This window comes from Enterobacter sp. PGRG2, from assembly GCF_030291195.1.
Taxonomy (GTDB): Bacteria; Pseudomonadota; Gammaproteobacteria; order Enterobacterales; family Enterobacteriaceae; genus Enterobacter_D.
Map to the genome: position 1 here is coordinate 287,450 of NZ_CP127837.1, position 45,890 is coordinate 333,339.

Sequence of the window (45,890 nt, forward strand, 5' to 3'; positions counted from 1 at the left end):
CCTTCCACCTTTTTTATCAGCGTGGTGATATTGCGGTCTGCCTCGCGCGCGTAATCGAAAGTATCGACGCACAGCAAGATCAGCTTCAGTCCCCGGCCGCTTTCCATCAGCGGCGACATCTCCGCAAAGTCTGTCGCGCGCGCCGCCTCAATCAGCCCGTCAGGCATGGCGTCGCCGCTGTCGGTAAAGCGCAGGCAGACCTCTTCGTCCGTGGCGGAAAATTCGGCGCTAAAGGATCGGCTGTCGTCCTCGTGCAGGGCATAACGAATGATATTGGTGGCCGCCTCGCAGGCGGCTAAATCAAGGGCGAACTGCCACTCCTCCTGCACCGGCAGATCCGCCATATGGTTTGCCAGCCACCCGGCCAGCGGCGTAAGCGAGCGGAGCGACGCCGCAAAACGCTGTTTATCCGCCATGGTTCAGCTGCTCGACGGCCGCGGCGCGATCGGCGCAGATGCGGAAAATACGATCCATACGCGTGAGGGTAAACATATTGCGGATCCCGGCGTTCATGCTGCACAGCGCCATTTCTCCCCTGCCGTTCATCATTTTCATCAGCGACACCAGGGTGCCGAGGCCGCTACTGTCGATAAAATCAATTTTGCTGAAATCCATGATCAGCGCCTTACGATCTTCCCCCACTTCCCGCATGATCGCCTCTTTGAAGGCCGCGGCAACGGAGGCGTCGAGGCGGCGGATTGAAGGAGTGAGGATATTCATGTTCAGATGTCGTTCAGTATCAATGTGCATTACGCTTCTCCTTTTCGCTCGATCAGCAGCAGTGAAACATCGTCGGCCATCGCGTTATCGCCATCGCCTTCACCGTTGCGCCAGCGGATCAAATGTTGACCAAACTGCGCCAGCAGTTCGTCCAGCGGCAGTGTTGTGTGACTTTGCAGCCAGTGTTGTAAAGATTGCGGGCCGAACTGCGTGCCGGTCGGATCCTCACATTCGGTAATACCATCGCTGAACAGGCACAGCCGCTCGCCCGCAGCCAGCGAGAAGTGCACATCCTCCCAACTGAGATTGGGCATTAAGCCCACAGGCGCGCCGCCGCTGCCCACGGCGCGCGCGTCGCCGTTCGGGGTGACGATAAAGGGCGTCGGGTGTCCGGCCTGGCACAGCCGCCCCTGACCGCTGTCGAGATCAATCACGCCATAAATCATCGTGAAGTAGCTCATGATCTCTGCCTCTTCGCTGCAAAAACGGCTGTTGAGGATCTGCACCACATCGGCGGGGGATGCCACCTCGCCATTATCGGCAAATAAAAAACGCTCCACTGCCCGGCCGTGCAGAAACTGACGCGCAACGGCAAGGGACATCATGGCCGCGCCGACGCCGTGGCCCGAAACATCGACGCAGTAAAACGCCAGATGGTTATCCAGCGGAAAGACGTTGAAAATGTCCCCCGATACCCAGGCCGAGGGCAAAAACAGCCAGTCGGAAAAAAAATCCTGATAGCGCAACTGGTGGGACGGCAGTACCGAGTGCTGAATACGCGCCGCCGCTTCCAGATCCAGCTCAATCTGCCGCAGCGCTTCGCTAAGCCGCGTGTTGTGCGCCGCCAGCGTCGCCTCCAGCGTCAGAATACGAGCCCCGGCGTGCAGCCGCGCCCGCAGCTCTGCCTGCTCGACGGGCTTACTGAGAAAATCATCCGCGCCCGCATCAAAGCCGAGGGTCACATCGCCGGTATTTTCCCGCGCGGTGAGCAGGATGACATAAATATAGTGACCAAACTGGCGGCTACGGATCTCCCGGCACAGCGTCAGGCCATCCATCTCCGGCATTTCCCAGTCGCTGATCACCATACTCACCGGCTGGGTTTCCAGAATATGCAGCGCGGCGATGCCGTTTTCCGCCTCGCTCACCGCATAGCCCCACTGGGCCAACATCCGTACCAGCAGACGACGGTAAACCGGTGAATCTTCAACAACCAGAACCTGTTGTGGCGACATGGTATCCCCTATAGCGGTAAGAACCAGGTAAGGCTGACCGTGCCTTCACGAAATTTCCCATTGCCGGTCTGATGACCCGGATAACGCGTGCCGGAATAGTTGGCGTACTGCACGGAAAAAGATCCCGGCGTATAGCCCGCATAGCCAAAACTGTAGCTGTAATCGCCGTTCCACGGCTGCTGCTGACTGCTGTCGGGATACCAGAACGCCGTGGCGCGCACGAAGAAATGCTGTTTGAAGGTATAACCGCAGCCGCCCAGCATGACGTTTTTGTTTTTGCGGATATCGTTGCTGCTTAAATCGTAATAGCGCGGCACCCAGCTGTAGCCCGCCTGACAGATAATGGAGTCGCCTTTATTGATCAACAGCGCGTTTTCCACGGGCTTTGGCAGCGAGAATTTATAGGCCAGCGTCACGGCGCCCTGCTCAAAATAGGTATTACGGCGGCTGCCGGAGGTCCAGAAGTGATTGTCGCCATAGTTGCTGTAGACCAGGCTAACGGTATTGGCGTGCCAGTCGTCATAGCCAAAACTGTAGCGGAAATCCGCCGTGTAACGGCTGGTATCCGTCACCGGCAGACGGGAAGTGACGTTAGCGAACCAGAAGCTGTAGGGCGAATATTGCAGGCTGAGGTTCAGCGTCTGGTTGTATTTCTTTTTCTGCTCCGCCGTGGATGAACTGTTAGGAATGGCGATCCTCTGCTCCTTCAGCCCTGAAGTGAAGCTCAGCGCCCCGGAAAATTTATCCTCATTACCGGAGAAAAGCCGTCCCCAGCGGCTGGTGAAAACCCCCACCTGCACCGGTTCGCCGGCTTCATCCCGTAAAGTCTCTTTTTTGTCTGCTTCCGCTGCGGCCGTTGCGGTGGCGGCCGATAGCAGCGCGCAGGCCAGCAAGAATTTCTCACGCATACTGCCTTTCCTTAGTTAGGGATCCAGCGAGCGGCGACGTTGTATTTCGCCATCAGCCATAACACGCCCAGCGCGGCCGCGTGAATGAGGGTGTTTTCGATCCATGCCTGCCGCCATAAATCGAAGGTCACAAACTGGCTCACCAGCAGCACCACATAGACATGCAAAATGAAGGTATAAAGCGAGCGTTGTCCCAGCGGGATGAGAAACCACCCCGCCACGCGATAAATCGGCAGCCAGCACCAGCTGAGCAGCAAATAGACCGTCACCATCAGACAAATATCATTCAGCACCCGCACCGGCCCGAGGCCGTTTTTCGCCGCCCAGGTATGATAAAAGGCGTTGAAATCGGCAGGGGAAATCACATGCATCAGCAGGGCGTGCGGCATAAAGGGGTTAGTATGGTTCTGGGCGACAAAAGCGAGGATAAGGGCGATCACCACCATGGCAACCACCACCACTTTGCCGGAGGGCGTGCGGGCAAAAGAGAGCAACTCTTCTTTGTACCAGCCGCTGCACATGCCCAGCACAAAGATAAATTGCCAGGCCAGCAGCGGAAAGGCGAACTCAAATTCGGACGGCGTAACGCGCAGCGGCCAGCGCTGCCAGCAGCCGTACACCAGCAGTGAGAGGCTTAACAGCCAGTACACTTTCCCTTTACTCAGCATCCCCAGAAATAGTGGGCTTAACAGCAACAAAAAAATATACAGGCCGAGAATTTGCGTCTGATGCGGGCCTATCTGCAAATAGAGAATGATATTAAACCAGGTTTCTTTGATTTGCGGTGTGACCGGATAAAGGGACCAGGTGGTACCGGAAAAGCGATCGGTAAAATGGGTGACTTCAAAAACATTGATAAACGGCAAATACCCCAGCAATAAGAAGGAAACTATAATAATGATATTTACGCGATATATTTTCCATGCCCGCAGATAAAGTCCCCACGATACAGTAAGCAATACCACTTTCTGCAGACGGGCGCGATTTAACATGCCAAGCATAAATCCTGAAAGAATAACAAAGCCTTCAGCACCAGTAGTTAAGCCGAATCGTTCCCAGGTGAAAATATTAAAAACAGAGAGTAATTCGGTATGCGCCACCACCATCATTACCAGCGCAATGCCACGCATCAGGTCAATACGCAGATCGCGGTTGCCCGGGATCGCATAGCGCCATGACACTGATTTTTCAGTTTCTTTTTTTGGTAGCGCTGGCGCAATCTGGCTCATAGGTTTCCCTTACACTCATCCCAAAAAAATGTTTCAAATTATTTATTTAGCTTAAATAAATGGTTCTGGCAATTATTCATCGGCACTCATTTTTTATTTAGTGACAATGATAGTAAGTTAAGCCCGGCTAAATTATGGCAATTTATTCTGCTGGACACTTTTTTACGGGCTTCTACACTTAATTTACTTTTCGTTTTGTTTTGACTTTACTTTTCCGGGCAGGCCGGTGCCTGTAATGCATCAATAATTCATCATCACGGAAGCAGGATATCCACCGCTATGGATTTTTACTTTTCCCGTTTTGAAAATCGCAGGCCGCCTGAACCGCTTAAAACACCGCGCTGGGTGATGATGACCTGGCAGGTATTAGCGGTAGCGGCGCTTATTCTGGGCGGCAATTATATTTACTGGCGCTGGACTGCCTCTCTGAATACCGATGCGCTGTGGTACGCCGTGCCGCTGGTGCTGGCGGAAACCTTCGCCTGGATCGGCACAGTATTATTTACCATCAATATCTGGAAAGAAGAGGATCCGCCGCAGAACCCGCCGCCCGCGGAGATCAACGACTGCCTGCTGGCTGAAGACGCGGTGGAGCAGCGGCCGGTGAAAGTGGATCTGTTCATCGCCACCTATTCTGAGGACGTCGAGCTGGTCAGGCTGTCCATCCGCGATGCGATGAAAATGCAGTACCCCTTTCCGCTCGATTATCAGGTGCATGTGCTGGACGACGGACGGCGGCCGGAGATGAAAGCCGTCTGCGATGAAGAAGGTGTTAATTACATCACCCGTCAGACCAATATCGGTTATAAGGCCGGCAATCTGCGTAACGGCCTTGAGCAAACCGACGGCGATTTTATTGTTATCTGCGATGCGGACACGCGGGTCTTCCCGACACTGCTCAGCCATACGCTGGGCTATTTCCGCGATCCGGATGTCGCCTGGGTGCAGACGCCGCAGTGGTTTTACGACCTGCCGGAAGGGGAAAGCCTGGCGCGCTGGCTGGGGCGTAAAGCGGGCAAGCCTGGCTACGGCCTCGGCTGGCTGGCGCAAAAAATCGTCGGCCCGATCACCATTGGCCGCGATCCCTTTTTCAACGATCCGCGCATGTTTTATGACGTGATCCTGCGGCGGCGTAACTGGGCTAACGCCGCTTTCTGCTGCGGCGCGGCGTCCATTCATCGCCGCGAAGCGGTGATGCAGGCGGCGTTACGCAGCTATGTATGGACGGTGGAAGAAGAGATTTCCCGCCACACCCGCGACATCCGCGATCCTGCCACGCGGGAAGCCTTACAGGACGCTATGCGCCCACATGTCGCCTTTGATACCGAACTCACTCCCTATAAATTTCACGTCTCGGAAGATATTTATACCTCCATCCTGCTGCACGGCGACGCGGCGCGTAACTGGCGCTCCGTGATGCACCCGCGCATCGAATCCAAAATGCTCTCGCCGCAGGACATGCTGACGTGGATGATCCAGCGCTTTAAATACGCCGCTGGCTCGCTGGACATTCTGTTTCATGACAACATTTTCAGCCGACGCCGTTTTAAGCTGTCGCTGCCGCAGACGCTCATGTACGCCACTACCTTCTGGTCCTATATGGCCTGCGTGTGGAATACGGTCTTTCTGGTATCGCCCATTATCTATCTGTTCACCGGCATTCCGCCGGTTTCCGCCTGGTCAACTCCCTTTTACCTGCACTTTCTGCCTTTTTTCATCTTCTCGGAACTGGCGTTTATGTTCGGCACCTGGGGGATTTCCGCCTGGGATGGCCGCGCCTCTTACCTCTCCTTCTTTTCGATGAACCTGCGGGCGCTTAATACCGTGCTGCGCGGCGAGCAGATCAAATTCCACGTAACGCCGAAAGAGCGGCAGACCGGGCGTTTTCTCTATCTGGTGAAACCGCAGATCGCCATCGTGGTGTTAACCCTGGCGGGGCTGATCTGGGGCGGGATCCAGGTGGCGCGCGGACAGGTGGATGATCCTTCCGGCTACGTGATCAATATTTTCTGGGGCGCGGTGAATATCGCCGCCATGTTGCCCCTGATCCTCGCCGCCATATGGACACCTGCTGAAGAGGAAGCCAGCCAATGAGAACGCGTGACGCCCTGCTTTCCGCCCGCAGCTATCTCACTATCCTGCTGGGTTTTCTGCTCGGGTTTGCCATTGTGGTATGGGTGGAGCACCAGATGCCCTCGCGCGTTGAAAGCAGCGGCGGGCTGAGCCTCAGCAAGGATTTTCCGCCGCTGCCCGCCTCCCGCGAGCTGACCTTTGATGAGGCGATCTGGGCGCGGGTGGCCTGGCAGTATTACGTCAACAACACCCAGCCTAATGGCCTGGCGAACGCCCACGATCGCGAACCCTGGTTCAGCCTGTGGAGTACCGGCAGCTACCTGTTTGCCCTGAGCGCGGCAAAACAGCTTAACATTCTGACTGCCGCCGAGTTTGACGAGCGCGTTACTGCCGCCCTCTTTACCCTCGGTCAGTTGCCGCTGAATCCGCAGGGCGTGCCCGCCGCTTATTACCACGCCGACACGCTGAAAATGCTGGGAAAACCGGATACCTCCGCCATCGGCATGGGACGATTGCTGAACGCCCTGCAAACGCTGCTGTGGCGCTATCCCCAGCACGCTCCCGCCATTCGCGATCTCTTTAACCAGTGGAACACCGGGGCGATGGTGGTCACCAGCACCGCCACCCAGGCCGCCGCGCCGCTGCATCACTGGGCGCTGAACACAGACGAGCCGCGCAACAGCTACGGCTACCGGCTGTATGCCAGCCACACGCTGCGGCTGATCGACAGCGCCGCCGGGCTGGCGGTAACGAATCCGCCGGAAGGACAGCAGATGATCGACATCGATGGCGTGATGGTGCCGGACGAAGGGTTGCGCACCCCCTGGGGCAAACAGCCGTCGCTCATTAGCCTGCCCTATCTGTTAACCGGCCTCGAACTGGGCTTTGACGCGCAAAGCGCGGAAATCACCTGGCGCATTATGCAAATTCAGCAGCGCCGCAACAGCCTGCGGGTGCGTAAACCGCCCATCAGTACCGATTATGCCGAGCCTGCGCCGGACTACGTCAACGATCTGCCGGATCGCCAGCCGTTGCAAAACAGCGCCCTGCTCGATGCCACCCCGGAGCAGACTGCCATCACCTCCACCCGCTCCGCCTTTGCCTGGTATGCCCTGTTCCGCAACAGCTGGAGCGAGGCGTTACGCCAGCAGGTGCAGCCGTTACAGGTACCCGGCAAAGGCTGGCAGCGCGGCCTGAATCTGAATAACAGCGTGAATAAGGTGATTGACGCCGATACCAATGCGGTGGTCCTTGAAAGCCTGGCGTACATTGCCCACGGCCAGATGCTGTGCCTGGCCTGTTTTAACGACGCATCCCGATCCACTTCTTCAGCAGGAGCTACGCCATGAAGCTGAAATGCTTGTTCTTTTTCCCACTTTTGGCCGGATTGGTGGCGTTCTGGCTGGCGATCTCGGGCGCACGGGCGGCCACTGAATTACCTGCTTCCGGCTACGATCCCCGCAGCGGCGAGCTGAGCGCGCGGGAAATGGCCATCGCGAAAAACGCCTGGCAATATTTCGTCTCCAACTACCAGCCCACCACCGGGCTGGTGAACGCGGTAAACAAATACCCGTCCACCACCATGTGGGACAGCGCGTCTTATATGGCGGCGATGACCGCAGCCCGCGAGCTGGGGATTATTGATAAGGCGGAATTCGATCGGCGCATGATCAAATTGCTTGCCACGCTGAATAAACTGGTGCTGTTCCGTGATGAGCTCCCTAACAAGGCCTACAACACCATCAGCGGGCAGAAGGTGAACTACCAGAACAAACCCGGCGAGATCGGCTTTTCAGCGCTGGACATTGGCAGGATGCTGATCTGGTTGAGGGTCATCAAAGAGCGTTATCCGGAATATGGCAACAGCGTGGATAATATCGTGCTGGGCTGGGACTTCAGCCATGCCGTGGATCCCTGCGGCATGTTATACGGCGCTTATCTGGAAAACGGCCAGCCCAAATATGTTCAGGAAGGACGTCTGGGCTATGAGGAATATGGCGCGGCGGGCTTCCGTTTATGGGGATTCAGCACCTGCCAGTCAAGCCGACCGGAACCCTATGAGCTGGCAGAAATTTACTGCGTGCTGGTGCCGTACGATTCACGCGATCCCCGTCGTACCAGTCAACATAACTATGTGGTAACCGAATCCTACCTGCTTTACGGCCTGGAGTTTGGTTTCGATAACCCGACGGATCGCGATAACAGCCCGCGCGATTATTCCCTCGCGTGGATGAAAGACTTCGCCGACCGTGTCTATCAGGCGCAGGAGAACCGCTACGCCATTACCGGCATTTTAACCGCCCGTTCGGAGCACCAGCTCGATAAATCACCGTACTTTGTCTACGACACCGTGTTCAGCGATGGCTTTAACTGGAACACCATAACCGATAAAGGACAATATGTTCCTAATACCGCTGCGGTGTCGCTAAAAGCGGCCCTCGGCATGTGGGCGCTATGGGATTCGCCTTACACGGATCGGTTACTCACCACCATTGAAAACGCCAACGAAGAGGGCAAAGGCTATTACGAAGGGCTGTATGAAAACGGCGACGGCCCGATTAAAGAGTTCACCGCCAACAATAACGGCATCATGCTGGAGGCGCTGCTGTTCAAAAAAGAGGGCAAGCTGCTGCAATTTAACAGCGATAACCCGAAAGATCGCCAGTTCGCGCCCTCCCTGTGGGAGAAGAAACTTGTCGATCAGTTTGAGGAGAACAACACCAAACGGAATCGTCCGTTCCTGGAGAGTACCCCGGCGGTGAAAACCTGGTGCGAACAGACCGGCACCAGCCAGCGCACTAAACCTGCGTGCCAGGCCTGCCAGTGCTCCTCCTGTAAGGCGGATGAGCCCGTGAAACTTCCTCCGGTGACGGCGCAATGTTTAAAACCCTGAGCCGCTGGCTGGCGGGAATTTTGATTGTCCTGCTTATCGCCTTTGCGCTTTTTAGCCGCGACGGGGCGGGATGGCGCTGGCTGACGAAAGGCGGCTGGCATAGCAGCGCGCGTATTGACCGTCTGACGCCGCAGGAGCAGGAGTGGGCAGGCATCGCCTGGCGCTATTTCGTCAATAACACCCAGCCGCAGACCGGGCTGGTCAACGGCAGCGATAAACAACCCCGCGTCACCCTGTGGCAGATGGGCGACACGCTGATCGCCCTGCTGGCTGCCCGCGAGCTGGATCTGATTAAGGAGGATGAGTTTGATGCCCGTCTGACGCGGCTGCTTGGTACCCTTAATCGCCTGATGCTCAGCGAGCAGCGTACGCCGGGACGGCTCTATTCCACCCAGAGCGCCACCCTTATCGACTTCAGCGGAAAACCGGTAAAAAGCGGCTGGTCCGCCAGAGATATGGCGCGCCTGATGCTGGCGCTGCGCCTCACCGCCGAGCGCGCACCGCAGTATCGCGAGTATCTGGATAAAATAATCCTGCGCTGGAATTTTTGTCCGGTGATGGATAAAGAGGGCGAACTCTGGTCCTCGTCGCTGCAAAACGGCCAGCCGGTGGTGCGCGAAGAATTGCGGCTGGGGGAAAGTGAATATGCCGCCAGCGCGTTCCGCCTGTGGGGATTCCCGGTCGGCAAGGCCTTTACCCCGCCGTCACGCAACGTGATCATCTACCAGCGCAGCCTCGCCGTTGACGCCCGGGATCCCCGTACCACCTGGCAGCCGTCGCTCATTACCACCCTCCCCTATATGCTGCCGGGGCTGGAATTCGGCTGGGAACCGCCGGGCCTGCCGTCTGAGTTCCAGAGTACCCTGCGCACGCGGGCCGAGCGGGTATGGCTCACCCAGAAATCACGCTGGGAAACAGACAAAGTGCTGACCGCCCGCGCCGATTTTTCACTCGGCCAGGCCCCCTGGCATGTCGAAGATACCGTGTGGGGCAATGGCTACGCCTGGAATACCCTGGGGGACGATGGCCGGGACTATCCGCGGCTGTCGCAGGTATCGACCAAAGCGGTCTTTACCCTCTGGACGCTATGGGACACCGATTATACCGACGCGCTGATGGCGGTGACCCGTCATCTTAACGATCCGCAAAAGGGCTGGTTTGAAGGCCGCGTCGAGGCCACCGGCGACATCAATAAATCCCTTACGCTCTCCACTAATGCCATGGTGCTGGAAGCGCTGCTCTATAAACACAATGCCGGGCCGCTGTTTAAAAATGGCCTGATGGAGCAGGACAGCTACTTCTCACGCCGTCTGGCGGATGAATTTAACCCGCCCGGACTGTGCCTGCCGGGTGAACGTGCTGCGAGGGCCGCGCCATGAAGTTTTACCGCGATCTCTTTGAGGCGAGCCTCAACCGGGTGATCCCTGAAAACGATAAAAAGAGTTTTTTTCAGACCTTTTACGACGCTTTCAAACACATGACGCCCGAGACGGAGCTGCACTTCTCCCGCCAGCCCGATGAGGAAGGGCCGCAGATGATGTACAAAACGTTTTTCGCCATGCTCGCCGTGGACGGCGTGCTGTTTGTACCGGATTTTCTCGAACGCCTGGCCCGCGAGCAGAGCCATGACGGCCTGCGTCTGCCGCCGCGCTTTTTTGCCCTCTGGCGCGAGGCGATGCTGAACACCGTTCACCTTCGGGATCCCGAGTGTGACGACGAGATCCTCACCGCCTGGGCGATGGCGATTGCGCCGGGGCTGGAGTATCTGCGCCGTCAGGCAGAGCTGCACTACCGGGCACAGGAGGTATGATGAACGCATCGTCCTGCTTCGATCTGAATGCGCTGCCGGTGGCGGTGATGATCTATGATTCTGCCGAACGACTGCAGGCCTGGAATGATAAAGTCACGCAGCTTTATCCGGTGATCGGCCCCTGGCTTACCGCCGGTGCCACGCTGGAAGAGCTTGCCGAAAAATTTATCGATGCGGTGTACAACATCGATCCCGCCAAACGCCAGAGCCTTCGTGAAACCATTATCCGTAACTGCCGTCAGAAATATCATTATGAAGTGCGCCAGTCCGGGCAACGGCAGTTATATGTGCAGCATCAGCGCCTGCCGGATGGCGGCATCGTCAGCCTGCACAGCGACATTACCCAGCTCGATCAGGCCCGCCGTTCCCGCCACCAGCTGCATGAAGATTTTTTACTGACCGCCGAGTCGATCCAGATCGGCATCTGGGACTGGCAGGTATCGCAGGATACCCTGCAGGTCAACGATACCCTGCTGGCGATGGTCGGGCAGTCCCGGGGGCAGTGGCACCATCCGGTGCGTTTTCTGCTGAATCTGGTGCATGAGGAGGATCGCGCCACCCTGCGCCAGGCGCTGGCCTCCTCGAAAAAAGATCATATGCCGGTCTTCGAGTGCGAGATCCGTGTGCGTCATCCCGACCAGGAATGGCGCTGGATGCTGCTTTCCGGGCAGGTGGTGACCATGACCATTGATCGTGAAGCGGAGCGGGTTATCGGCACGCTTCAGGATATTACCCGGCGCAAGGAAGCCGAGTTGCTCGCCATTGAAGCGGCAAAAGTCGCGCGCGAGGCGAACGAGGCGAAAAGCGCCTTTCTCGCTAATATGAGCCATGAGATCCGCACGCCGATGAACGGCATTTTAGGCATGACCCAGCTCTGCCTGGACACGCCGCTGACGGCGGATCAGCGGGAGTATCTTTCGCTGGTGATGAGCTCGGCCCAGTCGCTGTTGCATATCATCAACGACATTCTCGACTTCTCTAAAATCGAAGCGGGCAAGGTGATGCTGGACGAAGCGCCGGTGGAAATTCGCCCGTTCGTCCAGTCGCTGATCCGCCCGCATATGCCCGCCGCCAGCGAAAAAAGCATCGAACTGCTGGTGGATATTGCCCCTACGGTGCCGGAAGTGCTGATAGCGGACGGTACCCGGCTGCGGCAGATCCTCACCAATTTACTGGGTAACGCGCTGAAATTTACCCCGCAGGGGGAAGTGCTGCTGGCCATCGAGCCTGCCGACAGCGCAGGTCACTGGCGCTTCCGGGTGCGCGACAGCGGCATCGGCATTCCGCCGGACAAGCAGAAAGCCATTTTTGAAGCCTTCAGCCAGGCCGATAGCTCAACCACCCGTCGCTATGGCGGCACCGGGCTGGGGCTGACCATCTCCGCCAGGCTGGTGAAGATCATGGGCGGTGAGCTGTCGGTCACCAGTGAACCCGGCGCGGGCAGCGAGTTTGCCTTCACCATTCCGCTCACCAGTCAGCAGGCCTCAACCGCCAGCCGCTCAACCCTGGCGCGCTTTAACGGCGAACGGGTACTGGTAGTGGATGATAACAGCACCAACCTGCGCCTGCTTGATACCATGCTTAGCCTGATGGGACTGCAACCCACCTGCGTCAATAACGCCGCCGACGCCCTGCGACTGGCGGCGTCGGGAACGCCATGGCCGCTGATCCTGCTGGATGCGCAGATGCCGGACATGGACGGCGTCTCCCTGGCGCTGGAGCTGTCGGTGCTGCCGCAGACCAGCCACAGCCATATCATTATGCTCAGCTCAATGAGCCGCCATTTCGACGCAAAAATGCTCAAACGCATCGGCATTGCCCACTATCTGCATAAGCCGGTTGCCCAGCATGAACTGCATCAGGTGATCGCCAGCGTGCTTGCGCCGGTGCCGCCTGCGGAGGAGACACCGCCGCCGCCCGCCCCACAGGCCGCGCCTGAAACCGCGCGCCAGGGGCTGCACGTATTGCTCGCGGAAGATAATCTCGTTAACCAGAAAGTTGCCCGGCGGCTGCTGGAGCGGCTCGGGCATGAGTGCGAGGTGGTGAATAACGGTCGTGAAGCGCTGGAACGCTGGCGCGCGGCCCGCTGGGATGTGCTGCTCATTGATTTACAGATGCCGGAGATGGACGGCGAAACCGCCATCCGCCTGCTGCGGGAAGAGCAGCAGACGCATCAGCCTGCCATCGCCATGACCGCTCACGCCATGCAGGGGGACAAAGAGCGCTGCCTGGCGATGGGCTTTGACGGCTATATCGCCAAACCCGTCACCCAGGACGCGTTGCAGGATGAGATCCTGCGTGTCTGCCGCCCGCCGGAACAGGGGCTGCCGGACGAGGCCCGCCTGCTGAAGCAGTGCGCCGACGATGCGGAGCTGGTGGACGAGTTATTAGCTCTGTTCCGCGAGGGACTGGATGAGGCGCTGGCGACGATTGTACAGGCCATGAACAGCCATGACCGCGACGGCCTGCGCCGGGCTGCCCATAAACTGCGCGGCGAAGCCATGGCGCTGGATTTCGGGCATCTCACGCAACTGCTGCAACAGCTGGAAAGCGATGCGCAGACGCTGGATGACGACGAACTGAAAACCCTGCGGGATGGCCTGTACGCCGAGGCCAGTCGCATTATGGCGTGGCTGCAACGCCGAGCGCAGGAGGTAAAAAATGGTGCGTAATATCATGCTGTTGCTGGTCGCCCTCGTCCCGCTGGCCCGGGCGACCACGGTGCCTGTGACCTGGTCCCTCGCCGGACAGTGGCAGGTGCATGACGCGAATGACAGCGCTTTTGATGGCACCACCGCCTCCACCGCGGGCTGGCGGGCGCTAAAGGTTCCGGCTAACTGGTACAGCGCCGGGTACGATCATCAGGGGGCGCTGATGTACCGCCATGCCTTCACCCTGCCCGCGCAGCCCGCAGATACCATGGCCACGCTGGTGTTTGACGGCGTCGATTACTTTGCGGATGTGACGCTCAATGGTCAGGCGCTGACCCGTCATGAAGGCTATTTCCAGCGCTTCGCGGTGGATGTCACTAAATCACTGCGTCGTCATAATAAGCTGGCGGTAAAAGTGGATAGCCCGTTCGAAGATCCGAAGAAAATCTGGCCGCTGCATAAAGCCTTGATGAAGGGCGTGCTTAATCAGCACGATAGTCGGCCAGGCGGCGCCTGGTCGCCGGAGGGGCAGGATGCCAACTCAGGGGGTATCTGGGCACCGGTGAGACTGCATCTCAGCAGGGGCGCAACTATTGATGAAATCATCCTGCGCCCGGACTGGCGTCAGGGGCTGGACAATCCCGCGTTGCAGGCGACGATCCGCTACCGTGCCCTTGAAGGCGGCAGCGCCACACTGCGCCTGAACGCGGCTCCTGCTAATTTTAACGGCCAGCGCTTTCAGCAGGAATTTCCTGTCACCCTGGAGAAAACGGACGGCAGCGCCCGTACGCTGAACGTGGATCTGCCGATGAAGGCCGCAAAACTCTGGTGGCCGAAAGGATCCGGCAAACCGCATTTATATCGGGTACGCGCCTCGCTGACGGATAGCCAGGGGCTCATGGATACCGCCGTCACGCGCACCGGCCTGCGCAAAGTGGAAGAACAGCCGGAGAATAAAGGCTGGCTTATTAACGGCAAGCGGTTGTTTATCAAAGGAACCAACTATATCGGCTCGCCGTGGCTCAGTACCATGACGCGGGAAAAATACCGCCGGGATTTCCGGCTGGTGGAGGAGATGAACGCCAACGCCATCCGCGTTCACGGTCATGTGGCGGGCCGCGGGCTCTATGAGGTGGCGGACGAGATGGGGCTGATGATCTGGCAGGATGTGCCGCTGCAATGGGGCTACGATAACAGCGCCGCTTTCGCCGACAACGCGGTACGCCAGACCCGGGAGATGGTGGATCAGTTCGGCAACTCGCCTGCCATTATCGTCTGGGGCGGCCATAACGAACCGCCCTGGAACTCGCCGTGGATGGAAAAACGCTTCCCCGACTGGCATAAGGATTTAAACCGCGCCCTGACGGATAAAGTAGCGGATGCGCTGGCGACCGATAACTCGCGCATCGTGCGGCGCTTTTCGGCAGTCGAAGAGCACTACTGGGCCGGATGGTATTTCGGCACCATCCGCGATCTGCTTGGCCCGGCTAAAACCGCTATTATTACTGAATTCGGCGCGCAGGCGCTGCCGCGGCTGTCGACCCTGAAGACCATTATTCCGCCAGAAGTGCGCTGGCCGAAAACCACCGCCGCCGACGATCCCGGCTGGACGCGCTGGAAATACCACAACTTCCAGCCTTTCCAGACCTTTAAGTTCGCCAAAATCCCGCGCGGCGATAATTTGCAGCAGATGATCGCCAATACCCAGGCCTATCAGGCGGAACTGGTCGCCACGGCGGCGGAGAGTTACCGCCGACAGCGCTATCAGCCGGTAACCGCGCTGTTCCACTTTATGTTTGTCGAGACCTGGCCTTCCATCAACTGGGGCGTGGTGGATTATTTGCGTAAACCGAAAGCGGGCTATTACGCGCTGCAAAAAGCCTATCAGCCGCTGCTGCCGTCTATTGAACCTGTGACCGCCCAGTGGCAGCCCGGACAACCCGCCACCGTGCGGCTGTGGGCGATCAACGATACCTGGTCTGCCTGCGATCAGTGCCAACTGAAATGGCAGGTGAAGCAGGATCGGCGCGTGCTGGATAAGGGTGAAACCACCCTGACTATTCCTGCTGATTCCGGGCAGAAAGTGCAGGAGGTGACGGTAACGCCTGCGGATAAACAGGACGTGGAGATCAATTACTGGATCGAAGACAGGCACGGGAAAAAGGTCGGGGAGAATCAGTTGAGGGTGCAGCCTGGGGTGATGAAAGAATAAATCTGGAGCGGGCGAAGGGAATCGAACCCTCGTATAGAGCTTGGGAAGCTCTCGTTCTACCATTGAACTACGCCCGCTTTGAGGTGCGTAGGGCATTATAAACCTTACGCACCGTCTGGCAAGCCGCATGGCGGCTAACTGGCGATATATTAATCGCTTAGCATTTAGGCGGACTGCCCTGCGGCGGCAGATAACGCGCCGGATCGATTGCCGTGGCGCGATAACGCAGCTGGAAGTGCAGCCGCACCGAGTCGGCGTCGGTGCTGCCCATAGTGGCAATCTTCTGACCGATCTTCACGCTCTGGCCGTTATTCACCAGCAGCGAATCATTATGGGCATAGGCCGTAATATAGTCTTCGCTGTGCTTGATCATAATCAGATTGCCGTAACCGCGCAGTTGGTTGCCGACGTACACCACTTTACCGGCACCGGCGGCGTACACCGGCTGTCCGCGCGTACCGGCAATATCCAGCCCCTTGTTACCGCCATCGGCGGAGGAGTACGGCAGGATAATTTTACCGTTCGTCGGCCAGCGCCAGCAGCGTTGTCCCACCGGCGGCCAGGAGGCTAAGGGCACGGAAGCTGACGGTCTGGCGGACGCGGTTTTGCCGCCCTTACCCGAGCCGCCGGATTTCCCGCCGCTGTTAACCCGCAGACGCTGGCCGATTTCAATAGTGTAAGGCGGGGAAATCCCGTTCAGGCGCGCCAGCTCTTTGACGCTGGTGCCGGTCATGCGCGAAATTTTAGATAAGGTGTCGCCACGCTTAACGGTGTAAGTTTCGCCGTCGGCGGCGTTTTTCGATGAGCATGCCGCCAGCAACAGGCTGAACGCCAGGCAGATAAGAAGTCGACACGGATTTTTCATCAGGCGTCCTGCAATCAAAACACTTCCCCGGAACAAATGAGCATGACTGCATATCATAGCAGCCACAGCCGCGATGCAAAATGCATTAGCGTCTATTACCCAGTTCACTGAATAAATGTCGCTGGTCATGCCAGATTAAGCGCGCCAGAGCAAAACGTTTTATTGCCCCTCACGTATAATAGAACCGTTATTCTGGCTGGATTGAGAGTGGATAAAGATTATGTTGCAGGAACATGTGATTTTACTGGATGAGCAGGGTATGGCGGCCGGGACGCAGGAAAAATATGCCGCGCACCATGCCGATACGCCCCTGCATCTCGCCTTCTCCAGCTGGCTGTTCAATGCGCGTGGCGAGTGCCTGCTTACCCGCCGCTCCCTGCACAAAAAAGCCTGGCCGGGCGTATGGACCAACTCGGTATGCGGGCATCCGCAAAGCGGGGAAGATTTTACCGCCGCGGTGATCCGTCGCTGCCAGTTTGAAGTCGGCGCGACCGTCGCCGCCATTGCGCCGGTGTATCCGGAATTCCGCTACTGCGAAACCGATCCTTCAGGCATTGTCGAAAATGAAATTTGCCCGGTGTTTGCCGCGCGCGTCACCACACCGCTGGCGGTGAATGCCGATGAAGTGATGGATCATCAGTGGGTAACACTGGAAGCGCTGTTCTGCGCCGTGGATGCCACGCCCTGGGCGTTCAGTCCGTGGATGGTGCAGCAGGTCGCCCGGCCCGAGGTGCGGAAACGGCTGCGCGTTTTCGCCGCCGCATAAAAAAAGCCCCGGCATCGCTGCCAGGGCTTGTTCGCGTTGCGCGTGATTATTTAACCGGACGCATAGCCGGGAAGAGGATCACGTCGCGGATGGTATGACGGTTGGTGAACAGCATCACCATACGGTCGATACCAATACCGAGGCCGGCAGTCGGCGGCAGACCGTGCTCCAGCGCAGTGACGTAATCTTCGTCGAAGAACATGGCTTCGTCGTCGCCCGCCGCTTTCGCGTCAACCTGATCCTGGAAGCGTTTAGCCTGATCCTGCGCATCGTTCAGCTCGCTAAAGCCGTTACCGATTTCACGTCCGCCGATGAAGAACTCAAAGCGGTCGGTGATTTCCGGGTTCTCGTCATTACGACGCGCCAGCGGAGAGACTTCAGCCGGATATTCAGTAATGAAGGTCGGCTGGATCAGATGCGCTTCGGCGGTCTCTTCGAAGATCTCGGTCACGATGCGGCCCAGACCCCAGCTCTTCTCAACTTTGATGCCCAGGCTTTCGGCGATGGCTTTCGCGCTGTCGAAGTTATCCAGATCTGCCAGATCCGTTTCCGGACGGTATTTCTTGATCGCTTCGCGCATGGTCAGTTTTTCGAACGGTTTACCGAAGTCAAAGACCTGGTCGTCGTACGGCACTTTGGTGCTGCCCAGAATATCCTGCGCCAGGGTACGGAACAGGGACTCGGTCAGCTCGATCAGATCTTTGTAATCCGCATACGCCATATAGAGTTCCATCATGGTGAACTCTGGATTGTGACGTACGGAGATGCCTTCGTTACGGAAGTTACGGTTGATTTCAAACACGCGATCAAAACCGCCGACCACCAGACGCTTGAGGTACAGTTCCGGCGCGATACGCAGGTACATGTCCAGATCAAGCGCATTGTGATGGGTCACAAACGGACGCGCAGACGCGCCGCCCGGGATGACCTGCATCATCGGGGTTTCCACTTCCATAAAGTCGCGGCTTACCATGAACTGGCGAATACCGGCCATGATCTGCGAGCGAATTTTAAAGGTGTTGCGGGATTCTTCGTTAGCGATGAGATCCAGGTAGCGCTGACGATAGCGCGCTTCCTGATCCTGCAGGCCGTGGAATTTGTCCGGCAGCGGGCGCAGAGCTTTGGTCAGCAGACGCAGCTCAGTGCAGTGAATGGACAGCTCGCCGGTTTTTGTCCTGAACAGCTTGCCACGCGCACCGAGGATGTCACCGAGGTCCCACTTTTTGAACTGCTCGTTATAGACGCCTTCAGCCAGATCGTCACGGGAGACGTACAGCTGGATGCGACCGCCCACGTCCTGCAGGGTGACGAACGAAGCTTTACCCATTACGCGGCGGGTCATCATACGTCCAGCTACGGCGACTTCAATGCCGAGCGATTCCAGCTCTTCGTTCTCTTTGTCGTCGTAGGCGGCATGCAGCTGGTCAGAGGTATGATCGCGACGGAAATCGTTCGGGAACGCAACACCCTGCTCACGCAGTTGTGCCAGCTTTTCGCGGCGAGCTTTCAGTTCATTGTTCAGATCAACTACGGTTTCAGCGCCCTGTGCTTGTTGTTCAGACATGTTGGTTCCTCATAGCCCTGCTTTCAAACTTGCTTCAATAAATTGGTCCAGACTGCCATCCAGCACCGCCTGCGTGTTACGGGTTTCAACACCGGTACGCAGGTCTTTGATGCGGGAGTCGTCCAGCACATAAGAACGGATCTGGCTGCCCCAGCCGATGTCGGACTTGTTGTCTTCCATCGCCTGTTTCTCAGCGTTTTTCTTCTGCATTTCCAGTTCATAAAGCTTCGCTTTCATCTGCTTCATGGCCTGGTCTTTGTTCTTATGCTGAGAGCGGTCGTTCTGGCACTGCGTGACGGTATTGGTCGGGATGTGCGTAATACGCACCGCCGATTCCGTACGGTTAACGTGCTGACCGCCCGCACCGGAGGCACGGTAAACGTCGATACGCAGGTCCGCCGGGTTGATTTCAATATCAATATCGTCATCCACTTCCGGGTAAACGAACGCGGAGCTGAACGACGTATGGCGACGACCGCCAGAGTCGAACGGGCTCTTACGCACCAGGCGGTGAACGCCGGTTTCGGTACGCAGCCAGCCGTAAGCGTAATCGCCGGAAATCTTGATGGTCACGGATTTGATACCCGCCACTTCACCTTCCGACTCTTCGATAATTTCAGTTTTGAAGCCGCGGGCTTCGGCCCAGCGCAGATACATACGGGTCAGCATGCTCGCCCAGTCCTGGGCTTCTGTGCCGCCGGAACCGGCCTGGATATCCAGGTAGCAGTCGGCGCTGTCGTATTCACCGGAAAACATACGGCGGAATTCAAGCTGCGCCAGCTTCTCTTCCAGCCCGTCCAGCTCAGCCACGGCTTCGTTAAAGGTTTCTTCGTCGTCGGCTTCCACGGCCAGCTCAAGCAGGCCAGCGACGTCTTCCAGACCCTGGCGCATTTGATCCAGGGTTTCGACGATGGCTTCGAGGGAGGAACGCTCTTTACCCAGCGCCTGTGCGCGTTCAGGTTCGTTCCAGACGTCCGACTGTTCCAGCTCGGCGTTTACTTCTTCCAGACGCTCTTTCTTGGCATCGTAGTCAAAGATACCCCCTAAGAACGTCCGAGCGCTCCGTGAGGTCCTGAATGCGGTTTTTTACCGGATTGATTTCAAACATGGTCTGTTTTCTTTTATTGGACTTGTCAAAATGCGGTTATAAGAGCGGAATTCTACCGGAATTACGCCCTGTTTTATAGCGAATACTGGCGCTAAATTGGCCAGATGTCGTCGATAATCAGCTGAACGCTGCGATTGCCGCGAAACTCATTTACATCCAGTTTATAGGCGAGGCTTACTTCCCGCACGCCGTTATCCGGCCAGATGCTGGTGTCGACGTTAAAGGCGATGCCGTCCAGCAGAGGACCGCCGCCGACCGGCTCCACCATTACTTTCAGATGGCGTTCGCCAACGATGCGCTGCTGCAACAGGCGAAAGCGCCCATCGAACAGCGGCTCCGGGAACATCTGCCCCCAGGGCCCGGCATCACGCAGCATTTCGGCGACGCCAAGCGTCATCTCCTGCGCGTCCAGCGGGCCGTCGGAGACGATCTCCCCCTGTAACAGCGCCGGATCCAGCCATTCGGTCACCAGCGCGCCAAAGCGCTGCTGGAACTCGTCGAAGCGCGCCACTTCCAGCGACAGCCCGGCCGCCATCGCGTGGCCGCCGAATTTGAGCATCATGCCCGGATAGAGCGTATCAAGCCGCTCCAGCGCATCGCGCATATGCAGCCCCTGGATAGAGCGGCCCGAACCTTTCAGCAGGCCCTCACCCGCAGGGGCAAAGGCGATCACCGGGCGGTTAAAGCGCTCTTTCAGGCGGGAGGCGAGAATCCCCACCACGCCCTGGTGCCATTCTGGGTGATACATTGCCAGCCCGCCGGGAAGGGCTTCGCTGCTGCGCTCCAGCTTTTCGCACAGCGCCAGCGCTTCCGCCTGCATCCCCTGTTCAATCTCTTTGCGCGTCTGGTTTAACGCATCCAGTTCGCTGGCCAGCACGCGGGCTTCGCCGACGTTATCGCACAGCAACAGTGCCACGCCGACCGACATGTCATCCAGTCGACCTGCGGCGTTCAGGCGCGGGCCAAGGGCAAAGCCCAGATCGCTGGCCGCCAGTTTTTGCGCGTCGCGGTTAGCGATTTCCAGCAGCGCTTTAATACCGGGTCGGCACCTGCCCGCGCGGATACGGCTTAAGCCCTGCCAGGTAAGAATACGGTTGTTGGTATCCAGGGGCACCACGTCGGCTACCGTACCCAGCGCCACCAGATCCAGCAGCTCGGCCAGATTGGGGATCGCTATCCCCTGCGCCTCAAACCAGCCCTGATCGCGCAGATGGGTGCGCAGCGCCAGCATCAGGTAAAAGGCCACTCCGACGCCCGCCAGCGATTTCGACGGGAAGGCGCAGTCGCGCAGGTTCGGGTTAACGATGGCTTCTGCATCCGGCAGCGTGTCGCCGGGCAGATGATGATCGGTCACCAGCACCGGAATCCCCAGTTCATGGGCGCGCTCCACGCCCGCATGGGACGAAATGCCGTTATCCACGGTGAGGATCAGCTGCGCGCCACGGGCATGGGCCTGATCGACCACTTCCGGGCTTAAGCCGTAGCCATCGTCAAAGCGGTTCGGCACCAGATAGGCGACGTTCGGACAGCCCATCGACCGCATCGCCAGCACGCTCAGCGCGGTGCTGGTGGCGCCATCGGCATCAAAATCGCCGACCACCATAATGCGCAGCCCCTGCTTAAACGCCTGATACAGATGCTCCGCGGCCTTCTCCACGCCGCTCAGTTGCTGCCAGGGCAGCATCCCTTTTACGCCGCGCTCCAGCTCCGCAGGCGATACCACGCCGCGGCTGGCATACAGACGCCGTAACAGGGGCGGCAGGTTATCCGGCAGATTTGCCGCCGGATCCGGCTCGCGGCGGCGAAGTTGTCTCTGAAGTTTCACGAAAATTATTTACCGCCGGTCTGTTTTTTATGTTCGTCCAGGAAGGTTTTCATCTCCTGAGGGGCCTGATAGCCCGGCACGACATAGCCATTGCTCAGCACAATCGCCGGCGTGCCGCTCACGCCAAACTGCACGCCAAGGGCATACTGGTCGGCAATGTCGACATCACAGCTTGCGGCCTTCACGCCTTTGCCCGCCATCGCATCGTCAAAGGCTTTATTACGATCTTTGGCGCACCAGATGGCCTTCATGTTGTCTGCCGCTTCGCTCTGCATACCCTGACGCGGGAACGCCAGATAACGCACGGTAATACCCAGCGCGTTGTAATCCGCCATCTGCTCATGCAGCTTGTGGCAGTAACCACAGGTGATGTCGGTAAACACGGTGATAACGTGTTTTTCGTTCGCCGCTTTATAAACGATCATCTCTTTTTCCAGCGCGTTGAGATGCGTCATCAGCATGCTGTTGGTGGTGTTGATCGGCTGCGGGCCGCTCACGTCATACAGCGGCCCCTGGATCATATGTTTGCCGTCTTCAGTGACGTACAGCACGCCGCTGTTAGTCAGCACGGTTTTCATACCGCTGATGGGTGATGGCTGAATTTCCGTGCTCTGCACGCCCAGCTTCGCCAGCGTCTGCTTAATGGCCGCATCGTCGGCCTGAACCGCGGAACTGAACGCCGCCAGCAGGGTGAACATCATCAAACTCTTTTTCATTTCACATCCTTAATAAGTCAGCATCACGCGCGTGGGTGGTGCTGTTGATGGAGTTGCCGCAAGCGTTCCGTTGCCACATGCGTATAAATCTGCGTGGTGGAGAGATCGCTGTGCCCGAGCAGCATCTGCACGACGCGCAAATCAGCGCCATGGTTTAACAGATGCGTGGCGAAGGCATGTCGCAACACGTGCGGCGAAAGCTTTTCACTGTCTATGCCCGCCTGGATGGCATAATGCTTAATACGATGCCAGAACGTCTGACGGGTCATTTGTTGGGCGCGACTACTGGGAAACAGCACATCCACTGACGCGCCGTTTAAAAGCCAGGGCCGCCCGTGCTCCAGGTAGTTTTCCAGCCAGTAGACCGCTTCTTCCCCCAGCGGCACCAGCCGTTCTTTGTTACCTTTACCGATCACCCGCACTACGCCCTGACGCAAACTGATGTCGCTCATTGTCAGCCCGACCAGTTCCGACACGCGCAGGCCGGTAGCATACAACACTTCCAGCATGGCTTTGTCACGTAACTCCAGCGGCTGATCGGTAAGCGGCGCCTGCAACAGGCGCTCGACCTGCGCCTCGCTCAGATCTTTTGGCAGGCGCTGCGGCAGTTTTGGCGATGCCAGAACGGCGCTGGGATCGTCAGTACGCACCTTTTCCCGATAAAGATACTGGAAAAAACGGCGCATCGCGCTCAGTAAACGGGCGGAGCTGGTCGCTTTGTAGCCGCCGGTGACGCGCTCGGCCAGCAGCGCCTGTAAATCGTCATGCTGCACGCTGAGCACATCGCTGTTTCTGTGGTGCAGCCACTCGACAAGCATACGCAGATCGCGACGATAGGCGCTCAATGTGTTTTCAGCCACATTGCGTTCCAGCCACAGGGCATCGAGAAATTGTTCTATGCGTGCGAGATCCTGTTCCATCATTGCCCCTTATTTCAACGTCAGGGCATTATGCCTGATTGCGTATTGATTCTGGTACACTGTGCGCAAAGCCACATCAGGAATTGAGACGTTTACGCTATGAACATTGGTCTTTTTTATGGTTCCAGTACCTGCTATACCGAAATGGCAGCCGAGAAAATCCGCGACATTATCGGCCCGGAACTGGTGACGCTGCATAACCTTAAAGACGACGCGCCCACACTGATGGAGCAGTACGATGTGCTGATCCTCGGCATCCCGACATGGGATTTCGGCGAGCTGCAGGAAGACTGGGAAGCCATCTGGGATCAGCTGGATACCCTTAACCTGGATGGCAAAATGATTGCCCTCTACGGCATGGGCGATCAGCTCGGTTACGGCGAATGGTTCCTTGACGCCCTCGGCATGCTGCACGACAAACTGTCCGCCAAAGCGGTAAAGTTTATCGGCTACTGGCCCACCGAAGGCTACGAATTCACCAGCCCCAAACCGGTCATTGCTGACGGGCAGCTGTTTGTCGGCCTGGCGCTGGATGAAACCAATCAGTACGATTTAAGCGAAGAACGCCTGCAAACCTGGTGCGAGCAAATTCTTGGCGAAATGGCGGAAAACTTCGCCTGAGCTTCAGCGCTTTTCCTGCGCCGGTTGCTGGAGCATCATCCGGCGCAGCTCCCGCCACTCCTGCGCGTCCATACTGTCTGCCGCCAGCCACAAATGCTGCCGTTTGCCGTCCGTACTGCGCCGTAAGCGCAGCATCATGCCGCTGTTTAACAGCCAGGGCGCGCCTGTAATATCCCATTCATTGCCCTGCCAGCGCAGGCGCGAATCCATCAGCAGTTTAATTTCACCATGGCTGGCGTTAATACGGCGCTGGCTGCGCACGCAGTCAAACACCACCAGCGAAAGCAGTAATAACCACAACGGCGTATAACTTAACGGCCAGGGGATAAGCAACACCAGCGCCGCCACCAGACCGTGCAGTAATAAAGAGAGCCATTGCGAGCGCCATGAGACGCGTAAATCAGATTGCCACAGGACCACGTTCCCGATTCCGTGTCTGAATTAACTGGACCATCCGCTGCAATTCCGAATCTGCAGGTTCGCCGTGATTCATCAGCCAGTTGAATAAATCCGGATCGTCGCTCTCAAGCAGGCGGATAAACAGCCGCTTGTCGTCATCGCTTAGCGTATCGTACTCATGTTCGAAGAAAGGCATGATGGAAATGTCGAGTTCACGCATACCTCTGCGGCACGCCCAGTGAATGCGGGCTTTGTTGGTAATATCCATGTTCTTTTCCTGCATAGCGACGTTAAAGATGGCTTCTAGTGTAACGCTTTTTCCGGCCAATCCTCACCGGAATGTTCGGCTTCGGAAGCAAGCTTCCAGAATAAACCTTTAAAAATGTAAGGATTACCATTTTTTGCGCGCAAACTCGCAAGCTGTGCGGTCCACGCGATTACCGCTTGCAATGAACCACGGCTCTTTTAACATTAAGCATTCATACAGCGTTAAGCTTACCAGGACATCACTATGGCTTTTACTCCGTTTCCTCCGCGTCTGCCCTGCGCCTCTGCGCGTTTGCCGCTGACGCTAATGACGCTCGATGACTGGGCGCTGGCCACGATCACCGGTGCCGACAGCGAAAAATATTTGCAGGGCCAGGTCACTAACGACGTGGCGCAACTCACTGAACATCAGCATCTGCTGGTTGCCCATTGCGATGCCAAAGGCAAAATGTGGAGCAACCTGCGCCTGTTCCGTCGCAACGATGGCTTTGCGTGGATCGAACGTCGCAGCGTGCGCGAGGCGCAGTTGACCGAGCTGAAAAAATACGCCGTCTTCTCGAAGGTCACCATTGCCGCCGACGACGAGCACGTGCTGCTTGGCGTGGCCGGATTCCAGGCCCGCGCGGCGCTGGCGAACCTGTTCTCCACCCTGCCCGATCAGCAAACGCAGGTGGTGCAGGATGGCGACACGCAAATTCTGTGGTTTGAGCAGCCGGCGGAGCGTTTCCTGCTGGTGACCGATGTCGCCACCGCGGAGCGCATCACCGAAACCCTGCGCGGCGAAGCGCAGCTTAATAACAGTCAGCAGTGGCTGGCGCTGAACATTGAGGCCGGTCTGCCGGTGATCGATGCCGCCAACAGCGCGCAGTTCCTGCCGCAGGCCACCAATATTCAGGCGCTGGGCGGCATCAGCTTTAAAAAAGGCTGCTATACCGGCCAGGAGATGGTGGCGCGGGCGAAATTCCGCGGCGCTAACAAGCGCGCAATCTGGTATCTGGCGGGCAAAGCCAGCCGCGTCCCGGAAGCCGGTGAAGACCTGGAAATGAAACTGGGTGAGAACTGGCGCAGAACCGGCACGGTACTCGCCGCCGCTCAACTGGAGGACGGACGTCTGCTGGTGCAGGTGGTAATGAATAACGATATGGAGCCGGACAGCGTGTTCCGTGTGCGCGATGACAGCTTTACGCTGGCCATCGAGCCGCTGCCCTACTCGTTAGAAGAAGCCTGATACAGGCTGGTTGGCCCGGCGGCGCGTTGCTTGCCGGGCCTGCATTGCCTTTCCGGCAATGATTACAATGCGCCGATATACAAATAAATCGCAAGGAAGTGACAAACGCTGCCGCCCAGTACAAAGCCGTGCCAGATGGCGTGGTTATAGGGAATGCGCTTGCTGACGTAAAAAATCACTCCCAGCGTATATACCAGCCCGCCCACGGCCAGCAGCGTTACGCTGCCAACGGCAAGCTTCATCACCATTTCATAAATCACGACCAGCGACAGCCAGCCCATCGCCAGATAAGTCACCAGCGACAGCACCTTAAAGCGGTGCGCAATGGTCAGCTTAAACAGGATCCCCAGCAGCGCCAGGCTCCAGATAACAATCATCAGCCCCCGCGCCAGCGGTGAATCCAGCCCGACCAGTAAAAATGGGGTATAGGTGCCGGCGATTAATAAATAGATGGCGCAGTGGTCAAATTTCTTTAACCAGACTTTAGCCCGCGGATGCGGAATGGCGTGGTACAGCGTGGAGGCCAGATACAGCACAATCATACTGCTGCCGTAAACGCTGAAGCTGGTGATGGCGGTGGCGCTGGCGTTGTTATCAACTGCCTGTACCAGCAGCAGTACCAGGCCGACGATCCCAAACACCAGCCCGATGCCGTGACTGATGCTGTTGGCTACTTCCTCAGCCACTGAATATCCCTTCGTGATAAGCGGTTTTTCAACCATTGGCGTACTCCAGGAAACAAAGGTTACTCATCGCCATTCTGACGCACGATGATGACAAACGCGCGACACTGACGATGACCTCACCAGAGTAACTGAGAATGATTCCAGTGCACACCTGTTCGCTAAAATATATTTCCAGCCGCTTCGCTTCCAGGCATTGCGGGCATTGTTAAGTTTACAGTTGTTCATTTTTCCCGGTGACTGCACCCGGCGTTATGCGATTCCTGTTTTGTCCGTTTTGTGGCAGCATAGAGCCGTTCAGTTGCCCGGAAAGGATCCTGCAAGCCCGTGACCCTGTTTACTCACTCCGCTGTCGCCAGCCTCAATAATCTTGAGATGATGGTTTATCACTACGTCATCAAGAATCGCGACAAGGTGATGTACATGACCATTCGCGAGCTGGCCGACGCTGCTGGCGTCTCCACCACCACCGTACTGCGCTTCTGCCGCAAGCTGAATTGCGAAGGCTATTCGGAATTTCGCGTGCGCTATAAATTATATTTAGAGCAGAACGAACCGCCGCAGGCTAATTTTGGCGCCGGGGAAATTATCAGCTTTTTTAAAAGCGTGAATAACGATGAATTTGATACGCTTCTGGATCAGGCGGTTGATATTATTTTCGCTTCCGAGCGTATTATTTTTGTCGGCGCAGGCACTTCTGGGTCGCTTGCTAAATATGGCGCACGATTCTTTTCCAATATCGGAAAATTCAGCAACCATATTGACGATCCTTATTTTCCGGTGACTAACGACATGGCGAAAAACGCGCTGGCTATCGTGCTGTCGGTGTCCGGTGAAACTGAAGAGATCCTGCGCTTCGCCAGCCAGTTCAGCCTGCATAACTGTAAAGTGATGACCATCACCAGCCATGAGCATTCGCGGCTGGCGAAACTGGCGGATTTCAATATCTCCTGGCATGCGCCGCAAATGCGTATCGCCGGGGTTTATGATGTCACCACGCAAATCCCGGTAATTTATATTCTCGAATCCTTAGGCCGTAAACTGGCGAAGAAATTAGCATAAAAAAACAGGCTGTTTTTTCCATGTAACAAGTCACCGTAGCGGTGATTTGTTATATCGTGACATTTCTCCGCCCTTTGTTAGACTCATTTTCAGAGTGAAACTGCCCGGTAACCTTTATTTACCGCACACAAGAGAAAATGATCGATGAAAAAGCTGACATTACCGAAAGACTTTTTATGGGGCGGCGCGGTTGCGGCGCATCAGGTTGAAGGCGGCTGGAACAAAGGCGGCAAAGGCCCGAGCATTTGTGACGTGCTGACCGGCGGCGCGCACGGCGTACCGCGCGAGATCACCAGCGAAGTGGTGCCGGGCAAATACTACCCGAACCACGAAGCGGTGGAGTTTTACAGCCACTATAAAGAAGACATCAAGCTGTTTGCCGAGATGGGCTTCAAATGCTTCCGCACCTCCATCGCCTGGACGCGCATCTTCCCGAAAGGCGATGAAGCCGAGCCGAACGAAGAAGGCCTGCAGTTTTACGACGACATGTTTGATGAGCTGCTCAAATACAACATTGAGCCGGTGATCACCCTCTCCCACTTTGAAATGCCATTGCATCTGGTGCAGGAATACGGCGGCTGGACCAACCGTAAAGTGGTGGATTTCTTTGTGCGTTTCTCGGAAGTGGTATTCGAGCGCTATAAGAACAAAGTTAAATACTGGATGACCTTTAACGAGATCAACAACCAGCGTAACTGGCGCGCGCCGCTGTTCGGCTACTGCTGCTCCGGCGTGGTGTATACCGAGCATGACAATTCTGAAGAAACCATGTACCAGGTGCTGCATCACCAGTTCGTGGCCAGCGCCATGGCGGTGAAGATTGGTCATCGCATTAATCCGGAGATGAAAATCGGCTGTATGCTGGCGATGGTGCCGCTGTACCCGTTCTCCTGTAAGCCGGAAGACGTGATGTATGCGCAGGAATCCATGCGTGAGCGTTATGTCTTTACCGACGTACAGCTGCGTGGCTACTACCCATCCTATGTACTGAACGAGTGGGAACGCCGGGAATTCAACATCAAAATGGAAGCGGGCGATGAGCAGATCCTGCGTGAAGGCACCTGCGATTATCTGGGCTTCAGCTACTACATGACCAACGCCGTGAAAGAAGAAGGCGGCAGCGGCGATGCGATCTCCGGTTTCCAGGGCAGCGTGCCGAACCCGCACGTGAAGGCCTCCGACTGGGGCTGGCAGATTGACCCGGTTGGCCTGCGCTATGCGCTGTGCGAACTCTATGAGCGTTACCAGAAACCGCTGTTCATCGTGGAAAACGGCTTTGGCGCTTACGACAAAGTGGAAGAAGACGGCAGCATCAACGACGATTACCGCATCGACTATCTGCGGGCGCACGTAGAAGAGATGGTCAAAGCGGTAACTTATGACGGCGTGGATCTGATGGGCTATACCCCGTGGGGCTGCATCGACTGTGTGTCCTTCACCACCGGGCAGTACAGCAAGCGCTATGGCTTTATCTATGTGAACAAGCACGATGACGGCACCGGCGACATGTCCCGTTCCCGTAAGAAGAGCTTTAACTGGTACAAAGAAGTGATCGCCAGCAACGGCGAGAATCTCTGAGGTTGATATTTGCCGGGTGGCGCTTGCGCTTACCCGGCCTACAAGGTTTCATTTTGCCGGGCGGCGCTGACGCTTACCCGGCCTACACGCGTTCAGGGCCTGTTTATTTCCCGCCCGCCAGCTCAAGAAAACTTCCCGTCACATAGGACGCCTTTTCGCTCAATAGCCAGACTATCGCCTGCGCCACTTCTTCGGGCTGGCCGCCGCGCTGCATCGGTAATACCGTCTTCACCCGATCCACGCGCCCCGGCTCGCCGCCGTCGGCATGCATCTCCGTGTAGATAAAACCCGGCCGTACACAGTTCACGCGGATCCCCTGCGCCGCCACTTCCAGCGCCAGGCCGGCCGTCAGCGTATCCACTGCCCCTTTCGAGGCGGCATAATCCACATACTCACCCGCAGCGCCCAGGCGTGATGCAGCGGAAGATACGTTCACAATCGCACCGCCTGCCCCGCCGTGCTTATGGGACATGCGTTTTACCGCCTCGCGACAGCAAAGAAAATAGCCGGTGACGTTGGTCGCAAGGACGCGGTTGATGCGTTCGGCACTCAGGTTTTCGATAGTGCTCTGTTCAAACAAAATGCCCGCGTTATTCACCAGCGCGGTCAGCGGCGCGCCTTCCCGATCGATACTCTCGAACATCGCCAGCACCTGCGCTTCATCGCTGATGTCCGCCCGCAGCGCAAAGGCGTTGCCGCCTGCTGCGACGATCTCGTTAACCACGTCGGTGGCGGCCTGAATATTGTGGTGATAGTTCACCGCCACGGTATAACCTTCGCGCGCCAGTTGCAGCGCCGTTGCTTTGCCGATCCCGCGGCTGCCGCCGGTAACCAGTGCTATTGCCATTACGTTTTCCTTATAAAAAAAGCCGGGTGGCGCTGACGCTTACCCGGCCTACAGAACAGAACGGATCAATTACTCATAGTCGCTCATCGGCACGCAGGAGCAGAACAGATTGCGGTCGCCGTACACATCGTCAAGACGCTTCACGGTCGGCCAGTATTTGTTGTTCAGCCCTGCCGGGAAGACCGCCTGCTCGCGGCTGTAACCGTGCTGCCATTCCGCCACCAGCTCGCGCTGAGTGTGCGGCGCGTTGACCAGCGGGTTATCTTCCAGTGTCCACTCACCGGCCTGCACGCGGTCGATTTCCCCACGGATCGCCAGCATCGCATCAATAAAGCGGTCCAGTTCGACTTTGTTTTCTGATTCCGTCGGCTCAACCATCAGCGTGCCCGCCACCGGGAAGGACATGGTCGGCGCATGGAAACCGTAGTCGATCAGGCGCTTGGCGATGTCCAGCTCGCTGATGCCGATCTCTTCTTTCAGCGGACGAATATCCAGAATACATTCGTGCGCCACACGACCGTCGCGACCGGTGTACAACACAGGATAGGCGTCTTTCAGACGGCTGGCGATGTAGTTGGCATTGAGGATCGCCACCTGGCTGGCCTTTTTCAGCCCTTCCGCGCCCATCATGCGGATATACATCCAGCTGATCGGCAGAATAGAAGCGCTGCCAAACGGCGCTGCAGATACTGCGCCCTGGCGGGTCAGCATCCCTTCGATTTGCACCACGCTGTGACCCGGTACAAAAGGTGCCAGATGCGCTTTCACGCCAATCGGCCCCATGCCAGGACCACCGCCGCCGTGCGGAATGCAGAAGGTTTTATGCAGGTTAAGGTGCGACACATCCGCGCCGATAAAGCCCGGCGAGGTAATGCCCACCTGGGCGTTCATGTTCGCGCCATCCAGATACACCTGGCCGCCGAACTGGTGCACGATCTCGCAGACTTCGCGGATGGTCTCTTCATACACGCCGTGGGTGGACGGGTAGGTCACCATAATGCAGGAGAGATTGTCGCCCGCCTGCTCTGCTTTGGCGCGCAAATCGTTCAGATCGATGTTGCCGTTTTTATCACAGGCCACGACCACGACCTGCATCCCCGCCATCTGTGCCGACGCCGGGTTAGTACCATGCGCGGAGCTCGGGATCAGGCAAATATCGCGATGCCCTTCGTTACGGCTTTCGTGATAGTGACGGATCGCCAGCAGACCGGCATATTCGCCCTGCGCGCCGGAGTTTGGCTGCATACACAAAGCGTCGTAGCCAGTGAGTTTGACCAGCCAGTCGGAGAGCTGGTTGATCATCTGGTGATAGCCTTCCGCCTGCTCCGGCGGGCAGAACGGGTGCAGTTCCGAGAATTCCGGCCAGGTGATGGGGATCATTTCGGCCGCGGCGTTCAGCTTCATGGTGCAGGAACCGAGCGGGATCATCGCCTGGTTAAGGGCCAGATCTTTGCGCTCCAGACTGTGCATGTAGCGCATCATTTCGGTTTCGCTGTGATAGCGGTTAAACACCGGATGCGCGAGGATCGCGTCTTCGCGCAGCATAACCGGCTGAATGGAATGGCTGTCGTGGGCGACATTTTTATCCAGCGCGTCAATGTCGTGCTGCTCAACACCGGTGAGCACGGCAAGCAACAGCTGCACGTCTTCGCGGGTGGTGGTTTCATCGAGCGTAATGCCGACCGCGTTAATGATGTCGCTGCGCAGGTTGATTTCACGGGCTTCAGCACGCGCCAGCACTTCGGCTTTATCCGCCACTTCCACGCACAGGGTGTCGAAGTAGTGGGCGTGGCGCAGTTTCAGGCCGTGCTGTTGCAGGCCAGCCGCCAGAATATCCGCCAGGCGGTGAATACGACTGGCAATGCGCTTCAGGCCGACCGGACCGTGATAAACCGCATACAGGCTGGCGATGTTCGCCAGCAACACCTGCGAGGTACAGATGTTGGAGTTCGCTTTCTCGCGGCGGATATGCTGCTCGCGGGTCTGCATCGCCATGCGCAGCGCGGTGTTACCGGCGGCATCTTTGGACACGCCGATAATACGGCCTGGCATGGAGCGTTTGAATTCATCTTTCGCAGCGAAGAAGGCCGCGTGCGGGCCGCCGTAGCCCATAGGCACGCCGAAACGCTGGGCAGAGCCGAAGACGATGTCCGCGCCCTGTTTGCCCGGCGCGGTTAATAGCACCAGCGCCATAAAGTCGGCGGCTACGCTGACAATCACTTTGCGCGCTTTCAGTTCGGCGATCAGCGCGCTGTAGTCATGCACTTCGCCGGTGGTGCCCACCTGCTGTAACAGCACGCCGAACACATCCTGATGATCGAGCACTTTGTCGGCATCATCGACGATCACGTCAAAACCAAAGGTTTCAGCACGGGTACGTACCACGTCCAGCGTCTGCGGGTGTACGTCTGCCGCCACGAAGAAACGGTTGGCGTTTTTCAGTTTGCTGACGCGCTTTGCCATTGCCATGGCTTCCGCGCCTGCGGTGGCTTCATCGAGCAGCGAGGCGGAGGCAATATCCAGTCCGGTCAGATCCAGGGTCACCTGCTGGAAGTTAAGCAGCGCTTCCAGACGGCCCTGGGAGACTTCCGGCTGATACGGGGTATAAGCGGTATACCAGCCCGGATTTTCCAGCATGTTGCGCAGGATCACCGGCGGTAGCTGCACGGCGGTGTAACCCATGCCGATATAAGACTTAAAGCGTTTATTGCGGGCGGCGATGGCTTTTAACTCTGCCAGCGCGGCAAATTCGGTTGCGGCGTCACCCACCTGCGGCGGGGTATCCAGCTGAATATCTTTCGGCACGATCTGGCCGATCAGCGCGTTGAGGGACTCTGCGCCCACGGCGTTCAGCATTTCCTGCTGCTGCGTGGCATCCGGTCCGATGTGGCGTTCAATGAATGCGCCGCTATTTTCAAGCTGGCTTAGCGTCTGTGTCATGGGCGAGGGTTCCTGAAACGGTCTGGCTGATTTGCCCGGTGGCGCTGGCGCTCACCGGGCCTGCAAAGTAATGAAATATTTATTCGTCTTCTAACAGCGCTTCATACGCGCTGGCGTCCAGCAGAGCGGCAACTTCGCTTTCATCGCTGGCTTTGATTTTGAAGATCCAGCCGCCGCTGTACGGCTCGCTGTTGACCAGCTCCGGCGTGTCGCTCAGCGCGTCGTTGACGGCCAGAATCTCGCCGCTGACCGGCGCATAAATATCGGAAGCGGCCTTTACAGATTCGGCAACGGCACAGTCGTCGCCCGCGCTGACGGTCGCGCCCACTTCAGGCAGATCGACAAACACCATGTCACCCAGCAGCTCCTGCGCGTGCTCGGTAATGCCGACGGTGTAGCTGCCGTCCGCTTCTTTGCGCAGCCATTCGTGTTCTTTACTGTATTTCAGTTCAGCCGGTACATTGCTCATAAAAGTTTCTCCACAATAAAATGCGTTACGCGACAGGTTTACCCATGCGCACAAAAACAGGTTTGGTGACGGTAACCGGCATTTCGCGGTTACGGATCTGTACGATGGCGGTTTCGCCAATGCCTGCCGGTACGCGGGCCAGCGCAATGCTGTAGCCCAGCGTCGGTGAGAAGGTACCGCTGGTGATAATGCCTTCCTGCTGATTGCCGTCGTGGTCAGTGAAACGCACCGGCAGTTCGTTACGCAGCACGCCTTTTTCGGTCATCACCAGGCCGACCAGCTGTTCGGTGCCTTTTTCACGCTGGGATTCCAGCGCGTCGCGGCCAATAAAGTCGCGGTCAGCGGGTTCCCAGGCGATGGTCCAGCCCATATTGGCGGCCAGCGGAGAGACGCCTTCATCCATTTCCTGACCGTAAAGATTCATGCCCGCTTCCAGACGCAGCGTATCACGCGCGCCCAGGCCGCAGGGTTTCACGCCCGCTTCCACCAGCGCATGCCAGAATTCGGCGGCCTTTTCATTCGGCATGGCGATTTCATAGCCCGCTTCGCCGGTGTAGCCAGTGGTGGCAATAAAGAGTCCGCCTGTTTCCACGCCAAAGAATGGCTTCATGCCGCTGACGGCTTCACGTTGTTCATCGCTGAACAGCGTGGCGGCTTTGGCTTTGGCGTTCGGGCCCTGCACGGCGATCAGCGATAGATCGTCACGCACGCTGATGTCGATGGCGTAAGGCGCGGCGTGTTCGGTGATCCAGGCGAGATCTTTTTCGCGGGTGGCGGAGTTGACCACCAGGCGGAAGAAGTCTTCGCTGAAGAAGTAGACGATCAGGTCGTCAATCACGCCGCCGGAGGCGTTAAGCATGCCGCTGTAGAGCGCCTTGCCGGGGGTGGTAAGTCTGGCTACGTCGTTAGCCAGCAGGTAACGCAGGAAGTCGCGGGTACGGGTGCCTTTCAGATCGACGATGGTCATGTGCGACACATCGAACATGCCTGCATCGCGGCGTACGGCGTGGTGCTCATCAAGCTGGGAGCCGTAATGCAGCGGCATCATCCAGCCGTGGAAATCCACCATGCGCGCGCCACATAGCGTGTGTTGTTCAAACAAAGGAGTCTGCTGAGCCATCTTTTCCTCATTGAATAAGCGGGGCTGTTAAGGATTTCCCGGGTCATAAAAACCGCCACGACCCCCGGCGTCAGCCTCCTTTCAGGTTGCCGACGCAAACGTTACCTTTCGCCTGAACTTATCACTGAAAAGCGCCCTAAACCATAAGTAAAAATGCGTCATCACATTAGCTTATGACCTGAAAATCCGCAGAGCCGCACAGCGTAAAAAACTTAATAACGAGTAATTAACATTCTCTTTATAGGGAGAATTGAACTTCCCGACCCTGTAAAGTGACATTTTTCACCAAAAATCATGAGAATTTCCCGACGCTGAAAATTCATGACATGAGAAAAAGTAATCTGAAAAAGCGGGTGAAATTAGATTATTTCAAATGAGGAGACGCTGCCCTTCCCGGAACCGGGAAGGGAAAGTGTGACGCGGATCTTAGTTCAGGCGGAAGGCTAAAAAATGATTATTTCAGCCAGTCGGGAAGGTCGTTGAGACCCATCGCCTGACGGATGAGTTGCGGCTTCACGCCAGGGAGTGTGTCGGCCAGCTTGAGGCCAATATCACGCAGCAATTTTTTTGCCGGGTTGTTACCGGCAAACAGCCCACGGAAGCCCTGCATCCCGGCGAGCATCACCGCCGCGCTGTGCTTGCGGCTGCGCTCGTAACGGCGCAGATAGAGATGCTGCCCGATGTCTTTGCCCTCGCGATGCAGACGACGCAGCTCGTTAACCAGCACTGCCGCATCCATAAAGCCCAGGTTGACGCCCTGCCCGGCCAGCGGATGAATGGTGTGCGCCGCGTCGCCAACCAGCGCCAGACGGTGGCCGGCAAACTGACGGGCGTAGCGTCCGGTAAGGGGATAGACCTGACGCTCGCTCTCCACCTGACACAGACCAAGGGCATTGTCGAAGGCCACGCACAGCGCCTGATTGAAGTCTTCGGTGCTGGCCTGCTGCATTCTTTCCGCCTCACGCGGTGGCAACGACCAGACAATAGAGCACAGATGCGGATCGGCCAACGGCAGGAATGCCAGAATGCCCTCGCCGTAAAACACCTGACGCGCGGTGGCGTTGTGCGGTTCGGCGGTACGGATGGTCGCCACCAGCGCGTGATGGCCGTAATCCCAGTAAGTGAGCGGAATATCGGCTTTGTTACGCAGCCAGGAGTTGGCTCCGTCTGCGCCCACCACCAGGCGCGCCGTCAGCATGCTGCCGTCCTGCATGGTAAGGAAGGCGTCGTTTTCGCCCCAGGCGACCTGTTGCAGCGTGGCCGGGGTAATCAACGTGATGTCGCTGCTCTGCTGTGCTTTTTGCCACAGCGCCTGATGCACCACGGCATTTTCGACGATGTGTCCCAGATGGCTGTAGCCCATGCTTTCGTCGTCAAAGGCGATGCGGCCAAAGCTGTCTTTGTCCCACACTTCCATGCCGTGATAGCAGCTGACGCGGTGCGCCAGAATGTCAGACCAGACGCCCAGATGCGTCAGCAGTTTTTCACTGGCGGCGTTGATGGCGGATACGCGCAGTTCAGGCGGCGCATCCGGGGCCAGCGGCACCGGCGCATTCTGTTCCAGCACCGCCACGCGTAGCCCGCTGCCCTGTAATCCACAGGCCACAGCCAGCCCGACCATGCCCCCGCCAACAATTGCTACATCTACACTTTGCACAATTCACTCCAGCAGCCTGGCTTAGCAGGCGTAATTGTTGCAGCCAGTTTGAACACGGACAGCGCGGAAAAACCGGAGCGTACTTGCAGTACGTGAGGATTTTGAGCACTGCCCAGGTTCAAAATGGCAAATAAAATAGCCTGGTAAGACAGGCCTAGCGCGCGACCCAGCCCAGCGTCCTCTGCGCCAGCACATCACGTGCCGGGGTAAATAATTCCATTGCCATCAGACCGGCGTTGCGCCCCGCGACCAGCGGCGCCCAGCGGTTGGCGAACAGGTGCACCAGCCCGTCGGTGACGCCGATGGTCGCCTCTTTGTCGGCCTGGCGGCGTTTTTGATACTGGCACAGCACCGGATAGATGCCCACGTCCGTCTGACTGGCCCATGCGCTGGTCAGGGTTTCGGCCAGCGTCATCACGTCGCGCATGCCGAGGTTAAACCCCTGCCCGGCGATAGGATGCAGCGTCTGGGCGGCATTGCCCACCAGCACCACGCGATGGGAAATGGACGACGAGGCGGTGGTCAGCGACAGCGGATAGGCGCTGCGCGTTCCGGCGTGAAGGATACGCCCGAGCCGCCAGCCGAAGGCTTTTTGCAGCTCGTGACAGAATTTTTCGTCAGACCAGGCGAGCACCTCGTCACGCTTGTTTTCTGCGTGGCACCACACCAGCGAGTAGCGCCCCTGCGTCATCGGCAGCAATGCCAGCGGGCCATGCTCGGTAAAGCGCTCGAAGGCGCGGCCAGCTTGTTTCGCAGACACCGTGACGTTGGCGATCACCGCCACCTGATGATAGGGCGTCTGCTGCCAGGTAATGCCGCTTTGCGATCCCAGCGACGAACGGGAGCCATCCGCGGCTACCAACAGCCTGCCGTCGATCTGATCGCCATTTTCCAGCATCACGCTGACGCCGTTTTCCGTGCGGGAAAAGGTATTGACCCGCGCGGGACAATGCAGCGTCACGCCGGGGGCGTTTTTCAGCATGGCAAACAGGCGCTGGCCGATATCATGCAGCTCGACCACCTGACCCAGCGCGTCCACGCGGTAATCCTGCGCCTCTAAAGTGACAAAACCCGCATGGCCGCGATCGCTGACGTTTACGGTGGTAATAGGTGTAGCGCAGTCGGCAAGGCGTTGCCAGATACCGACCCGCGCCAGCTGCTGACAGGTGCCCTCCGCCAGCGCAATGGCGCGGGCATCAAACCCTGGATGGCGCGTGGCGTCCGGGGCGATGGCTTCCACCACATGCACCGGCAGCGTTCCCTTTGATAAGCGTGAAATGGCCAGCGCCAGGGTCGCGCCCGCCATGCCGCCGCCCACGATAATCACGCTCATGCGCGTTTCGCTGCCGCCATCAGCGCCTCGATGTCATCGGCTTTTTTAACCACGCTGGCGGTGAGGTTTTCGTTGCCGTCTTCAGTGATCAGAATATCGTCTTCAATACGCACGCCAATGCCGCGGTATTCTTCCGGCACGTCGGCGTCCGGGGCGATGTACAGACCCGGCTCGACGGTGATCACCATGCCCGGCTCCAGCACGCGGGAGCGATCCGCGCCGTAAACGCCGACGTCATGCACATCCAGCCCCAGCCAGTGGCTCAGGCCATGCATAAAGAACGGACGGTGCGCGTTGTCGGCAATCAGCTGGTCGATTTCGCCTTTCAGGATGCCGAGCTTCACCAGGCCGGTGATCATGATGCGCACCACGTCGGCAGTCACGTCCTGAATGGAGACGCCCGGCCGGAAGCGTTGCAGGGCCGTCTCTAAAGATTCCAGCACGATGTCATAGATGGCGCGCTGGGCGGGGGTGAATTTGCCGTTTACCGGGAAGGTACGGGTAATGTCGCCCGCGTAGCCCTTGTATTCGCATCCGGCGTCAATCAGCACCAGATCGCCGTCGCGCATTTCACTTTCGTTTTCGGTGTAGTGCAGGATGCAGGCGTTTTCACCGCTGCCGACGATGGTGTTGTAGGACGGGAAGCGCGCGCCGTGGCGGGAAAACTCGTGCAGGATCTCACCTTCCAGCTGGTATTCGAACATCCCCGGACGGCAGACCTGCATGGCGCGGGTGTGCGCCAGGGCGGTGATCTCTCCGGCGCGACGCATCACCTCGATCTCTTCGGCGGATTTGAACAGGCGCATTTCGTGCACCATCGGACGCCAGTCGGTCATGGTGGCTGGCGCGGTGAGGTTCTGCCGCGCGCTTTTACGCAGTTTATCCAGCGCGGCAAAGACGATCTCATCGGCCCAGGCGTATTCGCCCTGCGCGTGATAGACCACGTCGAGGCCGTTCAGTAACTGATAGAGCTGCTCGTTGATTTCGCTGAACGCCAGCGCGCGATCGACGCCCAGTTTTTCCGGGGCGGCTTCCTGCCCGAGACGGCGGCCAAACCAGATCTCGGCGGTTTTATCGCGCAGGCGGTTAAACAGCACGCTGTGGTTATGGGTGTCATCGCTTTTAATCAGCACCAGCACGGCCTGCGGCTCGTTAAAGCCGGTGAAATACCAGAAGTCGCTGCTCTGCCGGTAGGGATATTCACTGTCGGCGCTGCGGGTCACTTCCGGCGCGGCGAAGATTAGAGCCGCGCTGGCAGGCGCCATCTGCGCCAGTAAGGCCTGACGGCGACGAAGAAATTCAAGCTGTGTCATGACACCTCCATATTCAACAAGACAGTTTAGTGTAGCGTGGGCTTACGCATTTCCGGTGCGGTTGGCTGTGGTCGGGTGAACGTATCGTGGCAGAGCAGCGCGGCAATGCGCACATACTCGACGATCTCCTCCAGCGACATCTCCAGCTCTTCCTGGTCTTCGTCTTCTTCGTAGCCCAGCTGCGCGATGTTGCGCAGATCGTCAATCGCCTCGCCGGTTTCGCCGGTCACTTTATCCAGCTTCGGCTGAGTGACGCCCAGACCAAGCAGGAAGTGGTTGACCCAGCCCGCCATGGCGTCGGCACGTTCGAAAACGGTGGTGTCGTCGCCATCCGGCAGAAACAGCTGGAACTGGAAACCATCGTCTTCCAGCGCGTCGCTGGTGGCGGCATGCAGCTTGCGCAAGGCTTCCGCCAGCTCATGCCCAAAGGCCAGGCCTTCGTTTGTCAGGTCGTGCAACAGCGGCTGCCAGGAGGCGTCTTTGTTGCCGCCGCAAAGCATCCCGCCGATCAGACCGTGCATTTCCGCCGCGGTTAAGCCAACGCCCTGTTGATTGAGTAACTGGTTAAGTTCATTGTAACCAGGCATTTCGTTCTGTATTGACATGCGCATTCGTCGTCGTTGGGAGGAATATTCATGGTATGCTACCACTTTGGACCCTGGTGATATACCCGTCAGGCCTTACCTCAGGCAATGTATTTGTGCCGTTAAAGGGCTTGAATCCTCTCATCAGGGTAGCTATAGTGACGCCCCTTCGCAGCCAGGGCTCGGCTGGGAAGGCAGAGCGCAGTCAAACAGCAGGAAGGTGGCATGTCTGCAGAACCCGTCGATATCCAAATTTTTGGCCGTTCACTGCGAGTGAATTGCCCACCTGAACAAAGGGATGCTTTGAATCAGGCTGCGGAAGATCTGAATCAGCGGTTGCAAGATCTGAAAGTACGCACTAGAGTCACAAATACTGAGCAGCTGGTTTTCATCGCCGCGTTGAACATCAGCTACGAACTTGCTCAGGAAAAGGCAAAAACCCGCGACTACGCCGCCAACATGGAGCAGCGTATTCGGATGTTACAGCAGACCATCGAACAGGCATTGCTTGATCAGGGTCGCATAACAGAAAGACCGGGGCCGAAGTTTGAATAACACTTCAGGGTCTACTATGGTAGAGTGACCATGAAGAAAAAATTTCTCTGAGATGTTCGCAAGCGGGCCAGTCCCCTGAGCCGATATTTCATACCACAAGAATGTGGCGCTCCACGGTTGGTGAGCATGCTCGGTTCGTCCGAGAAGCCTTAAAACTGTGACGACACATTCACCTTGAACCAAGGGTTCAAGGGTTACAGCCTGCGGCGGCATCTCGGAGATTCCCCTTCTTCTACCACTACCTGTACCAGCCGTTATCATGACGCAAACAACACTCCCGGTTTCACCCCGTCAGACCATTCGCCAGCAAATTCGTCTGCGCCGTCGCGCATTGACCACCGATCAACAATTACGCTTTGCCGAACAGGCCGCCTCCCGCATGATGGCGTTTCCGCCCGTGGTGATGGCCCGCACCGTCGCGCTGTTTTTATCCTTTGATGGCGAGCTGGATACCCGCCCGCTTATCGAACAGCTGTGGCGCAGCGGCAAACAGGTTTATCTGCCCGTGCTTCACCCCTTCAGCCCCGGCAATCTGCTGTTTCTGCATTACCATCCGCAAAGCGATCTGGTAATGAACCGGCTGAAAATCTATGAGCCGAAGCTGGATGTGCGCGACGTGCTGCCGCTCAGCAAGCTGGATGTGCTGATCACGCCGCTGGTGGCCTTTGACGCGCAGGGACAACGGCTGGGCATGGGAGGCGGCTTTTACGACCGCACACTGCAAGACTGGCAGCAGTATGCGCTGACGCCGGTGGGTTACGCCCATGATTGTCAGTTTGTGGAGAAACTGCCGGTGGAAGAGTGGGATGTGCCGCTCCCGGCAGTGGTGACGCCGTCGAAAGTCTGGATGTGGTAACCCCTCTCCCTGGGGAGAGGGTCAGCGTGAGGGAAAATCAGTACAGCAGTCGGGCGCGGATGGTGCCCGGAATGGCCTTCATGCTGTGCAGCGCTTTCTCTGCCACATCCTCTTCCGCTTCAATATCAATGACCACATAGCCCATTTGCGGCGAGGTTTGCAGATACTGCGCGGCGATGTTCACGCCCTGCTCGGCAAAAATCTGGTTGATCGCGGTCAGCACGCCAGGACGGTTTTCATGGATGTGCAGCAGGCGACGACCGCCGTGCAGCGGCAGGGATACTTCCGGGAAGTTCACCGCCGACAGCGTGGAGCCGTTATCGGAGTATTTCACCAGTTTACCTGCCACTTCGAGGCCGATATTTTCCTGCGCTTCCTGGGTAGAGCCGCCGATGTGCGGCGTCAGCAGCACGTTATCGAATTCACACAGCGGAGAGTTGAACGGATCGCTGTTGGTGGCCGGTTCCGTCGGGAAGACGTCGATTGCCGCCCCCGCCAGATGTTTGCTGCGCAGCGCTTCGCATAATGCCGGAATATCCACCACTGTGCCGCGTGCGGCGTTGATCAGCAGCGAACCCGGTTTCATCAGCGCCAGCTGTTCCGCGCCCATCATATCTTTGGTGGAGGCGTTTTCCGGTACGTGCAGGCTTACCACGTCGCTCATGTTCAGCAGGTCGGAAAGATGCTGAACCTGAGTCGCGTTGCCAAGCGGCAGTTTGCTTTCAATGTCGTAGAAAAAGACGTGCATCCCCAGCGATTCCGCAAGGATCCCCAGCTGCGTGCCGATATGGCCGTAACCGATAATCCCCAGCTTTTTGCCGCGCGCTTCATAGGAGCCGGTCGCCAGCTTGTTCCAGATGCCACGGTGCGCTTTGGCGTTGGCTTCCGGAATGCCGCGCATCAGCAGCAGCAGCTCGCCGATCACCAGCTCCGCTACCGAGCGGGTATTTGAGAAGGGCGCGTTAAATACCGGAATGCCGCGTTTTGCCGCCGCGTTCAGATCCACCTGGTTGGTGCCGATGCAGAAGCAGCCCACGGCGACCAGTTTTTCTGCCGCCGCGAAAATCTCTTCCGTCAGGTTGGTACGGGATCGCAGGCCGATGAAATGCGCATCACGGATGGAGGCTTTCAGCTGTTCGCTGTCCAGCGCCCCTTTGTGGAATTCGATATTGGTGTAACCCGCGGCGCGGAGGCTATCGATTGCTTTTTGATGCACCCCTTCCACCAGCAGAAACTTAATTTTGTCTTTTTCCAGTGATACTTTTGCCATTTCCCCGACCCTGTTTGTCATAACTTATGTGTGTGTTCGCCTTAGCCAACATATCAAAAAAAACTATTGCAGCAATATGAACCTTTACGTCGGCGCTCTGAAGAAAAGTCATACAGCGGAATTTGGCAGAGGAAAATGCTGGAAAAGAAAACGATTGCGGAAGGAAAATCAGGGCGGAATTAAAAACGTGATAGATGTCACCAAAATCTGTCACGCAAAATTTTTTTAACGGGGAGGCAGGCTCCCCGCCAGATCATTTTACGATGGTTTTCACGCCGTCGGCGGTGCCAATCAGCGCGACATCCGCGCCACGGTTGGCGAACAGCCCGACCGTCACCACGCCCGGCAGACCATTGATGGCGTTTTCCAGCGCGATGGGATCGATGATCTCCAGTCCGTGCACGTCGAGGATCACGTTGCCGTTATCGGTCACCACGCCCTGACGGTATTCCGGACGCCCGCCCAGCTTGACCAGCTCACGCGCCACGGCGCTGCGCGCCATCGGGATCACCTCAACCGGCAGCGGGAATACGCCGAGGATCGCCACTTCTTTGGAGGCATCGGCGATGCAGATAAATTTGTCGGCAACCGAGGCGATAATTTTCTCGCGGGTCAGGGCCGCGCCACCGCCTTTGATCATCTGCATCTGACCGTTGATCTCGTCAGCGCCGTCAACGTACACGCCCAGACGGTCCACTTCGTTGAGATCAAAAACGTGAATGCCGAGACTTTGCAGTTTGGCGGTGGAGGCATCGGAGCTGGATACCGCGCCTTCGATCTGGCCTTTCATCGTACCAAGCGCGTCAATAAAATGCGCCGCCGTGGAGCCGGTGCCCACACCCACGATAGTGCCGGGTTCAACGTATTTGAGCGCCGCCCATCCAACTGCTTTTTTCAGTTCATCCTGCGTCATGATCATTGGCCTGTGGTGAGAAAATCCTGCCCGCATTATAAATGCATCCCGCCAGGACGCCAAAATTATGTCATAGTGCGCCTAATCACAAACGGGGATAAGTTATAGCAATGAAACGTCCTGACTACAGAACATTACAGGCGCTTGACGCGGTCATCCGGGAACGTGGGTTTGAGCGCGCCGCGCAAAAGCTGTGTATCACGCAGTCCGCCGTTTCTCAGCGTATTAAACAGCTTGAGAACATGTTTGGTCAGCCGTTGCTGGTGCGTACCGTGCCGCCGCGTCCGACTGAACAGGGGCAAAAACTGCTGGCGTTGCTGCGTCAGGTAGAACTGCTGGAAGAAGAGTGGCTCGGGGATGAACAGATTGGTTCCACGCCGCTGCTGCTGTCGCTGGCGGTGAACGCCGACAGTCTGGCGACCTGGCTGTTACCGGCGCTGGCCCCGGTACTGGCCGATTCGCCGATCCGCCTGAATTTACAGGTGGAAGATGAAACCCGTACCCAGGAGCGGCTGCGACGTGGCGAAGTGGTGGGCGCGGTCTCCATTCAACCGCAGGCATTGCCAAGCTGCCTGGTGGATCAACTGGGCGCGCTCGATTACCTGTTTGTCGGCTCGAAAGCCTTTGCTGAGCGCTATTTTCCGAACGGCGTAACCCGCCAGGCCTTGCTGAAAGCGCCTGCCGTGGCGTTCGACCATCTGGATGATATGCATCAGGCCTTTTTACAGCAGAATTTCGACCTGCCGCCGGGCAGCGTGCCCTGCCATATCGTGAACTCGTCAGAAGCCTTCGTGCAGCTGGCGCGTCAGGGCACCACCTGTTGCATGATCCCGCATTTGCAGATCGAAAGAGAGTTAGACAGCGGTGAACTGATTGACCTGACGCCGGGCCTGTTCCAGCGCCGGATGCTCTACTGGCACCGCTTTGCGCCGGAAAGCCGCATGATGCGCAACGTCACCGATGCGCTGTTAGCGCACGGTCATCGGGTATTGCGTCAGGATTAAAGTATTGTGGCGCAACTGCCGGGTGGCGCTGGCGCTTGCCCGGCCTACTGTCGTACTGTCGTAGGCCCGGCAAGCGCAGCGCCGCCGGGCACACCACCAACCTTACTGCGCTGCCGGAGCCGGCTGGCTGGCAGGCGTGGACTGTGCCGGTGCCGCGTTTGCGCCCGGTTGCAGTTCAAACACCACGTCGACCTGATCGTCAAACTGAATGGTCGGCTGCTCGTAGGTTTCCTGGGCTGATACCGGGGCGGCATCCGCTTTCATCATGCGGACCATCGGGGTCGGCTGATAGTTGGAAACGTGGTAGCGCACGCTGTACACCTGGCCAAGCTTGCTGTTAAAACCTGCCGCCAGCTGTTCAGCCTGATGCTTCGCATCGTCAATCGCCGCTTTACGCGCTTTGTCTTTGTACTCTTCCGGCTGCGCCACGCCCAGGGTGACTGAACGCACTTCGTTCAGGCCCGCTTTCAGCGCGCCATCCAGCAGGGAGTTAAGTTTATCCAGCTCGTGCAGGGTCACTTCCACGCTGCGTACCGCGCGGTAGCCTTTCAGAATGCTTTTGCCGTCCTGATAGTCGTAATCCGGCTGAGTGCGCAGGTTGGCGGAGTTGATGTCTTTTTTGGCAACGCCGTTTTTCTCGAGGAAGCCTAAATACTGCGCCACGCGATCGTCTGCCTGTTTCTTGGCAGAGGCGGCATCCTTGGCCGCTACGTTGACCTCAATTGCCAGGGTGGCAATATCCGGAACCGCATCGACGCTTGCCGTGCCTGAAGTAACGATGTGCGGCCCGTTCGGCAATTCGCTTGCCTGTACCGACATCGCACCTAATCCAACCATTGCTGCCAGGGCTATAACGTTAAACTTCACTGTAGTTCCTCCATGTCATGACAATCGCCCAAAAATACAGGCTTCTGCCAGCAAGCTTAGCGTTTTCAGCACGCTTGTCCATAAGGTATGGTCTGATTACCACAGCGCCTGTAAGTGATGGACACCTTCGCGGGCCAGCTGAAAGGCAATGAACCACATCACGCCGCCCACCAGCGTATTAATAATGCGCTGGGCAGTGGCGGTACGCAGACGCGGGGCGAGCCAAGCCGCCAGCAGCGCCAGGCTGAAAAACCACAGGAAGGAGGCGCTGATGGTGCCGAGCGCAAACCAGCGTTTTGGCGCTTCGGCCAGTTGCCCGCCCAGGCTGCCGAGCACCACGAAGGTATCGAGATAGACATGGGGATTAAGCCAGGTGACCGCCAGCATGGTGGCGATGATCCGCCCACGCCCCTGCTTCGATACTTCCCCACTGGCAAGCTCCGGCTGGCTGCCGAGCGCCGTTTTCAGCGCACCAAAGCCGTACCACAGCAAGAACGCCACCCCGCCCCAGGTGACGATGGCCAGCAGCCACGGCGACCGCATCAGCAGCGCGCTGCCGCCAAAGATCCCGGCACAAATCAGCAGCAAATCGCTCACCGCGCACAGCGAGGCGACCAGCAAATGATGGTGGCGGCGAATGCCCTGATTCATGACAAACGCATTTTGCGGGCCGAGGGGTAAAATCATAGCCGCGCCGAGGGCAAGCCCCTGAATATAATAAGTTAACACCTGGAATTACTCACGCTAATAAGGAATGCGCCGACTATACCGGGCGGCAGTTATTAGCGGAAATGGATAATTTTAATCGGGGATAAGTGGAGTTAATAAT

General features: G+C 57.6%; 41 protein-coding genes, 1 tRNA gene and 1 other RNA gene. 16 read left to right on the forward strand and 27 right to left on the reverse strand.

Annotation, left to right across the window (positions count from 1 at the left end):
• The 5 genes from QRD42_RS01175 to opgC form a co-directional block, all read right to left on the reverse strand.
• The coding region (locus tag QRD42_RS01175) for an ATP-binding protein (protein WP_321988004.1) at positions 1-416 on the reverse strand (416 nt) is incomplete at its 3' end.
• Positions 406-750: an STAS domain-containing protein gene (locus tag QRD42_RS01180; protein ID WP_072569858.1), complete on the reverse strand. Its 345-nt coding sequence runs from the start codon at positions 748-750 to the stop codon at positions 406-408. The genes QRD42_RS01180 and QRD42_RS01175, both read right to left, overlap by 11 nt.
• Positions 750-1,955, reverse strand: coding sequence for a PP2C family protein-serine/threonine phosphatase (locus QRD42_RS01185; RefSeq protein WP_321988005.1), 1,206 nt, complete (start codon positions 1,953-1,955; stop codon positions 750-752). The genes QRD42_RS01180 and QRD42_RS01185 overlap by 1 nt, the downstream gene beginning before the upstream one ends.
• An 8-nt stretch (positions 1,956-1,963) precedes the next feature.
• Positions 1,964-2,863: a hypothetical protein gene (locus QRD42_RS01190; protein ID WP_072569856.1), complete on the reverse strand. Its 900-nt coding sequence runs from the start codon at positions 2,861-2,863 to the stop codon at positions 1,964-1,966.
• A gap of 11 nt (positions 2,864-2,874) precedes the next feature.
• A complete protein-coding gene (gene opgC / locus QRD42_RS01195) occupies positions 2,875-4,092 on the reverse strand; it encodes an OpgC domain-containing protein (protein ID WP_072569855.1) in 1,218 nt (405 codons plus the stop codon).
• A gap of 279 nt (positions 4,093-4,371) precedes the next feature.
• On the opposite strand from opgC, the gene QRD42_RS01200 reads away from it, so the two are divergent.
• From QRD42_RS01200 to QRD42_RS01230, 7 genes are read left to right on the forward strand one after another with little or no spacing between them, the layout of a single operon-like run.
• Positions 4,372-6,186 carry a glycosyltransferase gene (locus QRD42_RS01200; RefSeq protein WP_321988006.1) on the forward strand — a complete coding sequence of 605 codons (1,815 nt, stop codon included), beginning with the start codon at positions 4,372-4,374 and terminating at the stop codon, positions 6,184-6,186.
• Positions 6,183-7,514: a DUF3131 domain-containing protein gene (locus tag QRD42_RS01205; protein ID WP_072569853.1), complete on the forward strand. Its 1,332-nt coding sequence runs from the start codon at positions 6,183-6,185 to the stop codon at positions 7,512-7,514. Before QRD42_RS01200 ends, QRD42_RS01205 begins: the two co-directional genes overlap by 4 nt.
• Positions 7,511-9,058: a DUF3131 domain-containing protein gene (locus QRD42_RS01210; RefSeq protein WP_072569852.1), complete on the forward strand. Its 1,548-nt coding sequence runs from the start codon at positions 7,511-7,513 to the stop codon at positions 9,056-9,058. The genes QRD42_RS01205 and QRD42_RS01210 overlap by 4 nt, the downstream gene beginning before the upstream one ends.
• Positions 9,043-10,437 (forward strand): DUF3131 domain-containing protein, encoded by a 1,395-nt coding sequence (locus tag QRD42_RS01215; protein ID WP_321988007.1) that lies wholly within the window; start codon positions 9,043-9,045, stop codon positions 10,435-10,437. The genes QRD42_RS01210 and QRD42_RS01215 overlap by 16 nt, the downstream gene beginning before the upstream one ends.
• Positions 10,434-10,868 (forward strand): globin, encoded by a 435-nt coding sequence (locus tag QRD42_RS01220; protein WP_321988008.1) that lies wholly within the window; start codon positions 10,434-10,436, stop codon positions 10,866-10,868. The genes QRD42_RS01215 and QRD42_RS01220 overlap by 4 nt, the downstream gene beginning before the upstream one ends.
• On the forward strand, positions 10,868-13,540 hold the full coding sequence (locus QRD42_RS01225; protein ID WP_321988722.1) for a response regulator: 2,673 nt from the start codon (positions 10,868-10,870) through the stop codon (positions 13,538-13,540). Before QRD42_RS01220 ends, QRD42_RS01225 begins: the two co-directional genes overlap by 1 nt.
• Positions 13,530-15,731 carry a glycoside hydrolase family 2 protein gene (locus tag QRD42_RS01230; RefSeq protein ID WP_321988009.1) on the forward strand — a complete coding sequence of 734 codons (2,202 nt, stop codon included), beginning with the start codon at positions 13,530-13,532 and terminating at the stop codon, positions 15,729-15,731. Before QRD42_RS01225 ends, QRD42_RS01230 begins: the two co-directional genes overlap by 11 nt.
• Positions 15,732-15,734: 3 nt before the next feature.
• Here the strand turns inward: QRD42_RS01230 and QRD42_RS01235 are convergent.
• Positions 15,735-15,808, reverse strand: a tRNA-Gly gene (locus QRD42_RS01235).
• A gap of 80 nt (positions 15,809-15,888) precedes the next feature.
• A complete protein-coding gene (gene actS, locus QRD42_RS01240; RefSeq protein ID WP_199775941.1) occupies positions 15,889-16,653 on the reverse strand; it encodes an amidase activator ActS in 765 nt (254 codons plus the stop codon).
• A gap of 160 nt (positions 16,654-16,813) precedes the next feature.
• On the opposite strand from actS, the gene idi reads away from it, so the two are divergent.
• On the forward strand, positions 16,814-17,362 hold the full coding sequence (idi, locus tag QRD42_RS01245) for an isopentenyl-diphosphate Delta-isomerase (protein ID WP_321988723.1): 549 nt from the start codon (positions 16,814-16,816) through the stop codon (positions 17,360-17,362).
• Positions 17,363-17,408: 46 nt separating this feature from the next.
• Here the strand turns inward: idi and lysS are convergent, their stop codons facing one another.
• From lysS to xerD, 5 genes are all read right to left on the reverse strand, one after another.
• On the reverse strand, positions 17,409-18,926 hold the full coding sequence (gene lysS, locus QRD42_RS01250) for a lysine--tRNA ligase (RefSeq protein WP_321988010.1): 1,518 nt from the start codon (positions 18,924-18,926) through the stop codon (positions 17,409-17,411).
• Between the two features lie 9 nt (positions 18,927-18,935).
• Positions 18,936-20,034 (reverse strand): peptide chain release factor 2 gene (gene prfB / locus QRD42_RS01255; RefSeq protein WP_321988011.1). Its coding sequence is split into 2 segments (ribosomal slippage): positions 18,936-19,958 and positions 19,960-20,034, totalling 1,098 coding nucleotides; the frame shifts between segments, so codons are not numbered across the junction.
• Between the two features lie 91 nt (positions 20,035-20,125).
• The gene (gene recJ / locus QRD42_RS01260; RefSeq protein ID WP_318363778.1) at positions 20,126-21,859 is read right to left on the reverse strand and encodes a single-stranded-DNA-specific exonuclease RecJ; all 1,734 of its coding nucleotides are present in this window, start codon (positions 21,857-21,859) and stop codon (positions 20,126-20,128) included.
• A 5-nt stretch (positions 21,860-21,864) separates the two neighbouring features.
• Complete coding sequence (gene dsbC / locus QRD42_RS01265; RefSeq protein ID WP_321988012.1) at positions 21,865-22,575, reverse strand: bifunctional protein-disulfide isomerase/oxidoreductase DsbC; 711 nt, start codon at positions 22,573-22,575, stop codon at positions 21,865-21,867.
• A 23-nt stretch (positions 22,576-22,598) separates the two neighbouring features.
• The gene (xerD, locus tag QRD42_RS01270; protein WP_072569842.1) at positions 22,599-23,495 is read right to left on the reverse strand and encodes a site-specific tyrosine recombinase XerD; all 897 of its coding nucleotides are present in this window, start codon (positions 23,493-23,495) and stop codon (positions 22,599-22,601) included.
• A 99-nt stretch (positions 23,496-23,594) separates the two neighbouring features.
• On the opposite strand from xerD, the gene fldB reads away from it, so the two are divergent.
• A complete protein-coding gene (gene fldB, locus QRD42_RS01275) occupies positions 23,595-24,116 on the forward strand; it encodes a flavodoxin FldB (RefSeq protein ID WP_318373503.1) in 522 nt (173 codons plus the stop codon).
• A 3-nt stretch (positions 24,117-24,119) separates the two neighbouring features.
• On the opposite strand, the gene QRD42_RS01280 is transcribed toward fldB, so the two are convergent.
• On the reverse strand, positions 24,120-24,536 hold the full coding sequence (locus QRD42_RS01280; protein WP_318373502.1) for a protein YgfX: 417 nt from the start codon (positions 24,534-24,536) through the stop codon (positions 24,120-24,122).
• On the reverse strand, positions 24,517-24,783 hold the full coding sequence (sdhE, locus tag QRD42_RS01285) for an FAD assembly factor SdhE (RefSeq protein ID WP_318363777.1): 267 nt from the start codon (positions 24,781-24,783) through the stop codon (positions 24,517-24,519). The genes QRD42_RS01280 and sdhE overlap by 20 nt, the downstream gene beginning before the upstream one ends.
• Before the next feature lie 243 nt (positions 24,784-25,026).
• On the opposite strand from sdhE, the gene ygfZ reads away from it, so the two are divergent.
• Positions 25,027-26,010 (forward strand): tRNA-modifying protein YgfZ, encoded by a 984-nt coding sequence (gene ygfZ, locus QRD42_RS01290; RefSeq protein ID WP_321988013.1) that lies wholly within the window; start codon positions 25,027-25,029, stop codon positions 26,008-26,010.
• Between the two features lie 62 nt (positions 26,011-26,072).
• Here ygfZ and trhA read toward each other — a convergent pair whose 3' ends face one another.
• Positions 26,073-26,732, reverse strand: a complete 660-nt coding sequence (gene trhA, locus QRD42_RS01295) for a PAQR family membrane homeostasis protein TrhA (RefSeq protein ID WP_318375837.1) — start codon at positions 26,730-26,732, stop codon at positions 26,073-26,075.
• Between the two features lie 294 nt (positions 26,733-27,026).
• On the opposite strand from trhA, the gene QRD42_RS01300 reads away from it, so the two are divergent.
• On the forward strand, positions 27,027-27,755 hold the full coding sequence (locus QRD42_RS01300) for a MurR/RpiR family transcriptional regulator (protein ID WP_072570137.1): 729 nt from the start codon (positions 27,027-27,029) through the stop codon (positions 27,753-27,755).
• Between the two features lie 144 nt (positions 27,756-27,899).
• Positions 27,900-29,333 carry a 6-phospho-beta-glucosidase gene (locus QRD42_RS01305; protein ID WP_321988014.1) on the forward strand — a complete coding sequence of 478 codons (1,434 nt, stop codon included), beginning with the start codon at positions 27,900-27,902 and terminating at the stop codon, positions 29,331-29,333.
• Positions 29,334-29,436: 103 nt separating this feature from the next.
• On the opposite strand, the gene QRD42_RS01310 is transcribed toward QRD42_RS01305, so the two are convergent.
• The 8 genes from QRD42_RS01310 to QRD42_RS01345 form a co-directional block, all read right to left on the reverse strand.
• Positions 29,437-30,180 carry an SDR family oxidoreductase gene (locus QRD42_RS01310; protein WP_321988015.1) on the reverse strand — a complete coding sequence of 248 codons (744 nt, stop codon included), beginning with the start codon at positions 30,178-30,180 and terminating at the stop codon, positions 29,437-29,439.
• Between the two features lie 69 nt (positions 30,181-30,249).
• The gene (gene gcvP / locus QRD42_RS01315; protein ID WP_321988016.1) at positions 30,250-33,120 is read right to left on the reverse strand and encodes an aminomethyl-transferring glycine dehydrogenase; all 2,871 of its coding nucleotides are present in this window, start codon (positions 33,118-33,120) and stop codon (positions 30,250-30,252) included.
• Between the two features lie 79 nt (positions 33,121-33,199).
• Complete coding sequence (gene gcvH, locus QRD42_RS01320; protein WP_072569833.1) at positions 33,200-33,589, reverse strand: glycine cleavage system protein GcvH; 390 nt, start codon at positions 33,587-33,589, stop codon at positions 33,200-33,202.
• 25 nt (positions 33,590-33,614) lie between these two features.
• The gene (gene gcvT, locus QRD42_RS01325) at positions 33,615-34,709 is read right to left on the reverse strand and encodes a glycine cleavage system aminomethyltransferase GcvT (RefSeq protein WP_321988017.1); all 1,095 of its coding nucleotides are present in this window, start codon (positions 34,707-34,709) and stop codon (positions 33,615-33,617) included.
• Between the two features lie 454 nt (positions 34,710-35,163).
• Positions 35,164-36,366, reverse strand: a complete 1,203-nt coding sequence (ubiI, locus tag QRD42_RS01330; RefSeq protein ID WP_321988018.1) for an FAD-dependent 2-octaprenylphenol hydroxylase — start codon at positions 36,364-36,366, stop codon at positions 35,164-35,166.
• A gap of 154 nt (positions 36,367-36,520) precedes the next feature.
• Positions 36,521-37,699 carry a 2-octaprenyl-6-methoxyphenyl hydroxylase gene (gene ubiH, locus QRD42_RS01335; protein ID WP_321988019.1) on the reverse strand — a complete coding sequence of 393 codons (1,179 nt, stop codon included), beginning with the start codon at positions 37,697-37,699 and terminating at the stop codon, positions 36,521-36,523.
• Positions 37,696-39,012: a Xaa-Pro aminopeptidase gene (gene pepP / locus QRD42_RS01340; RefSeq protein ID WP_321988020.1), complete on the reverse strand. Its 1,317-nt coding sequence runs from the start codon at positions 39,010-39,012 to the stop codon at positions 37,696-37,698. The genes ubiH and pepP overlap by 4 nt, the downstream gene beginning before the upstream one ends.
• 26 nt (positions 39,013-39,038) lie before the next feature.
• Positions 39,039-39,617, reverse strand: coding sequence for a YecA family protein (locus QRD42_RS01345; protein ID WP_158684869.1), 579 nt, complete (start codon positions 39,615-39,617; stop codon positions 39,039-39,041).
• A gap of 204 nt (positions 39,618-39,821) precedes the next feature.
• Here QRD42_RS01345 and zapA point away from each other — a divergent pair, with 204 nt between their 5' ends.
• The 3 genes from zapA (at position 39,822) to QRD42_RS01360 (ending at position 41,007) form a co-directional block, all read left to right on the forward strand.
• The gene (gene zapA, locus QRD42_RS01350) at positions 39,822-40,151 is read left to right on the forward strand and encodes a cell division protein ZapA (RefSeq protein ID WP_072569826.1); all 330 of its coding nucleotides are present in this window, start codon (positions 39,822-39,824) and stop codon (positions 40,149-40,151) included.
• A gap of 41 nt (positions 40,152-40,192) precedes the next feature.
• Positions 40,193-40,376: non-coding RNA, 6S RNA (gene ssrS / locus QRD42_RS01355), on the forward strand.
• Between the two features lie 34 nt (positions 40,377-40,410).
• Positions 40,411-41,007 (forward strand): 5-formyltetrahydrofolate cyclo-ligase, encoded by a 597-nt coding sequence (locus QRD42_RS01360; RefSeq protein WP_321988021.1) that lies wholly within the window; start codon positions 40,411-40,413, stop codon positions 41,005-41,007.
• 37 nt (positions 41,008-41,044) lie between these two features.
• Here the strand turns inward: QRD42_RS01360 and serA are convergent, their stop codons facing one another.
• Positions 41,045-42,277 carry a phosphoglycerate dehydrogenase gene (gene serA / locus QRD42_RS01365; protein ID WP_072569824.1) on the reverse strand — a complete coding sequence of 411 codons (1,233 nt, stop codon included), beginning with the start codon at positions 42,275-42,277 and terminating at the stop codon, positions 41,045-41,047.
• A 253-nt stretch (positions 42,278-42,530) separates the two neighbouring features.
• On the reverse strand, positions 42,531-43,190 hold the full coding sequence (rpiA, locus tag QRD42_RS01370) for a ribose-5-phosphate isomerase RpiA (protein WP_321988022.1): 660 nt from the start codon (positions 43,188-43,190) through the stop codon (positions 42,531-42,533).
• A 110-nt stretch (positions 43,191-43,300) separates the two neighbouring features.
• Between rpiA and argP the strand changes: the two genes are divergently transcribed.
• Complete coding sequence (gene argP, locus QRD42_RS01375) at positions 43,301-44,194, forward strand: DNA-binding transcriptional regulator ArgP (RefSeq protein ID WP_072569822.1); 894 nt, start codon at positions 43,301-43,303, stop codon at positions 44,192-44,194.
• 102 nt (positions 44,195-44,296) lie between these two features.
• On the opposite strand, the gene QRD42_RS01380 is transcribed toward argP, so the two are convergent.
• Complete coding sequence (locus QRD42_RS01380; RefSeq protein ID WP_072569821.1) at positions 44,297-45,061, reverse strand: oxidative stress defense protein; 765 nt, start codon at positions 45,059-45,061, stop codon at positions 44,297-44,299.
• Positions 45,062-45,157: 96 nt separating this feature from the next.
• Positions 45,158-45,790, reverse strand: coding sequence for an arginine exporter ArgO (gene argO, locus QRD42_RS01385; protein WP_321988023.1), 633 nt, complete (start codon positions 45,788-45,790; stop codon positions 45,158-45,160).
• Positions 45,791-45,890 lie beyond the last annotated feature (100 nt).

Excerpts from the sequence above, each read along its gene's own strand:
- serA (WP_072569824.1), bottom strand. The coding sequence starts at position 42,277 with ATGGCAAAAGTATCACTGGAAAAAGACAAAATTAAGTTTCTGCTGGTG.
- pepP (WP_321988020.1), bottom strand. The coding sequence starts at position 39,012 with ATGACACAGCTTGAATTTCTTCGTCGCCGTCAGGCCTTACTGGCGCAG.
- QRD42_RS01310 (WP_321988015.1), bottom strand. The coding sequence starts at position 30,180 with ATGGCAATAGCACTGGTTACCGGCGGCAGCCGCGGGATCGGCAAAGCA.
- QRD42_RS01230 (WP_321988009.1), top strand. The coding sequence starts at position 13,530 with ATGGTGCGTAATATCATGCTGTTGCTGGTCGCCCTCGTCCCGCTGGCC.
- QRD42_RS01305 (WP_321988014.1), top strand. The coding sequence starts at position 27,900 with ATGAAAAAGCTGACATTACCGAAAGACTTTTTATGGGGCGGCGCGGTT.
- actS (WP_199775941.1), bottom strand. The coding sequence starts at position 16,653 with ATGATATGCAGTCATGCTCATTTGTTCCGGGGAAGTGTTTTGATTGCA.
- gcvP (WP_321988016.1), bottom strand. The coding sequence starts at position 33,120 with ATGACACAGACGCTAAGCCAGCTTGAAAATAGCGGCGCATTCATTGAA.
- fldB (WP_318373503.1), top strand. The coding sequence starts at position 23,595 with ATGAACATTGGTCTTTTTTATGGTTCCAGTACCTGCTATACCGAAATG.
- QRD42_RS01210 (WP_072569852.1), top strand. The coding sequence starts at position 7,511 with ATGAAGCTGAAATGCTTGTTCTTTTTCCCACTTTTGGCCGGATTGGTG.
- argP (WP_072569822.1), top strand. The coding sequence starts at position 43,301 with ATGAAACGTCCTGACTACAGAACATTACAGGCGCTTGACGCGGTCATC.
- ubiH (WP_321988019.1), bottom strand. The coding sequence starts at position 37,699 with ATGAGCGTGATTATCGTGGGCGGCGGCATGGCGGGCGCGACCCTGGCG.
- zapA (WP_072569826.1), top strand. The coding sequence starts at position 39,822 with ATGTCTGCAGAACCCGTCGATATCCAAATTTTTGGCCGTTCACTGCGA.
- QRD42_RS01200 (WP_321988006.1), top strand. The coding sequence starts at position 4,372 with ATGGATTTTTACTTTTCCCGTTTTGAAAATCGCAGGCCGCCTGAACCG.
- QRD42_RS01215 (WP_321988007.1), top strand. The coding sequence starts at position 9,043 with ATGTTTAAAACCCTGAGCCGCTGGCTGGCGGGAATTTTGATTGTCCTG.
- QRD42_RS01205 (WP_072569853.1), top strand. The coding sequence starts at position 6,183 with ATGAGAACGCGTGACGCCCTGCTTTCCGCCCGCAGCTATCTCACTATC.
- QRD42_RS01360 (WP_321988021.1), top strand. The coding sequence starts at position 40,411 with ATGACGCAAACAACACTCCCGGTTTCACCCCGTCAGACCATTCGCCAG.
- QRD42_RS01345 (WP_158684869.1), bottom strand. The coding sequence starts at position 39,617 with ATGTCAATACAGAACGAAATGCCTGGTTACAATGAACTTAACCAGTTA.
- sdhE (WP_318363777.1), bottom strand. The coding sequence starts at position 24,783 with ATGGATATTACCAACAAAGCCCGCATTCACTGGGCGTGCCGCAGAGGT.
- QRD42_RS01225 (WP_321988722.1), top strand. The coding sequence starts at position 10,868 with ATGAACGCATCGTCCTGCTTCGATCTGAATGCGCTGCCGGTGGCGGTG.
- gcvT (WP_321988017.1), bottom strand. The coding sequence starts at position 34,709 with ATGGCTCAGCAGACTCCTTTGTTTGAACAACACACGCTATGTGGCGCG.
- lysS (WP_321988010.1), bottom strand. The coding sequence starts at position 18,926 with ATGTCTGAACAACAAGCACAGGGCGCTGAAACCGTAGTTGATCTGAAC.
- QRD42_RS01185 (WP_321988005.1), bottom strand. The coding sequence starts at position 1,955 with ATGTCGCCACAACAGGTTCTGGTTGTTGAAGATTCACCGGTTTACCGT.
- dsbC (WP_321988012.1), bottom strand. The coding sequence starts at position 22,575 with ATGAAAAAGAGTTTGATGATGTTCACCCTGCTGGCGGCGTTCAGTTCC.
- QRD42_RS01220 (WP_321988008.1), top strand. The coding sequence starts at position 10,434 with ATGAAGTTTTACCGCGATCTCTTTGAGGCGAGCCTCAACCGGGTGATC.
- ygfZ (WP_321988013.1), top strand. The coding sequence starts at position 25,027 with ATGGCTTTTACTCCGTTTCCTCCGCGTCTGCCCTGCGCCTCTGCGCGT.
- trhA (WP_318375837.1), bottom strand. The coding sequence starts at position 26,732 with ATGGTTGAAAAACCGCTTATCACGAAGGGATATTCAGTGGCTGAGGAA.
- rpiA (WP_321988022.1), bottom strand. The coding sequence starts at position 43,190 with ATGACGCAGGATGAACTGAAAAAAGCAGTTGGATGGGCGGCGCTCAAA.
- gcvH (WP_072569833.1), bottom strand. The coding sequence starts at position 33,589 with ATGAGCAATGTACCGGCTGAACTGAAATACAGTAAAGAACACGAATGG.
- QRD42_RS01180 (WP_072569858.1), bottom strand. The coding sequence starts at position 750 with ATGCACATTGATACTGAACGACATCTGAACATGAATATCCTCACTCCT.
- xerD (WP_072569842.1), bottom strand. The coding sequence starts at position 23,495 with ATGGAACAGGATCTCGCACGCATAGAACAATTTCTCGATGCCCTGTGG.
- QRD42_RS01190 (WP_072569856.1), bottom strand. The coding sequence starts at position 2,863 with ATGCGTGAGAAATTCTTGCTGGCCTGCGCGCTGCTATCGGCCGCCACC.
- opgC (WP_072569855.1), bottom strand. The coding sequence starts at position 4,092 with ATGAGCCAGATTGCGCCAGCGCTACCAAAAAAAGAAACTGAAAAATCA.